Annotated in this window: 50 protein-coding genes and 1 pseudogene (2 of these 51 cut by a window edge); 28 read left to right on the top strand and 23 right to left on the bottom strand. The window is 65.1% G+C overall.

Going from position 1 to position 57,671, the window contains the following annotated elements:
- The 5 genes from OG203_RS17465 to OG203_RS17445 form a co-directional block, all read left to right on the top strand.
- Positions 1-130, top strand: partial view of a hypothetical protein gene (locus OG203_RS17465; protein WP_405166711.1) — the final stretch only. Its footprint begins 221 nt before the window's first position; only the last 130 of its 351 coding nucleotides appear in the window; the start codon falls outside the window, past its left edge; its stop codon occupies positions 128-130.
- 52 nt (positions 131-182) lie between these two features.
- Positions 183-1,139 carry a hypothetical protein gene (locus OG203_RS17460; RefSeq protein WP_405166710.1) on the top strand — a complete coding sequence of 319 codons (957 nt, stop codon included), beginning with the start codon at positions 183-185 and terminating at the stop codon, positions 1,137-1,139.
- A 295-nt stretch (positions 1,140-1,434) separates the two neighbouring features.
- Positions 1,435-3,993: a hypothetical protein gene (locus OG203_RS17455; protein ID WP_405166709.1), complete on the top strand. Its 2,559-nt coding sequence runs from the start codon at positions 1,435-1,437 to the stop codon at positions 3,991-3,993.
- A 123-nt stretch (positions 3,994-4,116) separates the two neighbouring features.
- Positions 4,117-4,818 (top strand): hypothetical protein, encoded by a 702-nt coding sequence (locus tag OG203_RS17450; RefSeq protein WP_405166708.1) that lies wholly within the window; start codon positions 4,117-4,119, stop codon positions 4,816-4,818.
- 50 nt (positions 4,819-4,868) lie between these two features.
- Positions 4,869-5,360 (top strand): hypothetical protein, encoded by a 492-nt coding sequence (locus OG203_RS17445; protein WP_405166707.1) that lies wholly within the window; start codon positions 4,869-4,871, stop codon positions 5,358-5,360.
- A 166-nt stretch (positions 5,361-5,526) separates the two neighbouring features.
- On the opposite strand, the gene OG203_RS17440 is transcribed toward OG203_RS17445, so the two are convergent.
- Positions 5,527-6,156, bottom strand: coding sequence for a hypothetical protein (locus OG203_RS17440; protein WP_405166706.1), 630 nt, complete (start codon positions 6,154-6,156; stop codon positions 5,527-5,529).
- A 241-nt stretch (positions 6,157-6,397) separates the two neighbouring features.
- Complete coding sequence (locus OG203_RS17435; protein ID WP_405166705.1) at positions 6,398-6,763, bottom strand: hypothetical protein; 366 nt, start codon at positions 6,761-6,763, stop codon at positions 6,398-6,400.
- 289 nt (positions 6,764-7,052) lie between these two features.
- On the opposite strand from OG203_RS17435, the gene OG203_RS17430 reads away from it, so the two are divergent.
- Positions 7,053-7,454 (top strand): VOC family protein, encoded by a 402-nt coding sequence (locus OG203_RS17430; protein WP_405166704.1) that lies wholly within the window; start codon positions 7,053-7,055, stop codon positions 7,452-7,454.
- A gap of 239 nt (positions 7,455-7,693) precedes the next feature.
- A complete protein-coding gene (locus OG203_RS17425; RefSeq protein ID WP_405166703.1) occupies positions 7,694-9,031 on the top strand; it encodes an amidohydrolase family protein in 1,338 nt (445 codons plus the stop codon).
- 135 nt (positions 9,032-9,166) lie between these two features.
- Here OG203_RS17425 and OG203_RS17420 read toward each other — a convergent pair whose 3' ends face one another.
- The gene (locus OG203_RS17420) at positions 9,167-9,391 is read right to left on the bottom strand and encodes a hypothetical protein (RefSeq protein ID WP_405166702.1); all 225 of its coding nucleotides are present in this window, start codon (positions 9,389-9,391) and stop codon (positions 9,167-9,169) included.
- A gap of 214 nt (positions 9,392-9,605) precedes the next feature.
- Between OG203_RS17420 and OG203_RS17415 the strand changes: the two are divergent.
- Positions 9,606-9,785: pseudogene (locus OG203_RS17415) on the top strand (hypothetical protein); the annotation flags it as partial.
- 21 nt (positions 9,786-9,806) lie between these two features.
- Here the strand turns inward: OG203_RS17415 and OG203_RS17410 are convergent.
- Positions 9,807-10,676, bottom strand: coding sequence for a 3-hydroxyacyl-CoA dehydrogenase (locus tag OG203_RS17410; RefSeq protein WP_405166701.1), 870 nt, complete (start codon positions 10,674-10,676; stop codon positions 9,807-9,809).
- 149 nt (positions 10,677-10,825) lie between these two features.
- Here OG203_RS17410 and OG203_RS17405 point away from each other — a divergent pair, with 149 nt between their 5' ends.
- Positions 10,826-11,503 (top strand): TetR/AcrR family transcriptional regulator, encoded by a 678-nt coding sequence (locus OG203_RS17405; protein ID WP_405166700.1) that lies wholly within the window; start codon positions 10,826-10,828, stop codon positions 11,501-11,503.
- Positions 11,504-11,606: 103 nt separating this feature from the next.
- Here OG203_RS17405 and OG203_RS17400 read toward each other — a convergent pair whose 3' ends face one another.
- The 3 genes from OG203_RS17400 to OG203_RS17390 form a co-directional block, all read right to left on the bottom strand.
- Positions 11,607-15,944: a hypothetical protein gene (locus OG203_RS17400; RefSeq protein ID WP_405166699.1), complete on the bottom strand. Its 4,338-nt coding sequence runs from the start codon at positions 15,942-15,944 to the stop codon at positions 11,607-11,609.
- Positions 15,945-16,790: 846 nt separating this feature from the next.
- Complete coding sequence (locus OG203_RS17395; protein WP_405166698.1) at positions 16,791-18,581, bottom strand: AAA family ATPase; 1,791 nt, start codon at positions 18,579-18,581, stop codon at positions 16,791-16,793.
- A 5-nt stretch (positions 18,582-18,586) separates the two neighbouring features.
- Positions 18,587-18,709 (bottom strand): hypothetical protein, encoded by a 123-nt coding sequence (locus OG203_RS17390; protein WP_405166697.1) that lies wholly within the window; start codon positions 18,707-18,709, stop codon positions 18,587-18,589.
- Between the two features lie 74 nt (positions 18,710-18,783).
- Between OG203_RS17390 and OG203_RS17385 the strand changes: the two genes are divergently transcribed.
- Complete coding sequence (locus OG203_RS17385) at positions 18,784-19,437, top strand: TetR/AcrR family transcriptional regulator (RefSeq protein ID WP_405166696.1); 654 nt, start codon at positions 18,784-18,786, stop codon at positions 19,435-19,437.
- Here the strand turns inward: OG203_RS17385 and OG203_RS17380 are convergent.
- Complete coding sequence (locus OG203_RS17380; protein WP_405166695.1) at positions 19,434-19,652, bottom strand: hypothetical protein; 219 nt, start codon at positions 19,650-19,652, stop codon at positions 19,434-19,436. The genes OG203_RS17385 and OG203_RS17380 overlap by 4 nt on opposite strands.
- A 58-nt stretch (positions 19,653-19,710) precedes the next feature.
- Between OG203_RS17380 and OG203_RS17375 the strand changes: the two genes are divergently transcribed.
- The 7 genes from OG203_RS17375 (at position 19,711) to OG203_RS17345 (ending at position 30,201) form a co-directional block, all read left to right on the top strand.
- Positions 19,711-19,968 carry a hypothetical protein gene (locus OG203_RS17375; RefSeq protein WP_405166694.1) on the top strand — a complete coding sequence of 86 codons (258 nt, stop codon included), beginning with the start codon at positions 19,711-19,713 and terminating at the stop codon, positions 19,966-19,968.
- A gap of 125 nt (positions 19,969-20,093) precedes the next feature.
- Positions 20,094-21,002 carry an IS5 family transposase gene (locus tag OG203_RS17370; protein ID WP_405162543.1) on the top strand — a complete coding sequence of 303 codons (909 nt, stop codon included), beginning with the start codon at positions 20,094-20,096 and terminating at the stop codon, positions 21,000-21,002.
- A gap of 330 nt (positions 21,003-21,332) precedes the next feature.
- Complete coding sequence (locus tag OG203_RS17365) at positions 21,333-24,140, top strand: cation-translocating P-type ATPase (protein ID WP_405166693.1); 2,808 nt, start codon at positions 21,333-21,335, stop codon at positions 24,138-24,140.
- Between the two features lie 35 nt (positions 24,141-24,175).
- Positions 24,176-24,937 (top strand): SDR family NAD(P)-dependent oxidoreductase, encoded by a 762-nt coding sequence (locus OG203_RS17360; RefSeq protein ID WP_405166692.1) that lies wholly within the window; start codon positions 24,176-24,178, stop codon positions 24,935-24,937.
- A gap of 31 nt (positions 24,938-24,968) precedes the next feature.
- Positions 24,969-25,847, top strand: coding sequence for a universal stress protein (locus OG203_RS17355; protein WP_405166691.1), 879 nt, complete (start codon positions 24,969-24,971; stop codon positions 25,845-25,847).
- Positions 25,848-25,992: 145 nt separating this feature from the next.
- Positions 25,993-26,862 (top strand): SPFH domain-containing protein, encoded by an 870-nt coding sequence (locus tag OG203_RS17350; RefSeq protein ID WP_405166690.1) that lies wholly within the window; start codon positions 25,993-25,995, stop codon positions 26,860-26,862.
- Positions 26,863-26,973: 111 nt separating this feature from the next.
- A complete protein-coding gene (locus OG203_RS17345) occupies positions 26,974-30,201 on the top strand; it encodes a beta-phosphoglucomutase family hydrolase (protein ID WP_405167896.1) in 3,228 nt (1,075 codons plus the stop codon).
- Positions 30,202-30,268: 67 nt separating this feature from the next.
- Here OG203_RS17345 and OG203_RS17340 read toward each other — a convergent pair whose 3' ends face one another.
- The 4 genes from OG203_RS17340 to OG203_RS17325 form a co-directional block, all read right to left on the bottom strand.
- A complete protein-coding gene (locus OG203_RS17340; RefSeq protein ID WP_405166689.1) occupies positions 30,269-31,309 on the bottom strand; it encodes a YbhN family protein in 1,041 nt (346 codons plus the stop codon).
- A 217-nt stretch (positions 31,310-31,526) separates the two neighbouring features.
- Positions 31,527-33,293 (bottom strand): GAF domain-containing sensor histidine kinase, encoded by a 1,767-nt coding sequence (locus tag OG203_RS17335; RefSeq protein WP_405166688.1) that lies wholly within the window; start codon positions 33,291-33,293, stop codon positions 31,527-31,529.
- A 71-nt stretch (positions 33,294-33,364) separates the two neighbouring features.
- Positions 33,365-34,012: a response regulator gene (locus tag OG203_RS17330; protein WP_405166687.1), complete on the bottom strand. Its 648-nt coding sequence runs from the start codon at positions 34,010-34,012 to the stop codon at positions 33,365-33,367.
- A 136-nt stretch (positions 34,013-34,148) separates the two neighbouring features.
- Positions 34,149-34,376, bottom strand: coding sequence for a hypothetical protein (locus OG203_RS17325; RefSeq protein ID WP_405166686.1), 228 nt, complete (start codon positions 34,374-34,376; stop codon positions 34,149-34,151).
- Positions 34,377-34,602: 226 nt separating this feature from the next.
- Between OG203_RS17325 and OG203_RS17320 the strand changes: the two genes are divergently transcribed.
- Positions 34,603-35,547 carry an Acg family FMN-binding oxidoreductase gene (locus OG203_RS17320; protein ID WP_405166685.1) on the top strand — a complete coding sequence of 315 codons (945 nt, stop codon included), beginning with the start codon at positions 34,603-34,605 and terminating at the stop codon, positions 35,545-35,547.
- A 457-nt stretch (positions 35,548-36,004) separates the two neighbouring features.
- Positions 36,005-36,361, top strand: coding sequence for a MerR family transcriptional regulator (locus tag OG203_RS17315; RefSeq protein WP_405166684.1), 357 nt, complete (start codon positions 36,005-36,007; stop codon positions 36,359-36,361).
- Positions 36,362-36,416: 55 nt separating this feature from the next.
- Here OG203_RS17315 and OG203_RS17310 read toward each other — a convergent pair whose 3' ends face one another.
- The 5 genes from OG203_RS17310 to OG203_RS17290 all read right to left on the bottom strand — a co-directional run bounded on the left by OG203_RS17310 (position 36,417) and on the right by OG203_RS17290 (position 41,350).
- Positions 36,417-37,463 carry an Acg family FMN-binding oxidoreductase gene (locus OG203_RS17310; RefSeq protein WP_405166683.1) on the bottom strand — a complete coding sequence of 349 codons (1,047 nt, stop codon included), beginning with the start codon at positions 37,461-37,463 and terminating at the stop codon, positions 36,417-36,419.
- Between the two features lie 169 nt (positions 37,464-37,632).
- The gene (locus tag OG203_RS17305) at positions 37,633-38,628 is read right to left on the bottom strand and encodes an Acg family FMN-binding oxidoreductase (protein WP_405166682.1); all 996 of its coding nucleotides are present in this window, start codon (positions 38,626-38,628) and stop codon (positions 37,633-37,635) included.
- Positions 38,629-38,768: 140 nt separating this feature from the next.
- Positions 38,769-39,821 (bottom strand): zinc-dependent alcohol dehydrogenase family protein, encoded by a 1,053-nt coding sequence (locus tag OG203_RS17300; protein WP_405166681.1) that lies wholly within the window; start codon positions 39,819-39,821, stop codon positions 38,769-38,771.
- 33 nt (positions 39,822-39,854) lie between these two features.
- On the bottom strand, positions 39,855-40,733 hold the full coding sequence (locus OG203_RS17295; protein WP_405166680.1) for a universal stress protein: 879 nt from the start codon (positions 40,731-40,733) through the stop codon (positions 39,855-39,857).
- Between the two features lie 89 nt (positions 40,734-40,822).
- On the bottom strand, positions 40,823-41,350 hold the full coding sequence (locus OG203_RS17290; protein WP_405166679.1) for a flavodoxin domain-containing protein: 528 nt from the start codon (positions 41,348-41,350) through the stop codon (positions 40,823-40,825).
- Positions 41,351-41,589: 239 nt separating this feature from the next.
- Here OG203_RS17290 and OG203_RS17285 point away from each other — a divergent pair, with 239 nt between their 5' ends.
- The 3 genes from OG203_RS17285 (at position 41,590) to OG203_RS17275 (ending at position 47,637) form a co-directional block, all read left to right on the top strand.
- Complete coding sequence (locus OG203_RS17285; RefSeq protein WP_405166678.1) at positions 41,590-42,492, top strand: universal stress protein; 903 nt, start codon at positions 41,590-41,592, stop codon at positions 42,490-42,492.
- Between the two features lie 67 nt (positions 42,493-42,559).
- Positions 42,560-45,211, top strand: coding sequence for a magnesium-translocating P-type ATPase (mgtA, locus tag OG203_RS17280; RefSeq protein WP_405166677.1), 2,652 nt, complete (start codon positions 42,560-42,562; stop codon positions 45,209-45,211).
- 23 nt (positions 45,212-45,234) lie between these two features.
- Positions 45,235-47,637, top strand: a complete 2,403-nt coding sequence (locus OG203_RS17275) for a phosphoketolase (RefSeq protein WP_405166676.1) — start codon at positions 45,235-45,237, stop codon at positions 47,635-47,637.
- A 600-nt stretch (positions 47,638-48,237) separates the two neighbouring features.
- Here the strand turns inward: OG203_RS17275 and OG203_RS17270 are convergent.
- On the bottom strand, positions 48,238-48,699 hold the full coding sequence (locus tag OG203_RS17270) for a hypothetical protein (protein ID WP_405166675.1): 462 nt from the start codon (positions 48,697-48,699) through the stop codon (positions 48,238-48,240).
- A gap of 179 nt (positions 48,700-48,878) precedes the next feature.
- Positions 48,879-49,427: a cupin domain-containing protein gene (locus tag OG203_RS17265; RefSeq protein ID WP_405166674.1), complete on the bottom strand. Its 549-nt coding sequence runs from the start codon at positions 49,425-49,427 to the stop codon at positions 48,879-48,881.
- 106 nt (positions 49,428-49,533) lie between these two features.
- On the opposite strand from OG203_RS17265, the gene OG203_RS17260 reads away from it, so the two are divergent.
- Positions 49,534-50,094: a TetR/AcrR family transcriptional regulator gene (locus OG203_RS17260; RefSeq protein WP_405166673.1), complete on the top strand. Its 561-nt coding sequence runs from the start codon at positions 49,534-49,536 to the stop codon at positions 50,092-50,094.
- Positions 50,095-50,688: 594 nt separating this feature from the next.
- Here the strand turns inward: OG203_RS17260 and OG203_RS17255 are convergent.
- Complete coding sequence (locus OG203_RS17255; RefSeq protein ID WP_405166672.1) at positions 50,689-51,327, bottom strand: DUF6461 domain-containing protein; 639 nt, start codon at positions 51,325-51,327, stop codon at positions 50,689-50,691.
- A 486-nt stretch (positions 51,328-51,813) separates the two neighbouring features.
- On the bottom strand, positions 51,814-52,434 hold the full coding sequence (locus OG203_RS17250) for a TetR/AcrR family transcriptional regulator (protein ID WP_405166671.1): 621 nt from the start codon (positions 52,432-52,434) through the stop codon (positions 51,814-51,816).
- Between the two features lie 83 nt (positions 52,435-52,517).
- Here OG203_RS17250 and OG203_RS17245 point away from each other — a divergent pair, with 83 nt between their 5' ends.
- The 3 genes from OG203_RS17245 to OG203_RS17235 all read left to right on the top strand — a co-directional run bounded on the left by OG203_RS17245 (position 52,518) and on the right by OG203_RS17235 (position 54,153).
- A complete protein-coding gene (locus OG203_RS17245) occupies positions 52,518-52,757 on the top strand; it encodes a hypothetical protein (RefSeq protein ID WP_405166670.1) in 240 nt (79 codons plus the stop codon).
- The gene (locus OG203_RS17240) at positions 52,750-53,691 is read left to right on the top strand and encodes an alpha/beta hydrolase (RefSeq protein ID WP_405166669.1); all 942 of its coding nucleotides are present in this window, start codon (positions 52,750-52,752) and stop codon (positions 53,689-53,691) included. Before OG203_RS17245 ends, OG203_RS17240 begins: the two co-directional genes overlap by 8 nt.
- Positions 53,692-54,018: 327 nt before the next feature.
- Positions 54,019-54,153: a hypothetical protein gene (locus OG203_RS17235; protein WP_405166668.1), complete on the top strand. Its 135-nt coding sequence runs from the start codon at positions 54,019-54,021 to the stop codon at positions 54,151-54,153.
- A gap of 339 nt (positions 54,154-54,492) precedes the next feature.
- Here the strand turns inward: OG203_RS17235 and OG203_RS17230 are convergent, their stop codons facing one another.
- Together OG203_RS17230 and OG203_RS17225 are read right to left on the bottom strand one after the other, a co-directional pair.
- Positions 54,493-55,227: an SDR family NAD(P)-dependent oxidoreductase gene (locus tag OG203_RS17230; RefSeq protein ID WP_405166667.1), complete on the bottom strand. Its 735-nt coding sequence runs from the start codon at positions 55,225-55,227 to the stop codon at positions 54,493-54,495.
- A gap of 362 nt (positions 55,228-55,589) precedes the next feature.
- On the bottom strand, positions 55,590-56,186 hold the full coding sequence (locus OG203_RS17225; protein WP_405166666.1) for a TetR/AcrR family transcriptional regulator: 597 nt from the start codon (positions 56,184-56,186) through the stop codon (positions 55,590-55,592).
- Positions 56,187-56,340: 154 nt separating this feature from the next.
- Between OG203_RS17225 and OG203_RS17220 the strand changes: the two genes are divergently transcribed.
- Positions 56,341-57,234, top strand: a complete 894-nt coding sequence (locus OG203_RS17220) for an AraC family transcriptional regulator (RefSeq protein ID WP_405167895.1) — start codon at positions 56,341-56,343, stop codon at positions 57,232-57,234.
- A gap of 298 nt (positions 57,235-57,532) precedes the next feature.
- A protein-coding gene (locus OG203_RS17215) for a YncE family protein (protein ID WP_405166665.1) crosses the window boundary here: on the top strand, positions 57,533-57,671 show its 5' portion. 707 nt of this gene lie beyond the right edge of the window; the window shows 139 of its 846 coding nt (coding positions 1-139); its start codon is at positions 57,533-57,535; its stop codon lies off the right edge, out of view.

Genomic DNA, 57,671 nt, shown 5'->3' with positions numbered 1-57,671 from the left:
GACCTACACCCACGCCGGACTGTGGAGCGCGCCGACCGGCGGCACCTTCATCGACAAGGTCGCCATCGCCTCCACCACCCTCGGTGCGCAGGGCACCCTGCTCATCACCCCAACCTTCGCCATGAGCTGACCGGCACTCCGGTGTCGAAACATATTCGCTCACAATCGAATCGGAGGCCGCTATGACAGCGCCCGCGCAGGTGTTCGCGGCAATGCCGCCGACCCCGCCGACATCGGTGCCCTCGGTCCCGGCGATGCCGACGATGCTGGTCGACGCACCGCGACCACCCCGCAGCTCGACCGATGGATCCCGGATCCCGTACGTCCCGCCGTTCGTCTACGCCACGTTCGCCGGCTCCGCCACACAGTCTGTGACACTGAGACCTTCAGCTACCGCGACGGCCGTGGCAGGTGCGGATGGTGCGTTGAGCGCGGTCGCGTCGGCTCTGCGGCAATGGAGCGCGCCCGTGTTCGGTGACAAGGGGACCGCGACCGCGCGGGTGCGGGTCGGCAAGGGCGGTCGTGTCATCGTCGCGGCGTCGTTCCGCGCGGACAGTCGCGCGACGACCGGCAATGCGGTCTTCTCCGCCGCGGCCAACCTTTCGGCCGCGATCGTTCCGGCGCCGACGGCGTCCGCCGCGTTCGGCACCACCGGTGTGTCCGCGACAACGCGTTTCGGTCCGATCGCTATGGCCGCCACCGGCACCGGGACGTTCTCGATGGCCGTGGCACCGCCGTTCAGTCCCTCGGGTATGAGCAAGGGCGGTGACCAGAGACTCACCGGGAATTGGCTAGACATCACCGGCTGGTACGCCGACACCGCGAGCTACCCGGGTTCGACGGTCGACGGTGACGCGCTGCTCGCCCAAGGGACCGCGCTCGACGTGGTCGTGTCGGCGAGCATCCCGTATCGAATCGCCAACGGTTTCGGCAGTCCCCGTCAGGCCGTGCAACTGGTCGTCAACGGCGTGGTCGTCGCCACCGGTAGCGACGCGACCGGCTGGTCGGGAACGATGACCGCGACGGCCACCACCCGGATCGAGGCAGGCGATCGGGTGACGGTTCAGGGTTATTCCACCCACCGTGCCGCCGTGCTCGACGGCCCCGCAACTCAGGTACGGATCGCGCGGGCCTGGTAGTAGCGGGACTGCTATTCAGCTGAGACGCCGGGCCCGCGCGGCCAGCGGATGTCGAAGCCAATTCCTGTGGCTTCCAGCGCAGTTGGAGCAGTGTTCAACACTATGTGCCGCGCTCAACCCTCGGGATTGAGCGCGGCACATTTCTTATTTCTCGGCTCGCCATAGGCCGGCCGTTCATTCTTTGCGCGCGATGCCGGGCCGAATTGCTCGCTGCGGCAATGCCTTTGCGCGCCACATAGCTTGCAGCATTCGAGTCGGTTTCGACGCGCCTGAAACTCGAGGGAGGCGATGAGCCGTGGGAGATATCTACGGACTGCCTGATACCAATGGCCGCAAAGAGGGGGATACGTGGACCACGACGTTACCCGGTGAGCGAATCGTAACGAACACCATTCCCAAGGGCAACGGTAATCAGACTGTCGATCAGGTCATTACCAATCCGGATGGTAGCACCACGAATTCGCGTGTTGTCGGTAACGGGGAGGGTGGTTGGCAGCGGTGGAACGATGATTCCACGGGTACGTCCTCGTATGCCGGGAAAGACAACCAGGACAGCACAGTCTACGGCCAGCACTTCAACCCGGGCTCATCGACGAGTGGCCGACCGAGTCATGAGTTCGGGATGTCGTCCGATTACAAGACGACGAGCACCGCTTCCTATGACAGCGACGGGAACCGGGTCGGCACCGATATCGGTGTCGCGAACAAGAACGGCCTCTACGACAACGTTCACGTCGACAACTATGGCAACAAAACAATCTCCGCCACGACCCGAGACGAAAAGGGCGGGCTCGTCAGCACATTCACGGGCCAGATCGATAGTGACGGGTATGGCTGGAAAAAGACTTCCGACGGGACGCACTGGAATGTATCTCCTGATAGTCGGGGTAAGCCGGTACTGACGCGGACTGAGGAGTCCCCTGATGGTGTCCACCATTTCCGTTTGGACGAGACGGGCAAGCTTACCGACGAATTTCGCGGTAACAAGCCGGGACTGTGGTATCGAGACACCATCAATCCTGAGGATAACTCAATTACTCGACTCGATGTCAACCTCGGGGTCACCGTCTACAACAGTGACGGCAGCATACGAAGTCGCCAGAAGCCGGACGATAAGCGGACTGGATTCGAAAAGGTTGTAGAAACCACCGGAGAATTTCTCCACGGATCGGGACGGTTCCTATTTGGAATGACGGACCTTGGCGCGGCATACAACGCGGTTAGTCCGTTATGGGGCCAGAATGATGCAGCGGTTACCGCAGACGATGTCCTAGGGGAAACCGTCGAATCGTTCAAACCCCTGTTTACAGGCGATGGTCATGAGCGGTGGCAAACTCTCCAGGCTCTGGCTGCCGGGACCAACACCGATGAATACGCAGACGATAGCACGGTCTCCACAACCAAAGCTGTGCTTACTGCGGCGACATTCTTCCTTCCCGGTCCAAAGGGGTTAGGTGCCCTCGGTCGCCGTGGTCGACTCGGCGAAGGGGTACTTATACGCCAAATGGTCGAGGCGGGTGCGACCGAGGCTGAAGTCTTGGCTGCGCTGAGAGAGGCCAGGGCCGCGCAGCAAGCGTTGGATGATGTTGCTGGAAAGAACCGTCGCGGTGACGGTAGCGGCGAGCGCCTGACACCGGATGAGGTCCTTGCGGCGATCGAGAATTCTCGCCACTCCGCCGAAGTTCCCGATGGGTATCGGCCAGAGGAGGGGACAGCGAGGAAGCTCGACTCACCTAATGGGCACCGTAATTCTCCGGGACCCGATAGTCCGAGAGCTTCCAGCCCGGCAGATTCGCGTATGCCGAGCGGACTGAACGATGCTGAGAAGAACCGTTGGCTGTACGACAGGACTGCGCCGGCGGACACGTCGAATATGACCAAGGTGGGCGATCCTGGCGTCTCCCCGTGGTCTCTGAAGGAACGATCTCTCGGGGGGCTCCGATCAGGTGCTCGCGGATTCATTGGTGAGGCATTTTCCCGAGCCAAGCTGAGGCTCGAAGGCTATGAGATCCTCGCTGAGAATCAATCGATTAGCGTTCCTGATGGGAACGGCGGCCACGTGACTGTCAAGCCGGACTTTATTGCAATCGATCCGAAGACCAATCGGATCGTCTTCGTTGAGGCAAAGTTCGGCAACGATCCGACATTTCGGCCCAACCAGCTCAAAGGCTATCCTGGAATCAACGCTGGCGACACCAGTATTCTGGATCTCGGACTTCCGAAGGAGCTGCGTGACAAAATAGTCTCCAGGATGGAAAATGAAAACCATCCGCTCGACAGCGACATTATCTCCGGGATTGATACTCATGCCTGGAATGTCGATCATATGCCGACACCTGAGATTATCAGAGAGGCGCAGCGGGATTTTGAGGCGGACTATTTCGAGCTCAACACCTCGAAAAGATCTCTGGGAACGTCGGCGAATCAAACAAAATCTTTTCTGGGTGATTTGGTAGATGAGCTCAACAAGGAGGGTGCGGATCCGAGGCTTCCGCCAGCCCTTCCTGAAAAGTGGTCGAAGCCGAATGGTGGACTTTCCGCGCTAGGGACGGGTGCGCTGGCCGCTCTTGGCTTGGAGCTCCTTCTGCCGGATGAAGAATCGAACGACTCCGATTTCGATCGGCCCTCTGTGCCTTGGCAAGCCGACCTGGTGCAATCGATGGCGTCAGACCTCGCGGCCGTTGCTGCCACCGCAGTGCCCCTACCGGACCTCATGCACACGGCTCCGGTACGAAATGCTGTCCCTGCCGATCAGCGTCTCGAATTTAATATTGCGATACCGTCCGCTGAAACGGGCACCCATAGCGCAAACGAGATCGCCGCATTTCTGTCAAATGTGGTACATATACGTTGAGCATCATCCATGAGGTGACGTCTAGATATGGGAAATCGGAGTGTAGGATGGGGTATGGCGTTCATACGCTGACATTAAAGTATTGCGCGATCGCTGCTAAGTCAAACGAAAGGAATAATGTGGATGTCTGCCGGAGTGGAACGCCTAAAGCAAGCTATGATCTCCGACCTTTCGGGTCGAATGGCCTTCCTGGGCTTCGGGGAAACCCGTCCGGCTGTAGGTGTGGATGGGGTTCAATTCGTCAGAACCGACAGTGACATCCCATTAGCGTTTAGTGTTGTCGAGGTGAGGTTCGAACGCCATTCGCGAGGCGGAATTCAGGTCTCTTCCTGGGCCAAAATAGAATCTTCCAGCGTTCTGGAGATTCACAGTACCTTGCCTTCTTCTGCATTGCTGAGAGACGGCGAATCGCTTCGCGACTTCGTTGATCGCATAGATTTTGATAGCTTGGTTGACCCGGTTGATCCGATGTCATTACGTCCTATACTGGATGAAGGTGGCGTTGGGATCAGGGGTGAGTGGATCGAGAACGCTGTCGCAGGCGGGGTAGCGGAATGGTTTGATAAGCGCGATTCCCTGGAAAGTTTGATAGAACTAGCTAAATTTGTGCCCGAAGGTGGCGGCTCGCGCAAGGTTTCACCAGGGCGTCTCCGTGGCACTGTGCTATTGTGCCTGGCTAATGGAATGCCTGATATTGCAGCCTCTCTGATGGATTGGTACGTCTCGCTTAATGGTTACAATGTCCTCGACTCGCGGGAGCGGATCGCTTCATTCGATGAGGCCTTGAAGTCTAAATTTCCGCGGTATGCGGACTTGAGAAGGTAGTAGTTGACCGGCACTGCTGACTACAGTGCTGTTTGGAGATGAGGAGGGCGATGAGTCCGGAGAACGTGCGCGAGGCTTTGGTCTTGGCTGCGGGGGTGCTGGTCCCTGACCAACCGTCAGTGGGAGAGGGCATTCGGGCTGTTACGGATGGAGATCCGCGGAGCGCCTTGATCCGCATGTTGACGGAGCGGGGGGCTGTGGCTGTGTTCGATTGGGAGGAGGATCCCAAGCAGATTCGATCCTTGCTGGAGGCACTCCCTTCATACCCGGCAAATCTCTCGTGGGGTTGGTACGACAGATACGAGTTGGAAGTAGATGACCTCGACCAATCTGAGGTTGTCGAACGGTTTCTGGAAGTTGTTGGTGAGCGCTGTAGTCGCGTGGGAGGGGTTCTTCTTTCCATCGATACGGGCGGCGACGACTACGCGGTGATGTTTATGGTTGCTGAGGACTACACCAGGTTGTCAGCGCTCCGCGTCGGTGGTTTTGAAGCAGTCCGATTGGGTCAGTGGTCCGGAATCGACGACGACATAGTCGACTAGCAGGCGACCAACACACGTTGCTTGACGGTGGTTCAGGTCGATCCGGGTCCTGGTGCACTGGCGACGAGTTGGTGTGTGGTGGGCATGATTACGCTGCTGAGGCTGGGGACAGCGAAAGGCGGTGCCGCCCGACCCGAAAATCGAGCGGCACCGATCTCGAGATCGTCTAGCAGCCAGGCCTCGGGTCGTAGCCCGGGCGGCACTGGTACTGGTACCAGGTCGGCTCGTCGGAGGCCGGGATCGATCCGCCGATGGCCGCGCCGATTCCGGCGCCCGCCAGTGCGCCCAGAAGCATTCCCGCCGGAATCGTGATGATCGCGAGCACGCCGAAACCGATCAATCCGAACATGCCGATAAAGGTCCCCGCGAGAAACCCGAGGGTTCCGCCGATACCGGCTCCCTCCTCGATGTTGAGTTGGCGCTGCGAAAGGAACCGGTCGATCGGCTTCGCGGTCAGGCGGGTGCCGGTCTGGTCAACGCTCGAGGCGAGGTCGACTGTCTGCTCGTCGGTAGCGAACCTGGACGGGATTTCACCGATGCGAGCACCGGAGCTGTCAGACACTGTGAATCCCGTGGGGGTGGCAGTGAACCGTCCGCCGTTCAGGGTGACAACGACGTCCGCCGAGTCGGCGGACCGCGAAATCGTAAAGGCGACACCGTGATCGGTTCCTTGCAGAGCTACCGGCTCCGGATCCCCTTGCGGCAGTGCCCGCGGCCCGGCGTGGGCAGTACCGGCGGCAATCCCGGTGGCCGCCACGGTAAGCGCGGCCGTCACCAGGAACTTCTTGATATGCATGTTTGCTTTTCCCTCCCAGACGCAAAAGGGCTTGCGTCGGAAAGCAACCTAGCAGCACTCACCGGGACGTCTGCTGCCGCTGGCGGAGCCTCCAGTCGTCATGACCGGCATGCGGACGAAAGCCTCGGGCATGCTGTTCTGCGCGAGATAGCAGAGGAGACAGGGCTTACCAAGCATTGCGGCAAGCAGCCGGAGCAGGACACGGCTCGCCTCATCGCACCGGTCGCGATGGAGTGAGAACCTAGATCGCCTGGCAGACGCTGCCGGCATTGATGCCGGTGCCGACGGTGACCATTACACTTTTGTAGTCGTTGCTCTGCGTGATCCGGATCTCGTGGGTGCCGACCGTGGTCGGCGTCCACCGCGCCACCTGCGTGGTTTGACCGCCCGGCGTGACGGCGAACCGCAAGCCGTTGTCGTAGAAACTCATGGCCTCGGGATCAGTGCCGTTGGCGACCACGCTGTAGGTGCAACCGGTGCCGTAACCGGTGCCGATGACGCCGCTGGCGATCACGACCTGAACGCCGATGTCGGCGGACGCGGCGGGAGCGCTCCAGGCCACACCGACAACGGCCAGTGCGATCGTGACCGATAGAGAGCTACGCATATTTCGCATCGAGTACCGACTCCTCTGGATTGGTGACAGAACGCCAATCATGCTGCCAGACAATGCCCCTGGACCGATGCCCATACTTCTGACGGCTCGCGGGCCCTGGTGCGATGGTCCAGCCGCCGGGCACCGCGGCGAACTCCGGCCGTAGTGACCGCCGGCCGCGGCGATCGACGATGTCGGCCAATCGGCAGCTGATAGGACTTGCTGTCGGAGGGTGCCGATACATTGACCGCCGAAGTTGATCATCACCATCGAGCCTGGCTCGGTATCAAAAGGAGTTCCCGTGAACGCCCCCACCGGCTTTGCCAACGTTGTCTACCCAGCTGCGGATCTGGAGGCGAGCGTTGCGGCTTTCACCGGAATGCTCGGCGCCGCGCCCGTCTTCCGCACCGAGGACTATGCGATGTACGCAATCGGTATCGCGCTGTCGTCCAAGCCGTGGGTGCGCCAGCCGCTGCCGTTCTGGACAGTGGTCGACATCGTGGCGACCCACGCCGCGATGGTGGCTCTCGGTGCCACGGCGCTGGGCGAAATCGCCGACGGGTCGCTCGCCGAGATCGGTTCTGCGCCTGTCGTCAACGGCGATCCCGTGACCGGCATCGTCGATATGCCCGGAAACCGTCTGGCAGTGCTCAAAGCCATCGACGGGAACCTGATCGCCCTCAATCAGCCGGTTGGCTGGTAACTGTTGTCCGGCACCGTGCTTGGCGGCCTCGAAAAGCGTCTCGTTGTCACGGGATCGCGGTGCCTCGAGCATCGCGGCCAAGACGCCTGAGAGTGACCCGAAGTGGTATCGCAGGAGGGTGTGGCTGGTCTCGGCCCTGACGGCGACTCACGCAGCGACACCTCCGGTGCGGGCAGGTCTGCATCGAAGGCGTCGAGAAGTCGAGCCAGGAGACGCTCGCGTGCGCCGCCTTTCGTTCCGTGCTTGACAGGATCACCCCCGCAGTTCATCTATTGGAAAAGAGAGGTTGCGGCGCTGTGTTGCTTCACACACGGTCGCAAGTCAGCTCGCAACGGCGGAGGGAACAACTCGTGGGACGTTTGCAGGTAGTCGGCGCGACGGTCGTCGACGGGTCGGGTCGCGACCCCGTCGACGTCGACGTCACCATCGAAGACGGGCGTATCACTCGGCTCGGCGCCGCCAGCGCGCCCGGCGAGCGTCTCGATGCCGGGGGACTGACGATGACGCCCGGCCTGATCGACGCGCATGTTCACCTGGGCTTATCGAGCCCGATCCAGCCGCAGTTCTCGTTTCAGCTCAGTGCCGCCGAGATCGCGGCAGACATCTTCGCCACGGCGGGCGCAACACTCGATGCCGGTTTCACGACCGTGCGAGACACCGGCGGGATCGATGGCGGCGTCGTAACCACGATCGCAAAGGGCAAGGTCAGGGGGCCGCGCGTGCTGTCGTGCGGACCTGTTCAGTGCCAGACCGGTGGACACGGCTACTACGGAGCCGACTGGGAACCCACCGAGCTATGGAACAGCCACCACATTCCGGGTCTGTGCGCCCTGTCGATGATGTCGGGCAACGCAGACGAACTGCGGGGCAACGTGCGCGAGGCCTTCCGGCGCGGAGCCTCCTTCCTGAAGCTTTGTGTGACCGGCGGAGTGGTCAGCGCGCACGACCAGCTGACCGACACCCAGTTCACCGTGGAAGAGATCGCCGTCGCTGTGCAAGAAGCTGCGGCACGGCGCACCTATGTGACGGTGCACGCCCACAACAACGAAGGCATTCGAAACGCGGTCGAGGCCGGGGTGCGCTGTGTCGAGCACGGCACCGACCTCGACGAGGACACGGCCACCCTGATGGTCACTCGCGAGGTTGCCCTGGTGCCCACGTTCGCCGTCGTTGAGCAACTGCTGCGGGACACCGCTGGCGCCGGCCTCGGCGAGTCGACCCGCGATCGTGTGTTGGGTGTTCGTGAGCGGATGGCCGAGGCGCTTGCTGTCGCCAAGGCGGCCGGAGTGCGGATCGGGCTGGGTTCCGATCTCATCGGTCCCGCTCAGGGCCGTCGAGGCGACGAGCTCAGGTTGCGCGCCGAGCTCGAGACGCCGATGGAGGCTCTTGTGGCGGCCACGAAGACCAACGCCGAGATCCTCGGCCTATCCAGTCAGGTGGGGCTGATCGCTCCCGGCATGCAGGCAGATCTCGTGCTCTGGAACGGCAACCCGCTCGAAAATCCGAGCCTCTTCGCCGACCCCGCCAACGCCGTCCTGGTCGTCCAGGCCGGACGCGTCGTGAAGGATTTGCGATGAGCGCCTGACGGCGTCGCTCATCGTCACCCAGCGCGATCCCATGCAACAGATCCAGCCCTACATCTAAGTCGGCGTCGGCTACGCAGGCGAGGAAGCGTCGCGGGGTCGGGGATCTTCTGGGCGGGCTCTCGTAATTCAGAACAGCATGTCGCTCGAAGGCGGCGGCGTGGGCGGGGTCCGCGTGCGTGCGAGCTCGTCGTTGCCGACGACATCCTCGACCGCGTCGATCCGGTCCTGAATCACCTCGGCGCGGGCAACCAGCTCGATGCTGTCGGGCCCGGTGAGGCTCTCGGCGTTGAGCTTCTCGTACACGCAGGAGAGCGCGGACCGTAAGTTCTCGAGCTCGGTGCCTGATTCCACGAGAGCTCACCCTACGGACCGCAACCCTCCTGGGCGTGCTACCCCGCCGCTGACCTGCGTTGCACTGGAGTCCAGCCACCGCAGATACCACTGTGCAAAGCCGAGCCGGATGCCGGGCCTGGCGGCGGTCCGGACCGGCGGACGGGCGACGTCACGCAAGGGCGCCGAGCGGCGGGTGCTCGAGCACCCGGGGCTTGTACTCGACCAGCTGGATGTGATGTCGGCGCAAGACGGCAGCTACAAGGTAGATGTGTTCGTCAACGTCAGTTCCACGAACGCGCAGAGCCCAGACGGTGCGCAGACCACGGTGACCTACAACGTCACTCTCGATGAGAACTCGGGCTGGAAGATCACCGACGTCGGCGGAGTAGGCGGCGCGCTGCCGCTGAAATGACAACAGCGGCAGTGCGGTTCGTCATCGAGGGCTGGTGTCGTACCGATAGAAACCCTCGCCGGTGGCGACACCGAGTTTGCCTTGGTCGATGTAGTTGTCTTTCAACCACTTCGCCAGCTGCTGCTGATGATCGGTGCCGTTGGCGAGGATGTTGTAAGGGGTGTTCAGGCCGACGATGTCGAGCATCTGGCACGGGCCCGCAGGCATGTCCGTGACGATCTTCCAGGTCGCGTCGACCGTCGCCGCGTCGGCGTAGCCGTCGCCGACTAGTTCGATCGCACCCACCAGGAAGGGCCCGAGCAGCGAGTTGAGGATGTAGCCTGCCTTTTCCTTGTGGATCTCGACCGGGACCATCCCGATGGTGGCGGCGAAATCGACGACGGCCCGGAAGACCTCGGGGGCGGTGTGTGTGGTGCCCATGACCTCGGCGATATTGCGCTTCCAGATCTCGTTGGCGAAGTGCAGTGCGAGGAATTTGTCCGGCCGCCCGGTGAAGCCGACGATCGCGCTGGGGAGCAGGGTGGAGGAGTTGGTGGCGAAGATGGTCCGTTCGGGCGCGATCGTGCTCAGCAGTTCGTAGGTGTGCTGTTTGATCGAGAGAACCTCCGGTATGGCCTCGATAACCAGGTCGGCCTCGCGTACGGCCGCGCCTATATTTGTTGTCAAAGTGATTGCGGCCGCGACATTTTCGGCCTTTCCGTCGTGTGCTCCCGGCACTTCGTCGCGGTAGATGGTCGCGAGCCCGGTGAAACGGTCGCGGGCGGCGGCCAGGGCGTCTTCGGTGATGTCGTAGGCGGTCACGTCGAATCCGCTGAACGCGGTTTGGTAGGCGATCTGTGAGCCGAGTACGCCGGTGCCGAGCACGGTCACCTTGCGGATGTTGATGGTCATTGCGTTTCTCCTTGTCGATCAGGCGTGCCGATCGGGTAGCGCCCTGGCAAGCTCGCCGATGATCCGGTGCCATTGGCGGCGGCCGGAAGCGGGTTCGATAACATGTACAGTACGGTGTACGTTATAGATGCGGAAGAAGAGGGTGGCGAATGCAACAGGAGTCCGCTGGGGAACCCCGGCGCCGCGCGTCCCGCAACAGCCTCAACCCGGGTGTGATCGTGACCGCGGCGCTCGCTCTGCTCGGCGACCAGGGCGTCGAGGCGTTCAGCATGCGGTCGCTGGCCGCCCGGCTCGACGTCCGGCCGATGGCGCTCTACACCCACTTCCGCAGTAAGGACGAGCTGTTCGACGCGGTCCGCGACCAACTGCTCGAGCTGACACCGCCCACGACAGCGGGCGGCTGGGAAGACCAGATCCGAGCCATCGCCCACCGCCTGCGCGCGCGGATACTGCAGTACCCATTCCTGATCACGCTGATGCTGACCCGCCCGCTGTCGGGCCGGGAAACCGCGGACTCGGCCGAGCTGATCCTGCGCTCGCTGCGCGATGCCGGATTCGATCGGGAAACCACCACCCGCGCCCACGTCACCCTGCTCACGCACGTCCTCGGCGCCACAAGCTGGGAAACCCAGTGGGCTGCCCAACACCCAGATCCCGGTCAGCCAAGCATGTTCGACGCCCTACCGCGATCCCGTTATCCCACCCTGGCCGAGCTGGCGCCCGAAATGCGCCTGACCGCAGGCGGTCCTGCCCAATTCGACTTCGGACTCGACCTGCTCCTCGACGGCCTGCGGCACAAACTGCCGGACGACCCCGAGGCCCATTAGGGCTGCTAACCCGGAATTCCTAGCCGGGGTACTACGGATCGGTTCGGCGACCACTGATGAGGAGGGGATGACCGCCGAACCGGTCCTGCAGCAGGTCAGTGCTTTACAAGGTGACGCTGACCAACTCCCGTGGTGCCGCGGTATGCACCGAACCGTCCGCCGCGTTGTGTCCGACCAGCGGCAGTGCGGGTTCGCGTGGCGTCGGCGCGGCGGTCTGCTCGGTGCGCGGCAGCGGAGCGAGTACCTGCTGCAGTGACGCGATCAGCGCTGCGGTGGGTGTCGTCTGAGGAATGCCGTCGAGCAGTTGGGTGCCAGTCTGCATAGCTCCGCCGGTGCAGTCGCGATCGGGGCCGAACTGGTCCTGCCCGGCTCTCAGCGCCGAAATGATGTACTCCACTACCGGATTGGCGTTCGTCTGCACCGTGTTGTTGTTGATATTGATGTTGATGATCGGTACCACCACGATCAGCACGATCGGGATGATGAACAGCAGCGGCACCACGACCACCATGGGCAGCGCCAGCGCCGCCAGTGCGAGGGCCACGATCGGCACTGCCACCGCGACCAGGCCGGCCAGCGCGAAACCGCCGACTGCGAACGCCGTGACCGCGGCGGCTGCCGCGCCCAAGACGAACGCGCCGAACACCGGAATGCCGATCATCGCTACCGCAAGCGCCAGCGCGGCGATCAGAATCGGAATGCCGCCTGCCAGCAGCGGCCCGCCGACGACAACCGCCGTCAGGAACGCGGCGCCGGCCGCGATAACCGTGCCGACCACCGCCGCACCCGCGGCCAACGCGGCCAACGTGGCCAGCGCGGCAAGGGCGACCGCGACCATCGCCAGCAGACCCACTATGAGGGGCACACCGATCGCGGCGGCAACAGCACCGAACAGCACCGCAGCGCCGACCACTGCGGCGCCGACCGCGAGACCACCGATCAGCAACGCGCCCAACACAATCGGCGTGCCGATCACCACGGCCGCCACCGCGAGCGCGGCCACGATCGCGGTAGCGACGGCGCCGATGGCCAGCGACCCGCCGATGGCCACCGCAGCAGCCGCCAGCGCGCCGAAGATAAGCGCCCCCAGCACGATCGCTCCGCCGACCGTCGCGGCCGCCGCAGCCAATGCGGCCAACAACGGCGGTCCGCCGATAATGACGGCCGCGGTCGCGAGTGCACCGAGCGCCAATAGTCCAAGGACGATCGGCCCGCCGATGACAACCGCCGCGGCGAGCGCGGCCAGCAGCGCCGGTCCGCCGATCACGACCGCCCCGACAGCCAACGCGAGCAGGCCCAACGCGATCGGTCCGCCGATGACGACTGCGCCGACCGCGAGTGCGCCAAGTGCCAGTAGGCCCAAGATAATTGGTGCGCCGACGACCAGCGCGCCGAGCGCGAGCGCACCCAGTCCCAACAGGACTGGTCCGCCGATCACTACTGCGCCGACCGCGAGTGCTGCGAGCGCCAGTAGGCCGAGGGCGATTGGTCCGCCGATGACGATTGCGCCGACGACCAGTGCGCCGAGTGCGAGGGCGCCCAGTCCCAAGAGAATTGGCCCGCCGATCACGACTGCTCCGATCGCGAGTGCGCCGAGTGCGAGGGCGCCCAGTCCCAACAGGATCGGTCCGCCGATGACGACTGCTCCGATCGCGAGGGCCCCGAGTGCAAGTAGGCCCAGCACGATTGGTCCGCCGATGACTACTGCGCCGATGGCGAGGGCCCCGAGTGCGAGTAGGCCCAGCACGATTGGTCCGCCGATGACTACTGCGCCGATGGCGAGTGCGCCAAGTGCGAGTAGGCCCAGCACGATTGGTCCGCCGATGACTACTGCGCCGACGGCGAGTGCGCCAAGTGCCAGCAGCCCCAAGGCGATTGGGACGCCGACGACCAGCGCGCCGAGCGCGAGGGCAGCCAGTCCCAACAGGATCGGTCCACCGACCAGCACCAACACGGGTATTACCGCAAGCAGGGCAGGCGCGAGCAGCATTGCCCCAGCGATCGACAGCAGGATGCCGATGCCGACCGCCAGAATGCCGCCCGCGATTACGGCGACGAGTTCGCCGAGCGTGGGGATGCCGATCAGCAGGATGGCCAGTGCCACGATGCCGACCCCGACCACCGCGACACTCGCCGCTCCGATCACCAGGGCTGCGAAGCCGAGGATCGCGCCGAATATCGGTGTCATCACCAATCCGGCGACCACCGGCGCCAGCGGACCGAAGATCAGGAACGGCAGGCTGAGCACCGCCGCGAAGAGCACGCTGGCAACGGCGAGGATGCCGGTACCGATGGCGAGGACCGGAATCGATGCCACGGCGACGATGACGATGGCAAGAGCGGTGATGGCCCAAGCACCCAAGACCGCGCCGAAGGCAATGACGATGGCCAGGGAGATGACCCCGAATATCAATGCTGCCAGCGGGATGGTGAGCAGCCCGAGGGGTGGGAAGACGAGCATCGGGGCGAAGGCCAGCACGCCTGCACCGAGTGCCGCGGCGATGATCAGTCCGAAGCCGGTGATGGCGAGCGCGCCCCCGATCCCAGCGAGGAACAGCAGGCCGGCGATCGCGGAGCCGACGACATTGAAGAACATGGTCGCCAAGAACGCGCCGAAGATCAACGGTGATAGCAGCACGAATAGTGGTGGGTTGAGCAGAACGAGCCCGATGGTATCGATCCCGAGCACGCCGAAGGCAAGGAACGGGATGGCCACACTCGCCGCCGCGATGGCCGTCGCGGTCAGGCCGGAACAGGCCATGGTCAACGCGACGACGCCGGCCGTCCCGATGAAGGTAGCGACGACGACCGCGAGCGCTACCGCCGCGACCGCGAGACCGCCGCCGATGGCGACGATCAGTCCGAGCGGAATGGTGATCAGCGCCAACGGCGGGAACAGCAGTGTGACCACGAACAGTGCCGCGAGGACCGCGAAAATCACGAGGGCCCCGCCGACGATGACGATGCCGGCGCCCGACACCGCGAGCAGCCCGCCGATCAGCGGTCCGGCGAACAACATGGCCACACCGAAGAACATCGGCAGCGCCGTGAACAGGGCGAAGGACAGCGGTGCCAGCAGCGGTCCGAGGAAGGGGACCAGCAAGATCAGCGCAGCGGTAATCGCGAGACCGACCAGCGGCACGACGTGCTGCACCAGTTCGACGGCCGCGTAGACCGCGGCGATGAAGGCCGCGCCGATGAACCAGGCGAAGATCGCGGCAGCAAGCACGAGCACCCCACCGGCCAGACCGAGCACTGTCGCGCCGATGACGAACGGCGCGGCCAGGATGATCAGCGGGAGGGTGATCGGCAGCGTCACGACGGTCAGCACGATGCCGATGACCAGCAATACCGGCAGCGCGATCAGCGCGGCAACGATGAGCACGGGGATCGCGAGCAGGATCAGGACGGCGATGATCGGCAGCGCGAGGACGGCCAGCGGCAACAACGCGAGCGCCGGGATCATGAACAGCCCGGTGTGGTTGAGCGCGAGGCCGGCCACGTTCCGCAGGTCCTTGCGCACCGTCGACAACAGGTCGGCGGCGGTCGGTCCGGTCAGCATGGACAGGAACTCCCGGACCGGATCCGGCGCACGCAGCACCGTGCCGAGTGCATCGATCAGTGGCACACCGATGTCGAGGACTTCGGGCGATATCGATCGGATGAATTCCCCTATCGGGGCAGGCATTCCGTTGCCATCGGCGAACGAGGTCAGCAGATCCCGCAGGCCCGCACCAGGATTCGGTCCGCTGATCGGGAATCCGAAGGCTTCGGCGGCCTGGGTGATCAGGTCGTCGATGGCGTCGCCGCCCGGTTTACGCAGGCCCGCACCGGCCATTTCGGTTGCGCTCGTGACGAATCCGAGCAGATCGTTGATCGGCTGGCGCAGTGGTCCGGTCGGGAAGGCGGTGTCGGCGAAGTTCGCGATCTGGCTGAGATCGAGCCCGGATCCGGTGATCTGGGCGATGGTGGCGGCGATATCGGACACCGGCTGCGCCACCGGCCCGAGGAGATCGGCGACGGCGGATGGGGCCGCGGCGGTAGATGTCGACGTGGTGGTCGAAGAGACGGCAGGCGTTGTCGCGGGCTGCGGAGTTCGCTCGACGTTGCTCGCCTGACTGTTCTGAGTGGCGCCCTGCGGGGTGATTCCCGTCGCGGTACCGATCGCCGACAAACCCGAGTCGATCATCGATCGGGTGCCGGGGTCGAGATGTTCGTATGCCGTCGTGCCCAGGGTCGACAGGATGTTGGTGACATCGCCGACGCCGAGCGGGCGGGGCGGGGGTTGGGTCTCGGCCGACGCGTTGGCGCCGGACATCATGACCGTCGCCAGTCCCGCGAATGCCGCGGCCGCGCTCAGTCCGCGCCGGTTGCGACGGGTCACGCGACGGTGCTTTGCTTGGCCACTGGTTGTCTTGATCTGACGTGTCTTCACCCGCATGGTCGAACACCTTTCAATCGATCCCGGCGAACCGGGGTTGGTCGAGTAGCGCTATTGCGGTCCGTTTTCGCCAGGGCCGCATTCGGCTCTAGATATTCCGCCGTTGTTTCCGATGGTCACGCCGACATGGCTGTGCAGAATGCCGACCGGATCTCGGCAGCGGAGGAAGGCGTGCAGATTCTGTCCTGTTCCCGGTTGACAGGAAAGCGTCAGCGCGTTCTGCATCGAGTAATCGGCGACGCAGCCGGGAGGCGGCGGATGCGCCCCCGCGATTCCGGCAAGAGGAATCGCGCCAAGTATGCAGATCGTGGCCGAAGTCCGCGCCAGATGTTTTCGGCATCCGCTGCATTTAGGAGTGCGTGCAGAGCGGGCGTCGGCTGAATGATTTCGACGTTTCTTCACCATTGAGATGGTTGTTCGTGTGGCGTGGACGAGTCAAATGTCGAAGTCGGACAAATCGTCATATGTGCAGTTCAGGGCGTGTATTGAGTAATCGCCAGCATATTTTCGTTACAGTATGGTTAGCTGGTATATGTTGAATTGTGAGGCGGCTCCGTGTTGTGGCATCGTCTCTAAGATTCCGCTGATGAAGTTGAGTGACGAAGCTTGGGTCGGGTGGTTTGAGTGAGAATTGCCTGCGTTGCCTGCCCGCTGTTCTTGCATCTGCAATATCGAATGCGCTTTAAGGTGATTTAATGGGGACACCTCAATGGTATGGGGTCCCTCCATGATCGGAAATTGATACCGGACAATTGCCCGAAGATGCGCACAGAGGTATCCGACAAACAGGCGCCGAAGATGCGTCCGCAGACGGGCTGGCGAATCGCCGCTCGCGTGCGCGGTCGATCAGGAAGTTCGTGCCTTGGTCGCGATCGGTTTCGCGCGCGGGGATGGGCCGATGCGATCTATTCGATAACTCGTGAGCGGCACGTGCGATGGATCGGGATCGGTCGACAGCTGTCGCTCGGCGGTGCCGGCGGCCTGCGGATGGCAGTAGTCGTCGCTGGTTGTATGCCGGACGGTGAACGCCAACAGCAGCGTCACCACGGCCAGCGTGAGCAGGCCGGTCGCGCCGAGCAACAGTAGCCGCCAGGCGTGTCTCCTGCGCGCCACCGCGTCCGCGGAATGAACCAGGAATTCACGCGCGAGCCGATTCAGCGAGTTCGTCTTGGCGTCGAGTTCGACCGCGTTGTCCAGGCGACACCGTCCGTAGAGCTGCCTGGCTGGCCGGCCGCCTGCCGACCAGGCGCGTGCGTCCTCCTCGACGCGTTGGCGGGCCGGAGCGAACGCCGTTTCCTCGGTGAGCCAGCCGGTCATCCTCGGCCACCCCGTGAGCAGTGCATCGTGTAGCAGTTCGACCTCTCCATCGTGGTGGACCAAAAGGCGCGCGGCGGCGAACTTGCTGATGATCGCCGCGGTGCGTCTCGGGTCGATGGACTCGCTGACGAGGAGGTCATAGCGGACCCGATTGCGGATCGTGGTATTCGGTCCGACCAAGGCGAGCGTGAGGAGAAGTCTTCTGGCCGTCTCGTGTTCGACGACGTCGAGCTCGGACCACACCCGTTCTGCGGTCGCGGCGATGGTGCCCGAGACGCGGCCCGCGGCCTGATACAGGTCCAGGGTCAGCGCTTTGCCCTTGCGCTTCGACCAGATCTCGCGCAGGACGTGGGACAGCAGCGGAAGCAGAGCGGCCCGGTGATTCGGGGACGCGGTGGAGTGGACATCGGCGATCAGGACATCGACGAGGTGCTGGTCCACCCGCACGCCGAACGCGGCGGCCGGGCCGGTGATCGCTTCGCGCAGTTCGTCATCGGTCATCGCGCCGAGCACCATGGACCGTTTCGGCAGCGCGGCGGCGAGCGGTTCGTAGTCCAGCAGTTCAGGGACACAGTCGATATCGAGGGCAAGCACAACCACATTGGTGCTCGCCAACCCGCGCACCGCGTCGAGGAAGAAATTGCGTGTTTCTTCGTCCGCGCACCTGGTGAACAGTTCCTCGCCCTGGTCGATCAGGATCAGCCGATTGCTGTCGCCGGTAGGGGAGACGGCACGAAGCGCGGCGAGAGGTTCGGCGCCGAGGCTGATAAGGATCGGTGTACGCGATCCCGCATGAGCCTGCAGGCCGGCGGCAAGCAGCGACGACTTGCCGGTCCCCGGATAGCCGAGCAGCAGCACCAGCGACGTGTCGCCGGCGGCGGCGGACTCGACCAGGTCGGTGAGCTGGCGCAGCGCAGACTCCCGGCCGAAGAACAGGTCCGCATCCTCGGCGCGGTACGGCGCGAGGCCACGGTACGGCTCGCGATTCGGGTCGCAGACAACGGCTTTGGCGTCCGAGCGAGATGCCGCCCAGGTCGCGCGCCAGCTCTCCAGATCGAGGAGTGACCGATCGAGGCCAGGTGCTGTGCTGCCGCGGTTCTCGACCGCGCTGATGAGCACCTCCAGCACCGGGCACGCGGCCTCGAAGGTGGCGGGCACCCGGTCCGCGCGGCGCCACTTGCTGATCTGCTGCTCGGTGACGGTCGTCGCCCCGTTGGTTCGGGTATGGACCGCGCGGACAACGGATTTCGTCGGCGGTGCGCCTGCCGCACGGAAAAGCTGGGTCAGCCGCTCGCCGAAAAGTCCTTTCCGGTAGGACATTTCGCCTACCCGAACTCGGCCGAGGGCACCGGCGGTTCGATGATGTCCCCGGCTGGGCGTGCCGCCCGCTGGTACTCGAACTTCATCGCGCGGGAATTGTTCGCTACGGCCTCGCTTGCTGTGGTCATCGGTACCCCTTGAGCTGGTCGAACGTCCAGAAATATACAAGGATGTATTTAATGCCAGTATGTACACTTTTCGAGTGGGCACGCAACGGGATGACGATGAGACGGACATCACTGCCCCGCACGGGCGGCCGTTGTCGCGTAAGCGACGTCAAACTCGGGAGCGACTCTTGGCTGCCGCGTTGGACGCGTTTTCGGAACGTGGGTTTCATGCGAGCTCGGTGGAAGACATCTGCGAGCGGGCCGGCATGACTCGCGGCGGCTTCTACGGCAACTTCTCCTCCAAGGAGGAGCTGTTCCTGGCGCTGCACGAGCAGCAAACCGCCCATCTCATCGATGCGATCAGCGCGTCACCACAGGCGAACAACGCGTCGATGCGGGATTATGTGCCGGCGTTCCTGGACACCATCCCGCAGGATCGCCGGTGGCATCTGGTCAACAGTGAATTCGCCCTGCACGCGCTGCGTGATCCCGCGGCGGCGGCCGTCCTGGTGGAGGCAACGGCGCGGTTGCGTGCTCAGATGAGCAGCCGGATCGACGACGTACTCACCGGGGCCGGCCTCCGGCTCACAGTGCCCACCGACACCGTGGTCCGCTGGCTGTTCGCCGTCCGTAACGGCGGACTCACCCAGGCATTCCTGGAGCCCGACCTGCTGCGCCCCAATCAGCTGCTCGACCAACTCGCGCAACTACTGCTCATCGTGGCGACCCGCGCATCCGACGACGATTAGCTCACCTGTCTGACGCCGTAGGCGGTGGTGAGGACCTCGGCGAGTTCGTTGGCGAGTCGCTCAGCGTGGGTGACCGGAATGAGATGATCGTGCGCCCCGGCGATCAGGGTGGTCGGGACGATCAGCCGCACGGCTGCTCGACCGAGTTCGGTATCGGCAACCAGCGCACCGGATTTCGACCGCACCAGCGCCGGGCACGATCGCATGATCGCCATCGAGAAGTCGACGATGTCCTCGGTGGCCGCCGGGTTCGTGATCCGGTGGGTCGTCTAGTTGGGCAGCACGCTGATCACTGCCCCGGCCGCCGCCGCGTCCGGTGACTCGATCACGGTGCTCTACAACCCCGACGGCACCGTTTCCCATCAACTCGAGATGGCGACAACCCCGCATCCAGACAACTCGGCTGAAGTCACCGCGTGGGTCGACAACGGCGAACCCGAGCACAGCTCGTTCACCGCCGACCAACTACGCACCGCCGCAGCCCAACAACCCGCCGTCGCCAAAGAAATCGGCCTAGGGCCTGTTTCATAAGTGCTGGGGCAGCGCAGATGAGCTGAAAGTTGTTGCGGTGGTTGGCGTGTTGGTGACCTGATGCGAGGGAGGTCTCCGGTAAAGGGGTTTAGCGACCAAGCAAAACCTTGAATACCGGAGACCTCGTGACCAGCGTATCGGTCGCGGGGCGTGCGGATCTGACCGATGCCCAGTGGGCGCGGTTGGAGCCGTTGCTGCCCCGTGGTGTGAAGGCGGGCCGTCCGCCGAAGTGGACGAAACGGCAGCTCATCGACGGGATCCGGTGGCGGACCCGCACCGGCACGCCGTGGCGGGATGTGCCGGTGCGGTATGGGCAGTGGCAGACGATCTATGGGCTGTTCCGGCGCTGGCAGCGTGGCGGGAGGTGGGCCTTGATCCTGAAAATGTTGCAGGCCTTCGCTGATGCTGTCGGCGCGATCATCTGGCAGATCAGTGTGGACTCCACCATCATGCGGGCCCACCAGCACGCCGCTGGCGCCCGCCGCGACGGCGACGGGCAGAAACATCCACCCGGCGGGGTCGAAGTCGAACCCGCCGACCACGCGCTGGGTCGCTCGCGTGGCGGATGGACCACGAAACTGCACCTGGCCTGTGAGCAGGGCCTACGGCCTCTGGCGTTGCTACTGACCGGCGGCCAAGCCGGTGACAGCCCGCATTTCGCCGCCGTGCTCGCCTCGATCCGAGTGCCACGCCTCGGACTGGGCAGGGCGCGGGTCCGACCAGATCGGGTCCTGGCCGATAAGGCCTACTCCTCCCGCGCCAACCGCGCCTACCTGCGCCAACGCGGGATCAAAGCCACCATCGCAATCCCGGGTGACCAGGTGGCTCACCGCCGTAACCGCGGCTCGGCCGGCGGTCGGGCACCGGCCTTCGACTCCGAGGCTTACCGAAACCGCAACGCTGTCGAACGCGGCATCAACCAGCTCAAGCAACACCGTGCTGTCGCAACCAGATACGACAAACTCGCCGTCCGCTACCTGGCCACGATCCACATCGCCGCCATCAACCAGTGGCTCCGATGCCCCGACTTATGAAACAAGCCCTAGGTGACTGCGCATTGGCCATCGGCCTCAACGCGCTGTGGCCCGATTCGCTGTGGGGCCGATCGGATGGTTCGGCGCGCTCGTTCTCGCCGCCATGTTGGTGACCATACCCTTCACGCTCCTGACATGTTTCATGCCGATATAAAGCCGACTGACGCGGGTGACCGGCGGTTCTGGGAACGCATAGCGGGACGGGTGTGCTTGCAGCGGATTTCGGTGGAATGTACCGGACATGAGGACAGTGTGGTGAGGACGTAAGTCCCGCCGCCGTGAGCACGAGTCCTCTTATCGCAGGGCTCGCGCACGCGCAGGCTGACCCGTATGCATTCCTCAGTCTCGCTGCCGCTCGACAGCGTCGTTTCCGTGGACACCGCGCTGGTTGATGGCGAGCCTGGGATCGACCTCGACCCCACCGAGCGGGTCGAGCTGCTGTTGCGCGATCTGCACAGTTCTCGATCCGGCCTGACCAGTCGTGAGGCGCAGCGGCGGTTGATTCACGTCGGGCCCAACGCATTGCATCGGCGGGGTGGCCGGACTTGGCCGCGCGAGTTGATGGTGCAGTTCACTCATCCGCTGGCGCTGCTGTTGTGGGCGGCGGCGGGTTTGGCCTGGCTGGTTGGCATCGAACCGGTGGCCATCGCCGTGATCGTCGTCATCGTGATCAACGCGGCGTTCGCGTTCGTTCAGGAGCGGCATGCGGAGCGGGCGGTGGAGCTGCTGGCGGCGTATCTGCCGGCACGGGCGACGGTAGTGCGTGACGGTGAGATGGCTGCGATCGATGCCGTCGATGTGGTGCCTGGCGATGTGCTGGTGATCCAGGAAGGCGATCGGATTTCGGCCGACGCGCGGTTGCTCGAGGGCGGTATCGAGGTCGATCTGTCCGAACTGACCGGGGAATCGCTGCCGGTGTTCCGCTCGGCCGATGCCGCGGAAGCCGGGGTGCCGCTGGCCCAGGCCTCCGATATCGCCTTCAGCGGGACCGCATGCACCGGTGGCGACGCACAGGCTGTCGTATTCGCCACCGGTATGCATACCGAGCTCGGCCGAATCGCGGCGCTGTCGGAACGGGTCGGACACGACGAGAGCCCGCTCGAACATCAAGTGCGCCAAGTGGCCTGGCTGATCGCCTTGGTCTCGCTGCTGCTCGGTGCGGCGTTCGTGCCGCTTGCGACGCTGGGTGCCGGGCTGTCGCTGCTCAACGCGGTGGTCTTCGCGGTAGGTCTGCTGGTGGGCAACGTCCCGGAAGGTCTGCTGCCGACGATCACCTTGGCGTTGGCGGTCGGCGTCCGCGACCTGGCCCGTCGTGGCGCGGTCGTGAAGCGGCTCAGTGCGGTGGAGACCCTCGGGTCGACCGATGTGATCTGCACCGACAAGACCGGCACGCTCACCGAGAACCGGATGCGGGTCACCGTGCTGCACACCGCAACCGGCACGCACGACCTCGAATCGCGCACACCGCGCCCGAGCGACCCTACGCTGACTCGACTGGCGACCGCGATGATCGCCTGCAACAACGCCCGTTTCGATCACACCGGACGGGCGCTGGGCGATCCGACCGAGACCGCCATGCTTGTCGCGGGTGCCGCCTTGGGCGCGGAGGTGGACTCGGACGAACGACAACGCCTGCGGCAGAAGCAGTTTCATTTCGACCCGGCACGCAAACGGATGTCGACGATCGACAGCTCCAGCGACGGAGTCTGGGTGCACACCAAGGGCGCACCCGAGACAGTGCTACCACTGTGCACTACCGAACTCGACGCCGACGGCCACCCGCAACTGCTGACCACTGACCGACGCACAACACTGGTCGATTTGGTGGATGCGCAAGCGCGGCAAGGACTTCGGGTACTCGCGGTCGCCGAACGCCGACTGCCGAGCGGCACCCCGCCGGATGCCCGCGACCAAGCCGAACGGGACCTGCTGCTACTCGGCTTCGTCGCGATGACCGACCCGCCTCGCGCTGAGGTCGCCGACGCGGTGGCGGTATGCCACGCCGCAGGCATCCGCATCATCGTCATCACCGGCGATAACGGTCTGACCGCCGCGACCATCGCCGCCCAGGTCGGGATCACCCATGGCGAACCGGTCGTGGTGACCGGCGAGGAACTCGAGCGGATGAGCGAAGCCGAGCTGGACACACTGCTGTCCACGACGCCAGAGCTGATCTTCGCGCGCTCCTCGCCCGAAGCGAAACTCCGTGTCGCGGACGCACTTCGCGAGGCCGGACATGTCGTGGCGATGACCGGTGACGGCGTCAACGACGCCCCCGCCCTGCGGCGCGCCGATATCGGCATCGCGATGGGCCGCTCCGGCACGGATGTGGCCCGCGAGGCCGCCACCATGATCCTCACCGACGACAACTTCGCCACCATCGCCGCGGCGATCGAGGCCGGGCGGCGGGTCTATGACAACATCCGCAAGTTCATCTTCTACATCTTCGCCCACGCGACTCCCGAGGTGACCCCGTTCATCGTGTTCGCGCTCTCGGGTGGCTCTATTCCCTTGCCGCTGACCGTCTTACAGCTACTGGTCATCGATATCGGCACCGAAACCCTGCCCGCACTCGCACTCGGTCGCGAACCAGCCGAGCCCGGTCTCATGCGACGTCCACCGCGCCGACGCGACGAGTCGATCATCCAGATCCCGATGGTATTGCGCGCGTGGCTGTTCCTCGGCGCGATCGCCGCGGCACTGGGAATGGCGGGCTTCTTCTATGTCCTGCTCGGTGCGGGATGGCATCTGGGTGATCCCACCGGCCCTGGCACGCCTCTGCATCACGCTTATCTGCAGGCCACGACGATGACATTCTTCGGCCTGGTGGCCGGCCAGATCGGCACCGCGTTCGCCGCCCGCACCGAACGGGCCTCGCTGCGCTCGATCGGCGTGCTGTCCAACCCACTGTTGTTGGGGGGTATCGCATTCGAACTCGCGCTCGCCGCCGTGGTCGTTTATGTCCCGCCGATTCAGCACTTGCTCGGCACTGCCGCGCTCACCCCGGCCATGCTCGCCTTCACGGCACCGTACCCGTTCATCATCTGGGGCGCCGACGAGATCCGGCGCTGGCTGCTTCGCCGAAGGGCCGGAGTCCCCGAAACCATCGCGCCCGCAGCGTCGTTCGCGAAAACCTGAAGACATCGAATCCCGTACACCGAGAGGTAGATATCATGCTCGAACTCCATGGCCGAAGCGCCGTCGTCACCGGCGGTGCCCGCGGTATCGGCGCGGCGATCGCGCGCACGCTCGTCAAGTCCGGCGTCGGCGTCGTAGTGGCCGACATCCTCGATCAAGAAGGTGCCGAGACGGCCGAATCTCTCGGTCCGACAGCGATATTCCGCGAACTCGACGTCACCGACGAACACGGGTGGCGGCGGGTGCTCAATGATGCCGAGGCGAACTTCGGGCCGCTGGCCGTCCTGATCAACAACGCGGGCATCCTCGACTTCGGTGGCATCGAAACCGAGTCGCCTGCCATGTTCCGGCATGTCGTCGACGTCAACCTGGTCGGCGCCTGGCTCGGTATGCACCTTGCGGCGCCGCGGCTGCGTGCCGCCGGGGATGGCGTCATCGTCAATATCTCCTCCACCGCAGGCCTGATCGGCTATTCGGGGATGGCCGGTTATGTGGCCAGTAAATGGGGCCTGCGCGGACTGACCAAGGCCGCCGCGATCGAGCTCGGCGACGCGGGCATCAGGGTCTGCTCGGTACACCCCGGCCCGATCCACACGCCGATGACGGCCGGACTGACGAACATGGCTGCGGGACAACCCCTCCCGCGCTTCGGCGAGCCGGAGGAGGTCGCCTCGATGGTCGGCTTCATCGTCACCGAGGCCGCCTTCTCGACCGGATCGGAATTCGTCCTCGACGGCGGCGCTACCGCCGGTGCGACGCTCGTGCCGCCTCCCGAGACGCACGAAACATGGCGCTAGCCAACCCGTCACAGCAGAGTTAGGAATTCACATGTCCGCCAATGCCATCAATCCTCCAGTCCTCGTCGGTATCGATGGTTCCGTCACCGCGACCGAGGCCTTGCGCTGGGCAGCTGTCGACGCCGTACGACACGGCGCCCCGCTGCACATCGTGTACGCCATCAGCTTCCCGATGGACTTCGGACCGGGGATCGCCTTCGACCAATTCGACTACGACACCTACCGCGCGGACGGCATCGCCGCGGTCGCCGCGGCACGTGATTTCGCCGCAGCGGCGGCCGCACCCGTCGACGATCTCGACGTCAACACATTCGTGGTCGAGGCACCACCGATACCGGTGCTACGGGATCGGTCCAAGGACGCGCGGCTGCTCGTCGTCGGCACACGCGGTATCGGCGCCTTCCGTCGTGGGCTGCTCGGCTCGGTGAGCACCGCTTTGGCCAGGCACGCGCACTGCCCGGTCGCCGTCATCCCCGAACCCGAACACTACGAACCGCGTCGAGCGCGGGGACCCGTGCTGGTCGGAGTCGACGGCTCGCCGAGCAGTATCCAGGCCATCGACGTCGCGTTCGACGAAGCGTGCCATCGCAACGTCGCATTGCGCGCGGTCCTCACCTGGTCCGAATCCCATCGCTACATTTCCCGCGCCGACAGACAGAAAGAGGGCGAGGAACTGCTGTCCGAGGGCCTGGCAGGCTACGCGGAGAAGTATCCCGACCTCGAGGTACAGCGTGTGGTCACCCAGGATCAGCCGGCGAAGCGACTACTCGCGGAGGCCGAACAGGCACAGCTGCTCGTCGTCGGCAGCCACGGCCGCGGCGGCTTCGCGGGCATGACCCTCGGGTCGGTCAGCCAAGCAGTCCTGCACGGCGCCGACTGCCCAGTCATCATCGCCCGGCACCCTGGCTGACGCAGCGCGACGATGACGGACCGGCCTGCTCCACCAAGAGGCCGATCTACCCGTCACCCGGTGCTGTTCGGCCCTGGGATCGAGTTGCGCCCGAGCGCATTCTATGGATGGCAGAAAAGGATTCGTGCCCTCAGAAGGAGCAGTTGTGAACGTATTAGCCATTGTCCTCACCGTGGTCGTGGTGGCGCTGATCGCGCTGGCACTGTCCATACGAGTGGTGACCCAATACGAAAAGGGAGTGCTGTTCCGGCTCGGGCGCGTAATCGCGGTTCGCGAGCCCGGTCTCAATTTCATTGTCCCGGTGATCGATAAACTGCGGAAAGTGACGATGCGCATCATCACCATGCCGATCCAATCGCAGGGCATCATCACCCGCGACAATGTCAGTGTCGATATCTCGGCCGTCGCCTACTTCAGAATCGTCGATGCCGAAAAGTCGGTCGTCGCGATCGAAAACGTCTACGCCGCCATCGATCAGATCGCGCAGACCACGCTGCGCAAGGTCGTCGGGCAGCACACTCTCGATGAGGCGCTCTCCGAGACCGACGTCATCAACGCCGGTATCCGGGAGATCCTCGATACGACCACCCTGGAATGGGGTGTCGAAGTCACCCTGGTCGAGTTGAAGGACATCCAACTGCCCGACAGCATGAAGCGGGCCATGGCACGCCAAGCCGAGGCCGAGCGCGAGAAGCGAGCGAAAATTATTGCCGCAGAGGGTGAATCAATGGCTGCCGCCGCGCTGGGCGATGCCTCCGACACGATGATGGCCCATCCGCTTGCCCTGCAGCTACGCAATCTGCAGACCCTGATCGAACTCGGCGTCGACAAGAACACCACCGTCGTATTCCCGGCGCCACTGATGAGCGCGATCGGCGAGATCGGTAGCTTCTTCGCCCGCGAAACCGCGGCCGCGTCCGCGCTCACCGGCGTGCAACCGCCGCTACCGATTCATCCCACACCGAAGCCCAACGGCACCTCCACCCCGGCGGCAACGACGCCGATATCGAACTGACTGAACGACGAGGCCGTTATCGAGATGGCAAGCGAAGACCCGTCGATCAGCATTGGCGGGTCTCGTGGACACAGTGAGTCGATCCTGACAAGTGACGAGGGCATGCCCAAGATGCGTCTCGACAATCTCGCGGCGGCGCCCGGTCGCACCGCCAATGACTACGGTGCGGTCATCTTCGATATGGACGGCGTGGTCACCGATACCGCCGAAGTCCATGCGGCCGCGTGGAAGTCGCTGTTCGATCAGGTGCTGCCCGAACTCGCCGGTCCGACACAGCCGCCCTTCGACGCCGATGTCGACTATCGCAGGTGGGTGGACGGCCGAAGCCGTGAGGACGGGGTGCGGGCCTTCCTGAAATCCCGCGGTATCGAACTGCCCGAAGGCACCCCGACCGATAACCCCCGGCAGGTAACCATCGCAGGCCTGGCCGCCCGCAAACAACAGCTGTTCGCGGCCGCACTGGCACAGGTTGGTGTGCGAGTGTTCCCCGACGCGAAAAACCTGCTGGAACAGCTGCGCTCGGCCGCTATACCAACCGGACTGGTCACTGCGAGCCGCAACTGCGCCGAAATACTCGACGCGGCGGCAATCGCCGAACTGTTCACCGTCCGCGTCGACGGCACCGACGCACTGCGCATGAACCTGCCTGGCAAACCCGACCCTGCCATGTTCCTCGAAGCCGCGCGGCGGCTGCACGTCCAACCCATCGACGCCGTGGTCATGGAGGACGCGGTAGCTGGTGTCCGCGCCGCGGCGATGGGCGGATTCGGGCTGGTTGTCGGAGTGGACCACACCGGGACCGGTCCGCAACTGACCGACGCGGGCGCCGATGTCGTGGTCACCGACCTCACCGATCTGCAACTGTCGCCCACCACCGTGATCGGCGAGCGAGACACCCGATGGTGTGGTGGTGCGACCACCGCGGGCGACGGCGGCTGGAATCTGATCTACGACCGGTTCGACCCGGCGCTGGAGGGGACGCGGGAAGCGTTGTGCACGTTGGGGAATGGATACTGGGCCACCCGCGGCGCGGTGCCGGGCAGCGCGGCGGACTCGGTTCACTATCCTGGGACGTATCTGGCAGGGATCTACAACCGCCGCACCACCGAAATCAACGGCGGCACAGTCGAAACCGAGCATCTGGTGAACGCACCTGATTGGGCGTTCTTGACCGTCCGTCCGGCAGACGGCCCGCTGCTACGCCCCGATTCGCCCGAAATGCTCAGTCATCATCAGGATTTGGATCTACGGGCCGGCGTGCTCACCCGGGTCAACCGGTACCGCGACAGCACGGGCCGGACCACCCGCGTCACCTCCCGGCAATTCCAGTCGTTGTCGCATCCACACCTCGCCGCAGTACAGTTAACCCTCGAAGCGCAGGATTGGGCCGGATCCATTGTGGTCACCTCGGCGATCAACGGACGCGTAGCGAACCGCAATGCGGCCGCCGACCACGATCTCGCGCACGACCATCTGCGACCGGTCGGATCCCGGCAGCTGGATCCCGACACCGTGCTGTACGAGGCGATCACCAATCAATCGGGCATCACCATTGCCACCGCCGCGCGCACCCACAGCGAAGTCGCCGTGTCCGATCGTCGGGTTATGCTCGACAATGCGTGTCCCGGAATCGAATTCACGATCGATCTCCGTTCCGGTACACCTGTGACCATCGAGAAGATCGCCGTCATGACGACATCGCGGGACCGAGGCCTGTCCACGGCCGTGCTGGCGGCCGAGCATCGGATCGGCCGGGCACCCGGGTTCGAGGCCTTGCTCGCCGCACACATCGAGGCATGGGCGCACCTGTGGGACCGGTTCGGCATTGCGCTCGGCGGCGGTCGTCATCACCGACTCGCGTTGAATCTGCACATCTTTCACGTTCTGCAAGCGACCATTACGGTCGGTCCGGACGATGATGTCGGTCTGCCTGCTCGCGGGCTGCACGGTGAAGCCTATCGAGGCCATATCTTCTGGGACGAGCTGTTCGTCTACCCCGTGCTGACACTGCGCAGACCCGAACTGACCCGAGCGTTTTTGCGCTACCGCTATCGCCGGTTGCCACAGGCGCGCGCGGCGGCAAACGCCGAAGGACTCGCGGGAGCCCTGTTTCCCTGGCAGAGCGGCAGCGACGGGCGCGAGGAGACTCCGGACCAACTGTTCAACCTTCGCAACGGCCAATGGATGCCGGACAATTCACGCCGTCAGCGTCACGTCGGACTCGCGGTCGCCTACAGCGTGTGGCAGTACTACCAGGCCACCGCAGACCTGCGGTTCCTCATGGACTGCGGCGCCGAGATGCTGGTGGAGGTGGCACGGCTGTTCGCCAGTCTCGCCGTGTACGACCCAGCGGACGACCGATACGACATCACCGGGGTGATGGGACCGGACGAGTACCACGACGGCTACCCGGATACGCCGGGCAGCGGTCTGCGCAACAACGCCTACACGAACGTATTGACCGCTTGGGTCCTGGCCCGTGCCCACGCGGCGGTAGCACTGCTCGCCGGCCACGATTGCGACCCGCTGCGCGATCGGCTGCGGATCGGATCGGACGAACCCGGGCAGTGGGATCGGATCAGCAGACGGCTGCGCGTGCCGTTCCACGAAGGCGTTATCAGTCAGTTCGAAGGATATGAGCAACTGGACGAATTCGACTGGGACGCTTACCGATCCGAATACGGCGAGATCGGCCGCCTCGACTTGATCCTGCAAGCCGAGGGTGACACCACCAACCGCTACAAGCTCTCCAAACAAGCTGACGTACTCATGCTGTTCTACCTGTTCTCCGCCGACGAATTACGTGACCTCTTCGACCGTCTCGACTACTCGCTGCCGCCGGAACTCATCCCCCGCACCGTCGAGTATTACCTCGCCCGCACCAGTCACGGCTCCACCTTGAGTCGTTTGGCGCACGCCTGGGTCCTGGCGCGCACCAACCGCGCTCTGTCGTGGTCGCTGTTCACCGAGGCTCTCGACGCCGACCTGGCCGACACCCAAGGCGGCACCACTCGCGAAGGGGTCCATCTGGGTGCCATGGCAGGCACCGCGGATATGGTCATCCGCTGCTACGGCGGCGTCGAAACCCGCGACGATATCCTCCGGCTACATCCGGTCCTGCCCGACGAATTGCCGCGAGCCGAATTCACCCTCAGCTACCGCGGGCAACCGCTCACCGTCATCCTGACCAGCACCCGAGCCGTTCTGCGCCTGCATCCCAGCACGGTTGCTCCCATTCGGGTCAGCGTCGAGGACATCGAGAAGACGCTGTCCGCCGGGCAATCGTGGGAAGTGCCGCTGAGCCGATCTGCCCTCGGCGCCGGGGCATCGGTCGAGTAGCGGTGTGGATTTACGCAGTCCGTCGCGGTGCGTCCGAACGAAAGCCGAAGTCGGTCAGTTCCATCCGTCAGAGGGATCGTTGGTGCTGCAGGGATTTCAAGGAGATGGACCCGGCGGCTGCCGGGATCCAGAATGTCGCCAGCCGATAGGCGAGGACGCCCGCGACCGCCGGTGCACTCGGCACACCGCCGACTATCAGCCCGGTCACCAGGGCTGCCTCGACGACGCCGAGCCCTGAGGGAGTTGGGCTTGCTGCGCCGAGAGCGGCGCCGCCCAGAAAGACCACGGCGACCAAAGCGACCGAGGCGTGTCCGCCGAATGCGTGAACCGAAAACCCCAGGGCCGCAATGTAAGCGATATTTGTGCCGACCTGACCGCCGATCAGCATGGCGGCCCGTGACGGCTGGCGCAGGATGCCGGCCATCGCGCCGAGGGTGGTGCGTATCTCGGTGAGCCAGGCGGGGCGCCGCAGCATGAGCACGACTGCGACGCCGAGCGCGGTCATCACGGCGACGAAGCCGATCAGCAATGTCCAACCGGAAGGCAGCGCGGCGGTCAGCAGCAGCCTGGTCCGGCCCAGCCAGACTCCGGCGCAGGCCAGCTCGATGAGGTGCAGCATGACACCGGCGGTCACCGTCAGGGCGACGGTCGCGACGGCGGTGGCCCTGGTGAGCCCGCAGCGTTCCAGATACCGTTCGTTGACGGCGGTGCCGCCGACCCCGTATGGCATAAGCAGGTTGGCGAACGACGTTGCCAGTTGCGCGTTCATCGTGCGTGCGAAGGGGAGTGGCCGGGGACTGGCGCCCTTTACCGCGAGCGCCGCGGTGGCGTAGGTCATGGCCGACATTGCCAACGCGCCTGCGAGCCACTGCCATTGCGCATCGCCCAGGGTGCGGATGGTCTGCCCGAGCTGTCCGATCTGAGGCAGCAGTATGTAGGTCGCGACGACGGTTGCGGCGATCCAGGCGATCGTGTGCCAATGGAATCGCACCGGTATATCCGGGTCGCGGTGATGATGCCCGGGTGATGCGGTCATGGGTTGCCCGGCTTCGTGCCGATCACGAAAGGTCGGGTGGGGCACATCGGGTTTCGCCCGAGTGCTACTCATGGGATCGCTCCTGATCGGTTGTCACGGACGCTCCTCCTCGGTGCCACACCCGATACGAAGCCGGAGGTGGTACTGCTCAGCCTGCGGTATCGCTATCGGCACGCCACAGGGCCGAAAGGTTCCATCCGGCGGGGCGATGGTCCCGGACCCGGGTGCTCGACCGGTCCAGCTACCTCGGATCCGGGGTCTGCCTACGGGGGCGAAGGTCCGGAAGCCGTCAGTCTTTGCGCGGCGGTTGGTCGGGCAGTGGTGCGGACCAGCGCAACACGGTGCCGCGGTCGGCGCCGCGTCCGATGTCGAAATGGCCGCCGGATCGCTCGGCACGCGCGGCCAGGTTCGCGAGTCCGCTTGTGCGGGGGAGGTTTTCGGGGATGCCGGTGCCGTCGTCGGTGATCTCGATAGTGACGTCGTCGCGGACCGCGAGATTGATCGAGACCGTGGTCGCCGAGGCGTGCCTGACGACATTGCTGACCGCCTCGCGCAGGACCGCCTCGACGTCCTCGGACAGCGGTGGCGACAACACCGAGACCGGTCCGGCCAGTCGGATCGTGGTGCGCAGGCCGGTGTCGGCGGTCATCTCGGCGATCACCGCGTGCAGCTGTTTGCGCAGGGTCGGGGCGTCGGCGGCGGTGCTGCTGTGCAGATCGAAGATCGAGTGCCGGATTTCCTGGACGATGGCCTGGATATCTTGGATGGTTTCGGTGAGTCGGGTTTTGATTTCGGGGGTGCGGGTTCGCTGCGTCGTGCTTTGCAGTGACAGGCCGACGGCGAAGAGTCGCTGGATGACGTGGTCGTGCAGGTCGCGGGCGATGCGGTCGCGGTCGGAGAGTACGTCGAGTTCGCGCATTCGTCGCTGGGTGGCCGCTAGTCGCAGTGCGAGCGCGGCCTGATCGGAGAAGGCGGTGATCATGGCCTGCCCGGCTGCGTCGAGTGGTTGTACCTCGACCGGGCGCAGGGTGACCAACACGCCTATCACCGTGTGTTCGGCACGTAGCGGAAGAATCAGCGCGGGTCCGAATTCGGCGGGTCCGTCGAATTGCGGGCGAAACATCAGTTGGTCGCTGGCCACCACCCGACCTGACATGTACGCCGTGCCGGAATGCGAGTCGGCAATCGGGATACGTTGCCCAGGAAGGTGTTCCGATCCGGTGCCCGCTGCGGCGACGACCACGAGTTCGGTGACCTCGTCATGCGGGATATCGGGATCCTCGGGCAGTGCGAGGAAGGCAGCCGCGGAGTGGGTGAGTTTCAGCGCCCGGTCGGCGATCAGCTCGAGCACCTCGATCGGTTCGCTGCCGCCGAGCAGTTCGGTGGCCACGTCCTGGGTCGCTTCGAGCCACTGTTGACGGACGCGGGACTGCTCGTAGAGGCGAGCGTTGGCGATGGCCGTACCCGCGGCCGCGGCCAGGGCAAGCACGATGGCCTCGTCGTCGTCGGTGAATTCTTGGCCGCCTGCTTTCTCGGTGAGGTAGAGGTTGCCGAACACCTCATCACGCACCTTCACCGGAACACCGAGGAACGTATTCATCGGTGGGTGATGCTCCGGGAAGCCGACCGAGGCGGGATGGGTCGAAAGATCGGTCAGCCGAATGGGTTTCGGTTCCTCGATGAGCACGCCGAGTACGCCATGACCGCGCGGCAGGTCACCGATCATGACCCGGGTTCGGTCGTCGATGCCTTCGTAGACGAATTCGGCGAGCTGCAAACTCTCCTTGTCGGTTTCGCGGACGCCGAGTGCGCCGTATCCCGCGTCGACCAACTCGATCGCGGTGTGCACGATCGTGCGCAGGGTGTTGTCGAGGTCGAGGCCCGCCGTCACCACCAGCATGGCCTCGATCAGCCGGTCCATCTGATCGCGCACACCGACGATCTGGGCGATTCGCTCCTGCACCTCGGCGAGCAGCTCACGCAGTCGCATCTGCGACAGTGTTTCGATCACCGGGCTTTGACCAGGTCCAGCCGAGCCGGACCGTTTGCCATCCATATTCGTCATCCTCCCACGTGAAGATGACCGCAGCGGTAGGCCGACAACCCGCCTGCGTCCCTGCTAGCGACTCATTCCTTCGGCTGCGGTGTATGAAGCTTGGAGGCGATGACGGCGGCCTGGGTGCGCCGCTCGACACCGAGCTTGGCCAAGAGCCGGGAAACATAGTTCTTCACCGTCTTCTCGGCCAGGAACATCCGGCCGGCGATCTGCCGGTTGGTCAATCCCTCGCCGAGCAGATCGAGCAATGTGCGTTCTTGATCGGTCAGGCTGGCCAGCGGGCCGGTTTTGGCACTGGCCTCGTCGCGCAGCTTTGCCATGAGTGCGGCCGCGGCACGGTTGTCGAGGAGTGATCGTCCGGCGCCGACCTCTCGAATGGCATCGACGAGTTCAAGGGTTCCGATGTCTTTGACCACATAGCCGCTGGCTCCGGCCAGGATCGCGTCGAGCATCGCTTGTTCATCGGTGAACGAGGTCAGGATCAGGCAGCGCAGCTCGGGATGCTGGTTGAGCAGATCACGGCACAGTTCGATGCCGTTGCCGTCGGGTAGTCGAACGTCGAGGACGACGACGTCGGGTCGCAGCGCGGGAATGCGCGCCATCGCCTGGGATACGTTGCCTGCCTCGCCGATCACTTCGAGGTCGGTTTCGGCGTCGATCAGGTCGGCAACCCCGCGTCGCACGATGTGATGGTCGTCCACCAAGAACACGGTGACCATGGGTATGCACCTCCCTGAGCAGTTGATTCAGCCTACGAAGATTTCCTCGGCCGCGGCACGGAGTTCGACTCTCGATTGAGGACCAAAGTCCCTTGACGTATCCGGGTTGGTCGCCGATTGCCGGACTCCGACATGGCTACGGCAATCTGCGGCGTCGCCTCGGCGTCGCCGGTGTCGCGTTGGCCGATCCGGCGGTTCGCCACCGTGGCCGGACGTCGCACTGTAGTTGAACCACATCGGCGTGTGCGTCGGCAGCAAGCACTTGGGCGCGCTGTCGTCGGAAGCCGTCGGTCAGATCGAAGATGTCCTCGGCCTGTAGATCGCCGTGACCGTCGACGCTGCGGTCATCGGCAATCCTGTTCATCAGCAACGATTCTCGGCCGTCGATGAAGCGCGTCGCGAGCCAGTCGATCCGATCGACCAGGTACGGATCGGCTACCTCGGGCTGCGGGACGGCCGAAGGTCATTGATGTCGAGGGACTTTCGGATCGTTTCCGGAAGTCCCTCGACATGGGGCCGTCCTGCTCTGTATCCGGACGTCACCGGAATGGCAGCGTAGAGACCGACGATGAAATGGACGGTGAACGACGATGAACCACGGATGGCCCGATGAGTACACCCTGCGGGCGGCGTTGACGCTCGCGGTGCGGGCGCCGTCGGTTCACAACACCCAGCCGTGGCGGTTCCGGATCAGCGACCATCACGTACACCTGTATCTCGACCCGACGCGGGCTGATCAGCTGTCCGGCCTCGACCAGCGCGACGCCGTATTGAGCTGTGGCGCAGCACTACACCATCTGCGAATCGCGCTCGCCGCGGCGGGGTGGTCGGCCGTCGTGCATCGGTTACCGAATCCGGCCGATCCGAACCAGCTCGCATCGATCGAACTGGTGCCACATCGACCGACCATGCTCGAGCACGCACTGAGCAGCGCGATCCTGCGCAGGCAGACCGATCGGCGGCCCTTCAGTTCGACGCCGATCCCGCCCGGCTACCTCGGGTTGGTGAGCGAACGTGCGACGACGCTCGGGGCGAGTGTCCGGCAGGCGGTGGACACCACACGCGAGCGTCTGGTCGAGGTGCTGCGCGCGGCCCAGGACACAGGTGCCGTCTATCGAGTGGAACTGGCCGATTGGAGCGGCAGGCCGGTGACGCCGGACGGCGCGCCTGCCCGCAGTATCGCGCTGTACCCGGATCCCGGGGGAGTACCGGGGATAGTCGCCGTACCGCGACAGGCTGCGCCCGACTTCGCTGAACTACTGGTGCTCGGCACCTCGACCGACGACCGGTCCGCCCAGCTGTGCGCGGGTGAGGCGCTCAGCGCGGTACTGCTGACCGCGACCAACGTCGGCTTGGCGACCTGCGCCCTGACCGAGCCACTCGAAATTCCCGAACTACGCCAGCGCATCCGCGTCGGCGTGCTGGACGACCTGGCATATCCGCAGGCCGTCATCAGAATCGGCTGGGCTTCCGCAGATGCCGTCGCGCTGCCGGTCGCGCCGCGCCGCGCACTCGCCGATGTGTTGGATCCATAGCGTGCCGGCTACCAGCACCTAAGCCTCCATCGAGGCTGCACTTAAGGCGTCGTCGCAGATGGAAAAAATCTATTGCGTCGGGTGTAGACATTCTCCGTGAGCGGGTATACAGTCACTGTCGTCGAACAGAGAAGTCCAGAGGCCGGGCAGGTGAACTGCCCGGAACATGAGGTTCCACCGTCCCCTCCGGCGGAGACGAGAATCCGGCCGCACTCGGCCGGACCGCCGGAGGGGGACGAAGAAACACTGAAAACCGCAGGCAACACCTGATACCACAGGAGGTGGTCGCTGACTAGTCACCTAGCAGTCCCGCATCCCGAGAAACTCGGGAGCGGTGCACGACATCGGCCCCAGTGGCCGGTGGGCCAAAATATGAAGTCAATCCCCCCTCTTCCGTAGATCCCAGGCCCCGGCGCTCAGCGCCGGGGCCTGCCAACGTTGAAACCCGAGAGGTGCTGTGCAGCAAACGAACACCGACCCCGCCGACGACACCAGTGCCGCCGACAAACTCGACGATGACGACTACCCCGCCTACAGCATGGGCCGCGCCGCGGAAATACTCGGCGTCACCCAATCATTTCTGCGCGGCCTCGACGCTGCGAAACTACTGACCCCGCAACGCTCTTCCGGCGGGCACCGGCGCTACTCCCGCTACCAGCTGCGCATCGCAGGCCGCGTCCGCGAACTCGTCGACACCGGCAACACCCTCGAAGCAGCCTGCCGCATCGTCATCCTCGAAGACCAACTCGCCGAAGCCCAACGCCTCAACACCAACCTCCAACACGCACTCGACAACCGGACACCCGCGGACTGATCGAACCGCTGGCCCCCGTGCCGTGGTGTGGAGCCGGTTGCGGGAGTCCACTGGGTCAGGATCGCACCGGAGCCGACAGCGTCAGGTCGACCGATGCGGGGTTGCGTACGTGGGGCGGGTGGACCTCGAGTACCGCGGACAGTGGTCGCCGCGGTGTCGAGTCGATGCCGGTTTCCGCTGGCGCGGTGCCGATTCGGATCACGACCTGCGGGACGCCCGGTTGGGTGATCAGCTCGGCGATTTCTGCTCTCGTTGTCATGAGTTCGGTGATGTGGGTGAGGATGCCGGTGGTCAAGCCGCGCGCGGTGCACTCGAGTAGCAGAGCGGATAGTGCTTCGCCGGTGTGCAGCCATTGCCCGGGGGAGTCGCCGATGGTGCTGAGCACGACCAATCGTGAGTGGTCGTCGAGGTCGGGTCGCCGTGTCGAATACGGTGCGGACGGAAAGGCGCGGCCGACATCGACCCGAGCGGCCTCGTTATCCGAGATAAGGGCGGCTACCGGGACGCCGGCATGCGACTCCGAATGCCCACTCCACCAATGCAATTCATCCTGATACGCGCTGTCGTGCCGACGTAGCGCGGTCACCTGGCGGGTGGCCTCAGCCAGCCGGGGGCGGTCGTCGTCGGTGATCTCATCGACCGTCACATGGTGCGGTCGAGCCAGCTCGCGCACCGTCTCGAGAACGCCGGACCAGTCGCCGGGCGCTGCCATCGGCAGTCGATCGGTGTGCCGCAGCGGGATAGCGCGCACCCGGGCCGCTGTCCTGTTCAGCGCTCCGCACCACGGCCGGAACTCGAATACGGCAAGCAGCTCCGGCCGGTCCGGATCGGGCATCCGGGTGGCGTAAGCGAACCAACCCATCGCAACGAACGCCTGGCGTGCGTGGTCCAGTGCCGCACCGCAGCTGATTATCAGCTGGCGGCTCTGCGGATCGGCGGCAATGAGCCGCTGAGCGGTGTCGCTGTACAGGAACAGCCGGGTGCCGTCGAAGACCCATCGCCAGGGTTGAGTGTTGTGCACCGATGGTGCGCGACAGGCGATCGTTAGAGCGTCCCGCACAATCTCGAGCTCCGGTGTACCTGAATCACTGTCCACATCCATATATCGAGTGTCGCCCTGCGGCATCCGTTGTCGTGATGGTCTTTCCGCACTGAATCCGGGGCCTATCGTCACCGATCCGGGCATTCGATCCGCGTTCACCACGGCGAGGGTCTTTATCGGGTAGTCGGTCCCTGTCTCCATGGACCTTCGGCCCTAGCTCGGGCCTGAGCTAAACGAAGGTAAGTATGTCGGTGACGGGGCGGCGCGGCGAGGTCGGTGGTTCTTCGCCGTCCGGCGCCGAGCCGACCCGGATCACGACTTGCGGCACCACCGGATCGGCCAGCAGGCTCGAGATGGTCTTGCGGACGGTGGGCAGCTCGGTGATGTGGGTCAGCGCGCAGCTGGCTTGGCCGGCCACGGTGCACTCCAGCAGCACCGCCGACAGCGCTTCACCGGTGTTGAGCCACGCGAGGATCGAGTCGTCCGCGGAGCTGAGCACGATCAGTTGCGCCTGGTCCTCGACTTCGCCGCGGCGTGCCGAATGCGGCGCGGACGGGAAAGCGCGACCTACCGGGACACGGGCAGATTCCGCGTCCGAGACGAGCGCGCTGCGCGGCACACCCTCGGTCACGTGGGAATGGCCCGTCCACCAATGTAATTCGGTCTGGTACTCCATGTCATAGCGGCGCAGCGCGGTCGCGTGCTGCGAAGCGATGGCCAGGCGCGATCGCGCATCCGCGTCGAGGACATCGAGTTCGATATCGTGCGGGTTCGCCAGCATTCGTGCGGCGTGCACGAGCCCGTCCCAGTTCCGCGGTGGGAGCATCGGCAGCCGGTCGGTGCGGCGCAGTTCGATCGCGCGGGCGCGGGCGTGCACACCGATCGGCGCATCCGGCCACGGGCGGAACTCGATGGCCGCCAGCTGATCGGGCTGCTCGGGATCGGGCAACCGCACAGTGTCGGTGTGCCAGCCCCGTTCGGCAAGCGCGGTGCGCAGATGATGCAGCACCGCACCGCAGCTGATAACCAGCTTCCTGCCGTGTGGATCGGCCGACGCGAGGAGTCGTTCGTTGTCGCGATAAAGGTGCAGGCGAGTGCCGTCGAAAACCCAGCGCCACGGCTGCGTGTTGTGTACCGACGGCGCCCGCCCGGCCAGCCGTACAGCCGCAGTGATTGTCGGTCGATCCGGCACGAAGGTTTCGGGAATAACATCACATTCGGTCATACCCCGAGTGTCCGTCGAGCCGGAGGCGGCGGATACGGGACTTGAGCCTGATCCGGAGGGCCAAAGGTCACTCGGCCCCGCTCGTTCGATCGCACCCCGGCCTGGCCGGGTGAACATCGTGGTAGCCGCCGACCCCGTGGTCAGTGTCGCGCGGTCCGCGAGACCATCACTTTGAGTGCTCCCGTCTCGCCGGCGCGGGCGAAAGTGTCGTAGGCGCTGGGGAATTCGTTCATGTCGAAGTGGTGGGTGATCATCGGTGCCGGGTCGAGCTGGCCGGTGCGGATCAGTTGGATGAGGGTTGGGGTGGAGCTGGTATCGACCAGGCCGGTGGTGATGGTCAGGTCGCGGGTCCAGAGACGTTCCAGGTGCAGGGTGGCCGGGGCGCCGTGTACGCCGATGTTGGCGACGTGGCCGCCGGGGCGGACGAGATCGACTGCCAGCTCGAAGGTTTCGGGTACGCCGACGGCTTCCATGACGACGTCGGCACCCAGGTTGCCGGTGAGCTGGGCGAGGTGCGCTCGGACGTCATCGCGGGCGCTGTTGAGTGTGCTGTCGGCGCCGAACTTGCTCGCGGCCCGCAGCCGACTGTCGAGGAGGTCGACGACCACGATGTGGCCGGGGCTGTACAGCCGTGCGGTCATGATCGCGGCCAATCCGATCGGTCCCGCGCCGATGATCACGACTACGTCGCCTGGACGGACCCTGCCGCTGAGCACGCCGACTTCGTGGCTGGTGGGCAGGATATCGGCCAGCATCAGCATCTGGTCGTCGGTGCTGCTGTCGGGGATCGGGTGGGTGGACATGTCGGCGAAGGGCACGCGCACCGATTCGGCTTGGGTGCCGTCGATCAGGTGGCCGAGAATCCAGCCGCCGCCACCCAGGCACTGACCGTAGCGGCCTTCCTTGCAGAATCGGCACGTGCCGCAGGCGGAGATGCACGAGATCAATACGCGGTCACCGACTTTGCGGGAGCGCACCCCAGCACCGACTTCGGTCACCGTGCCGACCGCTTCGTGGCCGAGTACGCGTCCCGGGGTGACTTCGGGGACGTCGCCTTTGAGGATGTGTAGATCGGTTCCGCAGATCGTGACCGCGTCGACGCGCACGATCGCGTCGGTGCTGTGCTGGATTTCAGGGTCGGGGACCTGCTCCCAGCTGGGTTGGCCTCGGCCGCGAAAAGTCATGGCATACATGGTTTTCTCCTCTGGAGAAGTGTGGTGGAGAGGTCAGTTCGGCGGGCGGACGATGATGACCGGGCAGTGCGCGCCGTGCAGCACGGCCTGGCCGACCGAACCGAGGGTCATCCCAAGGAATCCGCCGTGGCCGTGGCTGCCGACCACGATCAGCTGAGCGAGTTCGGCGGTTTCGAGCAGGTACTTGGCCGGGCGTGCCTGCGCGATAAGCCGGGACACTCGGACATCGGGGTATTTCTCCTGGTAGCCCGCGATGGCTTCGGCGAGCAGCCTCTCGGCCTCCTGCCGCATGTCGATGCGCGGGACGGCGTGACTGAACTCCGACCAGGTGAGGACCGCGAGCAACGGAGCACCACGACGGGACGCTTCGTCGAAAGCGATGTCGAGCGCGTGCGCACCGCCCCCGGAACCGTCGACGCCGACGACCACTGGACCGCGCGCCCGCTGTCGTGTGTCGCCTGTCGCCGCGGGGATCACGGCGACCGGGCACAGCGCGTGTCTGGCCAGTGACGTGCTCACCGACCCGAGCAGACCTCGGCCGATAGCGCCGTATCCGTGCGTACCGATAACGAGCAGTCGCGCGTTCGCCGACCGATCGCGCAGCACCGGAATCGGCGGTGCTTCGACAACGAACGTGCTGATGTCGAAGTCGGCGATCGCCGCGGCCGCCGCGGTGGCGGATTCGCGTGCCTTGTCGGTGATTACGGCGCCGGCTCGGCGGTAGGAGTCATAGTCGATGTGGGTGAAGGCGAGGCCGGGTCCGAAGTCGATCGGGGCGTCGATCGAGTACACGATGTGCAGCGGCGCGCCGTGGCGTGCCGCCTCGCAGGCGGCCCAGCGCACGGCGTCGGTGGCGACAGCGGAGCCATCGGTGCCGACGAGGACTGGATGGTTGATGGTGTTGGGGGACATCTGATTTCGGCTTTCTGCGGGGCGGTGATCGGTGTGGTTATCGAGATGCCATCGACCAGAATGTGGTACGTCATTGTTGGTTTTCGATCTCAGACGCGGTGCGCGAGGTGGTCTTGCTCGACGTGGGCGAGGCGTTCGGCCCAGGCGCGCGCCCGTGTCAGTTCGCCCGCGACGAGTGGGCCGGTCATTCCGTCGACGAGAAAGTCCATCGGGTCGTCGGCGAGCTCATACCCCAAGCGCCGCAACCGTTTACCCGCACCGCGCGCGGCAGAACCCGGCAGCCAGGACGGTTTCGCGACCTTAGTCCCGAAGGCCGCCGCCCGGCTGCCCTCGGGTACGGAAAGTGCCGCGTCGAGCCACTCCCGGATGCCGATGTCGGCCATGACCGGCGCTTCGGTGCGTTCGGCGGCCGCGAGCCGGGTTCGCTGCCTGCTCAATCCGAAGGCGTGCGTCGGGCCGCCGACCACCAGCAGATCGACCGTCGGCGCGGACACGTTCGCGGCGGCGACGACGTTCAGTACCTCGACGGTGCCGTAGGTGCGCAACCCCGCCGCGATGGCCTCGGCGACGGCAGCGGTGTTGCCGAACATGGATTCGTAGACGACTCGTGAGTGCATCTCGTTCCCCTCATTGACCTGCGGAAGCTGTTCGACTTCGACGCTACGTTCGCGTTGTCGCAGCGCACAGTGCCGAACCGACGCTTACCGAGGGACCTTCGGCCACCAGCATTCGCGGCACTGCGCCATGTCGGGCCACTCGGCGTGGAACGGGTGACCTTCTTCTCTGCCCGCGTGCGAGGTTCAGCGGAATGCTCGAAACAGACGGTCGCCGCCGCCGAAACCGAGGAGCAGATTCGATGTCTATCGAAAGTCATTCGCCATCAACACAACTCAACTCCCCGATCATCGCTGCGGTCGACGGCAGCGCGAGCTCGGCGCAGGCCGTGGCCTGGGCCGCGGTCGAGGCAAGGTTGCATCAATGCCGATTGCACCTAGTCACCTCGATGGTGATCCAAACCGGCTTCGGACCGGGCATGATCCTTGGCTACGCCGACGTGGCACGGCTGCGCGAGGACGGGGAACGAATCCTCATCGAGGCCACCCGGATCGCACGCACCGCGGCACCGGGCGACGAATCGCAGATCACCACCGAGATGTCGTTCGAGCTGATCATCCCGATGCTGATCGAACTGTCCGCGCAGGCCCGGATACTGGTCGTCGGTAGCCGAGGGATGGGTGCGTTCCAGCGCGGACTGCTCGGATCGGTCAGCACCGCGACCACTCAGCACGCGCATTGCCCGGTCGCGGTGATCCACGGGATCTCGGCCACCGACGCGGTCTCGGCGAGTCAACCGGTGCTCGTCGGGGTCGACGGCACCCGCAACAGCAGCCCCGCGGTCGAGCTCGCCTTCGAGGAAGCATCGCGGCGCAAGGTCGGTTTGACCGCGCTGCACGCGTGGAGCGACGCCAGCGGACCGGACTTGCCCGTTGCGGGTTGGGATGGCGCGCGGGAGTCCGCGCAAGCCATCCTGGCCGAGAGCCTCGCCGGTTACACCGAGCGCTACCCTGACGTCGCGGTACGCCGAATCGTGGTGGCCGACAGGCCGGTTCGCTCACTCTTGGACGAATCTGCCAACGCCCAACTGGTCGTCGTCGGCAGTCACGGGCGAGGCGGATTCACGACCATGGTGCTCGGCTCGACCAGCAACGCACTGCTGCACTCGGTCGAGGTACCGATGATCGTTGTCCGTGAGCCCTGATGAACGCTCTATGCCGTTGGCATGGCCGGCTGATGGAGTCGTCGTGCGGGTCACCGTCGGATCTACGATGACGGCCACCGAAGCTCTGCGCACGGACGCACCCACGACGGGGATTGTGTCCGCGGCGGCAACGGCGAGCACCGAGTTGCTGGATCAGCTCGGCACCGACATCGGTGCGGGCTTGTCGAGCGGCGAAGTCGCACGCCGACAGGCGCAATGGGGACCTAACGCGGTCTCCTCACACCGCGCCCGACTACTTCCGGTGCTCTGGCATCAGGTGCGGTCGCCGCTGCTCGCTCTGCTGTTGACCGCGGCGTTCGCCTCCTACTTCTTGGGTGAACGCAGCGACGCGCTGGTCATCGGCGTGATCGTCGCGCTATCGGTCGGGCTCGGGGCCGTCAACGAGTATCGGGCCGAGAAGGCCGCGGCGGCCTTGCACGACCAGATCCACCACCAGACCGTGGTGATCCGGGACGGCCGGCCAAGCCAGGTCGACGTGACCGACCTGGTGCCGGGGGACATCCTCGACCTGCGACTCGGCGACATCGTCGCCGCCGACCTTCGGCTGCTGCAGGTCACGGGCCTGTCCTGCGACGAATCGGTGCTGACCGGGGAGTCGTTGCCCGTCGACAAGAACACCGACACCGTGCCCGCGCACACCGCATTGGCCGAGCTGTCCGGATGCGCGCTGATGGGCACCGTGGTCAACGCGGGCAGCGGTCGCGGGGTCGTGGTGGCCACCGGAGCCCGTACCGAGTTCGGCAAGATCGCCGCGGGGCTGAGTACCCATCCACTCGACACCGAGTTCCAGGTCGGACTACGCAAGTTCTCGATGCTGCTCGTCTACGTGGCAGGGGCGCTGACCACGTCGATATTCGTGACCAACATGGTCCTGCACAAACCCGTGATGGACGCGCTGCTGTTCTCGCTGGCGATCGCGGTAGGGATCACCCCACAACTGTTGCCCGCAGTGGTATCGAGCAGCCTTGCCGCGGGATCGCGGCGCATGAGCAGACGCAAGGTCTTGGTCAAGCGGCTGGTGTGCATCGAGGATCTCGGCAATGTCGATGTCCTGTTCACCGACAAGACCGGAACGCTCACCGAGGGCCATATCGACTTCACCCGCGCGATCGCCGCGGACGATGTCGACCTCGACCTCGTGCTGCGGTCCGGACTGCTGTGCACCGAACACAGCGGCGACCCCGGCCACATCGTCGGCGGCAATCCGCTCGACCAAGCGCTGTGGAACGCACCGCAAGTCAAGGCCCAACAGTCCGCCTTGGCGAGCTACACCCGACTCGGCGTGCTGCCTTTCGACCATCAACGCAACATGGTCTCGGTCCTGGTTCGCGACAGTGCGGGCCAGTTGACCCTGATTACCAAGGGCGCACCCGAAACCGTGTTGCAACGATGCGTCGAAGTGCCCGCCGCGGCACGCGAAGCACTGGCCGCGGAGTTCGCCGCAGGCAACCGGGTGGTCGCCGTCGCCGCCCGCCCCGCCCACGATCAGCAGCCACCGACTACTCGCGACGAATACAACCTGCGATTGGTCGGGCTGCTGGTATTCCTGGACCCGCCCAAAACCGACGCCGCCGCCGCGCTGCGCAGGCTGGCGACGTTGGGGATTTCGGTCAAGGTGGTCACCGGCGACAATCCGGCCGTCGCGTCTAAGGTCTGCCGCGATCTCGGACTCGGCAAAGGCGTACTGACCGGTGCTGAGGTCGATGCGCTCGATGACGCCGCCCTCGCCGTCGCGATTACGGCTACGACGGTGTTCGCCCGCATCAGCCCCGCAGCGAAAGCCCGGATCGTGCGGGTCCAACGCCACAGCGGGGGAGCTGTCGCGTTCCTCGGTGACGGCGTCAACGACGCGCTCGCACTACACGCCGCCGACGTTGGCATCTCGGTGGATTCGGCTACCGACGTCGCCAAAGACGCGGCCGATGTGATCCTGCTGGAAAAGAACCTCGATGTGCTTGCCGACGGAGTCGGTGAAGGGCGCCGCATCTTCGCCAACACCATCAAATACGTCCTGATGGGTACGTCGAGCAACTTCGGCAACATGTTCTCCGCCGCGGGCGCATCGGTGTTCCTGTCGTTCCTGCCGATGCTGCCCTCGCAGATCCTGGTCAACAATCTGCTCTACGACACAAGCCAGCTCGCCATCCCGACCGATCACGTCGATGAGGAGCAATTGCGCCGCCCCTCGCACTGGGATATCGGTTTCATCCGGCGCTTCATGATCTTCTTCGGTCCGCTGAGTTCGGTGTTCGATTTCCTGACCTTCGGGGTCATGCTCTGGATCTTCCACGCAGGGCCGGTGGAATTCCGCACCGGCTGGTTCGTCGAATCGCTGGCAACCCAGACCCTGGTGATCTTCGCGATCCGTACCCGCCGAATACCGTTCTTCCACAGTCATCCCAGCGTTGCGCTGACCATGGCCGCGTTCGGCGTAGTCGCGATCGGTACCGTCCTGCCCGCGACACCGCTGGCTCATACGCTCGGCTTCAGTCCGCTGCCTGGCGCGTACTTCGCCGCACTTGCCGCCATGGTCGTCGGCTATCTCGTTCTCATCGAGATCGGCAAGGGGATCTTCTACCGCATGGCAGCCGTCACCGGCGCACCGCGGCGCAGGCGCTACAGCACGAGCCGTTCGCTGCGTCGCCGCGCCGCCCGATTCAGCACTGCCGCAACGCGATCCGCGGCAGTCAACACCTGAACACCGATCCAGAGGAGGCCACCGTGCCGTCCATCCATCTTGCCGAGAACCCCACTTTGACCGTTGATGAGCTGCAGCTGATCGACGCCTACTGGCGGGCGGCGAACTATCTGTCGGTGGGCCAGATCTATCTGCTGGATAATCCGCTGCTGCGCGAACCGCTGCGCGCGGAACACGTCAAACCGCGGTTGCTCGGACACTGGGGGACAACGCCGGGCCTCAATTTGCTGTACGCGCACATGAACCGCGTCATCAAACAGCGAAACCTCAACGCGCTCTACATAACCGGTCCAGGTCACGGCGGCCCGGGACTGGTGGCTAACGCTTACCTGGAGGGCACCTATAGCGAGGTGTACTCCTCGATCAGCCAGGACGAGGATGGCATGCGGGCACTGTTTCGGCAGTTCTCCTTCCCCGGCGGGATTCCCAGCCACGTCGCACCCGAGACACCGGGGTCCATCCACGAGGGCGGTGAACTCGGCTACGCCCTCGTGCACGCCTACGGCGCGGTCTTCGATAACCCGGATCTGTTGGCGCTGTGCGTGATCGGCGACGGCGAAGCCGAGACCGGGCCGCTCGCCGCGAGCTGGCATTCGAACAAGTTCCTCAACCCGGTGACCGATGGCGCGGTACTGCCGGTGCTGCACCTCAACGGCTACAAAATCGCCAATCCCACTGTGCTGGCGCGTATCCCGGACGAAGAGCTCGCCGCGTTGATGCGCGGCTATGGCCACACCCCGTACTTCGTGGTCGGCGACGACCCCGCCGAGGTGCATCAACAGCTCGCCGCGACCCTCGACACAGTGTGCGACGACATCGCGACCATCCAGCGCGACGCCCGCGCCGGCACCGGCTCGGCGCGCCCACTGTGGCCGATGATCATTCTGCGCACCCCGAAAGGCTGGACCGGACCGAAAATGGTCGACGGTCTCCCGGTCGAGGGCACCTGGCGCGCGCACCAGGTGCCGCTGGCGAACACCCGAACCGATGAGGGACACCGGGCGCAGTTGGCGCAGTGGATGCGCGGCTACCGTCCGGAGGAGCTGTTCGACGCCACCGGACGGCTCGTTCCGGAACTGGCTTCCCTTGCACCCCAAGGGGTACGGCGGATGAGCGCCAACCCGCATGCCAACGGCGGTCGACTGCTGCGCGACTTGTCCATGCCCGACTTTCGCAAGTACGCCGTCTCGGTCGCACATCCCGCGGTCGAGTCCAGCGGGGCGACCGGGGTCCTCGGAGAATTCCTGCGTGACATCATCGCCGCCAACCCCGACCGATTCCGGCTGATGGGCCCCGACGAGACGGCGTCGAACCGGCTCTCGGCGGTCTTCGAACGAACCGATCGTGCTTGGGACGCAGCCACATTGGTTGGTGACGACCATCTCGCTCCCGACGGACGAGTGATGGAAGTGCTCTCCGAACATCTGTGTCAGGGCTGGCTGGAGGGCTACTTACTGACCGGGCGGCACGGATTGTTCAACTGCTACGAGGCGTTCATCCACATCGTCGACTCGATGTTCAACCAGCACGCCAAATGGCTCAAAACCACCAGGGAAATCCCCTGGCGGGCACCGATCGCATCACTGAATTACCTACTGTCGTCCCATGTTTGGCGGCAAGACAACAACGGGTTCTCCCACCAGGACCCAGGCTTTATCGACCACGTGATCACCAAGAAAGCCGAGATCACCCGTGTCTACCTGCCACCGGACACCAACACCCTGCTATCGGTGGCCGATCACTGCCTGCGCAGCCGCAACTACGTCAACCTCATCATCGCGGGAAAGCAACCCGCACTCACCTACCTGACGATGGACGAAGCCATCGCCCACTGCACCAGAGGGCTCGGAATCTGGCCGTGGGCAGGCAGCGCCGACGGCGAACCCGACGTCGTACTCGCCTGCGCGGGCGACATTCCCACGCTCGAAACACTCGCCGCCGCAGACCTACTCGCCACCCACCTTCCCGAACTGAAGGTCCGATTCATCAACATCGTCGACCTGATGCGCCTGCAACCCGACAGCCGGCATCCGCACGGCCTGTCCGATCGCGACTTCGACGCGCTGTTCACCGCCGACAAACCGGTGATCTTCGCCTTCCACGGCTACCCATCGGTCATCCACCAACTCACCTACGCCCGCACCAACCACCGCAGCATTCACGTGCGCGGATACAACGAAGAGGGCACCACCACCACACCGTTCGACATGGTGATGCTCAACGATCTCGACCGCTTCCACCTTGTCATGGACGTCATCGACCGCGTTCCATCGCTCGGCAGCCGGGTGGCGATCCTGCGGCAGCAGATGGCCGACGCGCGCCTGTCCGCCCGCGCCTACACCCGCGAGCACGGCGAAGACGACCCCACCATCACCGGTTGGACCTGGCCGGAGCGGCCGGTATTTGTATCACCGCAGGTGAAATGAGCCTGCGGTAGATTCCAGCGGTGCGGGCTGAAGGTCGTGCACCATCCCGCACGTGCAGACCTCCAGCAGCGGTACTTCGCCGGCCGTACCGATGGTCTGCGGACCTTTGCCGAATCAGGGACTTACATCTTCGCGATCCTCACGGTCGATGAAGCCCTGGCTCGTCGTTTCGTTAGTGGTTCCGCGCGCCTGATCACACAGACCTACAAGCAGCTAGCCGCGGACATCCATGCCGTTGAGCTTGCCACCCTTACACTTGGGCACGTTGTTGACCTTGACAACTTTTCCGTGGCCGACCTCGCATTGCTTTGCCGTGGCGGTCGACAACATCTCCGACGTATGCACTGCCGGCTGGGCTGCGGCAGATACGGGGATGGCCATTAAGAAGGCCGTTGGGATGAGCGCCGCAATCAGACGGGATGGAGACATCGTTCCCCTATTCTTCGAACGTAGATGTGCAACTCGCACTCGGTGGACGTTAAGCATTCGTTGCCGCGACGGTTCTGGATGGCAGCGTCACTCCGCCATCGCAGCCTGCTGCCTCGGCCGCCTGCAACGCGGCATCCATGCTGGTCCTGCACCCAAAATCGTTGTGGGAGTTCACCGGAACATAGCGAGTTGCTCGGTGGCCCACTGGCGGAATGTGCGGCCGGGGCGGCCGGTGATCCGCTCGACGGAGCGCGCGGCTTCGGTCTGCTCTCCCGGCAATTGCGACCAGTAGTCCAGTACCGCCTCGACCAGCGGCGCGGGCACATGACCGCGCAGCTGCTCGGCCGCCTGCTCCCGGGTCGGTTCACGCAGCTCGATCCGGCGTTCGAGCAGCCCACCCAGCGTCTGCACCTGGTCACCGAAGCTGAGCGTCTGCGGGCCGCCCAGGCTGATCGTCTCGCCGTCCACTGTGTCGGTGGTCAGTGCCAGCTCGGCGACGTCGGCGATGTCTTCGGGGTGGATGGGTCCAGCCGGGCGTGCGGGTAGGCCTGCTCGACCGGCTGTCCGGCACGGATCGACTCGGCCCAGCCCAGCTGTCGGAAAGATCAACGGGCCGAGATCACTTGGGTTCACGCGGTCGTCGCAACACTCTCGATTGGAGAGGTTGGGGCGACTGTGTCGTTTTCGGAGGATCTTGCTCGGCCCGCTCGACGCACCATGATGCCGATTACGTGGCGTCGTCGATTGCGTCGGCGTGACCGACCTGCCGGGCCGTTCACTCGTCGAGCCGGATGACTGGTGCGCGACCTGGACTATGTAGACCGGACTCGGTCTGCGCCGATGGCGATGCCGATGATCGTGCAAGGTTCGGTGCCGTGGTTGCGCCAGGCGTGCCGGGTTCCGTTCTGAACGACCACATCGCCTGCCCGCAACACTCGCGGCTCGCCGTCATCGAGTTCCAGCGTGACCTCGCCAGAGGAGATGACGACGTAGTCGATGCTGTCGGTGGTGTGCACCCCAGCGGTGCCGGGCTCCTGGACGGCCATCGCGCCCGGCATCTGCCGTTCCAGCTCTGCCAGAGTCGAGGCCATATCGAGATCGGGGGCCACGGCCATTTCGCCCGGCGGGATCGTGTTGATCATGAAACGAGATCCATCTCGGGGCGGATACCACGCCTCGGCACCGCGTGCGGAACCGTCGTCGGGGAACGTTGGTCGTTCGTCTCGGCCCCACAGCCGGTAGGCGGCGAAGCCGGGCATCAGCTCGGTAGTGATCGCCTCGACATCACCGTCGTCGACCACGCGGGACATGCCCTCAGCGTCGTGCCCGGTGACTACTCGCCGAATCTTTCTGTGCTTCATCCGGTCGGTCCTCAATACGGTAGCGTATGGATACTGTTGCGTATCCATACGCTACCGTATTCTGCGGGTTGCCGACTCGTCAATACGTCGGCGTATCCTCTTTCCCGTGGCGAACGAGTCGAGCCGGCTATCCGCCCGGGACTGGGCACTGGCCGCGCTGAAGGCGATCGCCGACGGAGGGCTCGCCGCGGTCGCGGTCGAACCGCTGGCGCGGACTCTCGGCGTGACCAAGGGCAGTTTCTACGCGCATTACCGGAACCGGGACGAGCTGATCGAGGCGGCACTCACGGAGTGGGTGCGCAGTCACGGCGAAGGCGGACTCGTCGAATTCGCCGCGATCGCCGACCCGGCGCGACGGCTGCGCGAGCTGCTCACCGCTGTTGTGCGCGCCGTGCAGCCGCTGGCGCCATCGGTGCACCTGAGCCTGCTCGGCGACCGCAACGATCCCCGAGTCGGGGCCGCGGTTCGCCAGGTGAATCGAGCCCGGCTCGAACTACTGACGCACACCTACCAGGAACTCGGCCTACCGGCAGACCGTGCGGCAGATCGGGCACGAATCGCCTACGCCGCCATTCTCGGCCTGTTGCACTTGGCGCAAACCGATGCGGACTCCCCGAACCCGGCAGCACTCTCCGAAGAAGTGGCCAAGATCTTCCTGCCTGCCTGACAGGGCGCGCGTTGGTCAGCGATCCAAACTGGCTGGCCGACAGCACTATTCAGAGAATCTGACCGGTTGGATGCCACCCACCAAACGCGACTCGAACCCGAGGAGAGATGCCTCGGCGAGATCGCGCTCGGCAACCCGTGCCAGCATGCTCAGCACTAGCGCTCGCGGAGAACTGGAGACCCCGTCGGACGCGTGGGCCTCGGCGGCGTCATGGCCCCCATCTTCCGGGGCAATCGTGACCCGGCCGCCTACGCGGACGTAACGCAAATGGCGATGAGCGCGCTTTTGACGCCACCCGCCCGACACCATCACCCGGACGGCGCGTCCGCCTGGCTACAACGCCGGACGCAGCCGCGCTACCCGCCTGCACGTACCGAATTGCTGCATCAGGCACCGAAAGCTGTGATCCGCGCCGGAATGACGCGCGCGATCCACCGTTGCACCTCCGTCAACTCGGCGGTCCCCGCGATGCCGATCACCCGGTAGGGATCTCGGCGAACGCGGATGGCTCGGTGCGTTGCTCGGTCGACCGACCCGAGTGCTCGAGTCGAGTTGAACCTATGCGGCGACCGCCGGGGTAATTGAGCGCCCGATTCAGCCGAAAGGTGTGACCAGCAATGGGATTTGGCGTAGGTCGTCGAGGGTGTAGTGGATGCCTGCGAGTGCGCTGATCGCGCGGAGGCCGATGGCGAAATCAGCCTCGCCCGGGTCGAGGTAGTCGTGGTCGACGGTGCCGGCCGCTTCGAACGCCGCGCGCAGTTCGTCGGGTAGGTCGGCCAGGTCGGTGTCGAGTTCGAGGTCGTCGACGTTGATCCAGGCGATTTCGTTTCCGTCGGCGTAGTAGGTCAGGCTCGCGTCGGCATTGATGGAGAAGTAGCTCGTCGCGGCTACGCGACCGTCGGCCGATAGCACCGCCGCGTCTTCGGTGGCGCCGAAATCGTCATAGATGAAGGTCCATTCGCCGACCTGCCCCGCCAGCAGCGTCGCGGTGTCGCCTCGCTCGGTGCCGAGTGCCGCCGCTGGCAGGGAGGTCCACTCGTCCGGCTTGTCTGCTGGCAGCTTGCACGGCCGGAACAGGCGTGCCTTGGCTCCTAGTGCTTCGAGTGCCGCGGCGGGTTCGAGTCCACGGACCACGTGCACGCAGTGATTGGGATCGTCGCTCGCCAGCCCGCTGATCCACAACGGAACACCTTCGGGGTCAAGGGAATTCGGCAGAAATCCGGGTGTAGCCATACTGTCCTCGCCTATCGGAACCATGTTCGTGTCGGGTTCATCATCGCCCGCGTCACCGGCCAGCGCGCGCGACGGGTGAAAACGATAGTCGACGTGCGGGTCCGCACATCCGCAGTTCCGCTGCAGTCGGCGCACGCCACGGCAGCGCTGATTGCTGAGTACCGTGAGAAGCATCTCCCGCAGCGCGCGACCGCATCTCGGGCGATCCGCCACCTGCCTACGGTTGTGGCTGACCGCAGGCCGTGCACGCTCATGCCGCGGAGCGCGCGCCCGGCCAGCCGCAGTTGGTGAGCGCCAGTCGATCTCGGAAACGTCCGGATCTGCCGATGTGCGAAGGTTCGACAAGGAGCGGAATCATTCGGGTCACTGCATCTTTTACGCCTGCCCGGAGGAGGAGCACGCAGGTCGTCGTCGCGGCTACTCACGAGCCTGCCGCCGAGGAAAGGCGTGCCTCTCCGTGAACAGTCGCCGTAGGCCCGACCTCGATCACGCGGAGTAGTTGGTCGAAGGGTTCGTCCGGAGTCCGGTTGCAACCCGGCGCATGACGGCGCGTGCCGTGTCGGAGCTCTGGCGTCCGATGAGGACCTGCAAAGTCAATCCGTCGGTGAGGGCGATCAGCTCTTCGGCGACGTGGGCGGGTATCACGCCCGGGTGGACGCCCCCGCTCTCCTGGCCGACCCGCATCAGGAGTTCGAGTAGTTCGGTCAGTCCGCGTTGCTGTTCGCGCTGTGCGGCCGCCACTACCGGGTCCACCGCCGCCTGAGCGCTGAACGCGATCCAGACGCGCGCCTCGACGAGTTCCGGATCATCGACGAGGAGCATGGCCTGAAGCGTCTGCTCCAGCATGGTGGTGACCGACTCCGGTTCCGCGGCTGCCGCGATGAGCTTCTGGGCTCGCTCGGTCACGCGGCTGTTCACGTGGTCCTGGGCGAAGATCAGCATCTGCTGGCGCGTGCTGAAGCATCGCTGGACGGCGCCCATCGAGACGCTCGCCTCCTCGGCGACTTGACGCAGCGTGGCCGCCTCGATCCCGGCTCGTCCGATGAGTTCACAGACCGCGTCAGCGATCTGACGTCGTCGGCACTCGTGGTTCACCCGTTTCGGCACCGCATCAGCATACCGATGCAAGTGCATCGGTTACGTGTTAGCGTTCCGATGCACTTGCATCAGAAAAGATCGGAGATCAAGACATGTCGGAATGGATCACAGTCGCGCGAGCGCAGTCCGGATGGTGGATCTCGGGGCTGATCCTGTTCGTGCAGGGGTTCGGCTCGGCTCTGACCGATGCCCTGTGGCAGCACAGCTTCGGTGTGGCCGCGCTGCTGCGCACCGCCGGCATACCCGCATGGTCGGATTGGGTACTCGGGGCAGTCGGCTTCGCGCTGTTGATCGTGGCTGCGCTCCGAACCCGGGTGGTCGAAAGTGCCTGAGCTGTCACGCAGGTCACTGCTCGGTGCGGGCGTGGCGAGCGCCGGTGTACTGGCAACCGGGTGCGCTTCCGGCCCCGCCGCCGGAGCCACCACGCCGACGTTCGTGATCGTGCACGGCGCCAACGGAAATGGGGCGTCGTACGCTCCGCTGGTGGCCGCGTTGACCGCGGCGGGCTACCGCGCACTGGCCGTCGACCTTCCCGGACACGGGCCGGGTGCGCACTTTCCGCTGTCCTATCAGGCGCCGCAGGATCTCGCAGCGCTGGCGAGTGAGCCGTCGCCGCTGGCCCGAGTCGGACTCGACGACAATGTCGAGCATGTGGTGCGTGTCGTACGCCAGGTCGCCGAGCATGGACCCGTTGTTCTGCTCGGTCACAGCATGGGCGGGGCGACAATCACCCGCGTCGGTGGCGAGATTCCGGATCTGATCGCGCGCCTGGTCTACTTCACGGCCTTCTGCTGTGTCCGGCTGCGCAGCGTGCTCGAGTGTTTCACCGTGCCAGAAGCGGCCGTGACGCTGGCGGCGGCGATCCCGAGTCTCGGCGATCCGGAACGGACCGGAGTGACCCGCACCAACTGGCGCTCGGCCGATCCAGCCTTTCTCGCCGCCGCCAAACTCGCGCTGGCCGACGACTACGACGACGCCGCTTTCCGGACAGCGCTGAACGGCATGGAGCCGGACGAGACGTGGGCGGTGACCGTCGGTGACGCCCGCGGTGAACCGGCGACGTGGGGGAGGATCCCGCGCAGCTATATCCGCTGTAGTCGCGATCGGATGCTGCCGCTCGCCCTCCAGGACAGGATGATCGAGGAGGCCGATGCCGCGACGCCGGGAAACGCTTTCGACGTCCACACTCTCGACGCGCCACATCTGGGTCCGCAAAACCCGCAGCCGGTGGTCGAGATCTTGACATCGCTTGTCCGCCTGAGCTGATCCCACCGGCGCTATTCGAGCGCATCAAAAGCATTTCGCCCGTCCAGACCGAAACGCAGAACGTGTTTCTATGCCGCGACCCGCTCGTTCGAGAACGTCCGCATCTGCCGCTGGGCGGTCGATTCGGTGGGCGAGATCAACTGTGGTGCAGCGCATCCGCCCAGCCGGGCGCGTGTGTGGCCCGAGCCCGGAGCGAGGGCCCGTTTGAGATCAAAAACGCCGGGTATCAGATGGTCGATCACAGATTCTCGCACCAGCGCAGCCGGATCGGATGCGATGTGAGAGCGCCACGGTTAGGAGTTCGTCATTATTACGTTGGGTGTCGTCTTGCTGATAGTCGGTTTCCTGCTCGGGATCCCAGTGTTGTGGACATTGGGCATCGTCGCCCTGGTGGCCGGTGCGGTGCTGGCCCTGTTCGGTGCGCTGGGACGACCGGTGGCGGGCCGGGCTCATTACTACTAGCCAGGCAGGCTTCGGTAACGAAGCGGTGGGGGCGGGCCGAATTCGGCCCGCCCCCACCGGTTTCCAGATTGGCAAGCATTCGACTATCCGAGGTCTCCCCTAGCCGCCCCGGGAAGATCAACGGCACGAGATCCTCGATTAATACAACCTCCGGTAAGCCGATTACCGTGCGATTTGCTGGTTGCCGAAGTCGCGCCCGAGCTCGGCGCACCGCCGGGCCCGGATGGTTTCGACCCGCTCGGCCGCCCCGGATAGACATCGACGCGGTGTGCTGCGCGATCGCCACGGGCACCGTTGCCGCCCGGCTCGGCGCGTGGAGTGCGGCGCTTACGAGAGCATTCAGACCTGCGCGTATCCACCGTCGGCGAAGAATTCGGCACCGTTGACGTAACTCGACGCGTCCGAGGCAAGGAACGTCGTCACCGCGGCGATCTCCTCGGGCTCGGCGAGCCGACCAATAGGGACGGCACCTTCGGCCTGCTCGAGCATCTCGTGCGTGATCAGCTCGAGCAGACCGGGGGTGCGGGTACCGCCCGGGGACACGACGTTGACCCGAAAGCCGTGCGCGCGCGAGCTGAGGGCCCAACCGCGGGCGAGGCTGCGGACCGCGGCCTTCGACGCCGCGTAGACCTCGAGTCCCTGGTTGGGCCGTGTCGCGGCGGTCGAACCCGTCAGGATCACCGAAGCGTTTGTGCTGAGGAATGGCAGCGCTTGCTGCAGGGTGAAGATCGTTCCCTTGACGTTGGTGGCGAACACCGTGTCGATCAGATCCTCCGTCACCTCGCCGAACGGAGCTGCGGTGCCGACGCCGGCGTTTGCGACCAGTACGTCGATGCGTCCGGCCTGGTCGTGCACGGTCCGGTAGAACGCGTCGAGCTCTGCGGGCACCGAAGCGTCGCAGACCACGCCGGTCACGTCGGGTCCGAGCTCGGCGACCGCGGCATCGAGCGCGTCCTTGCGGCGACCGGTGATGAACACCTTGGCGCCCTCGTCGCGGAACGCGCGTGCGGTCGCGAACCCGATGCCGCTGCTGGCCCCGGTGACCACGGCGACCTTGTCTGCCAAGACGGCCATGCCGCCCTCCTTCCAGGTTATGGACTATTACGTCCATATCCTTACCCGTTATGGACCGCTTGGTCAAGAGCCTTCGGCATCGGGAGGGTGGCTCCTCGGCGCGGCCCCCACGGCCGAGCCGAGCATGCGCGGCCTCGGAGCCACCGGACAGACACCGACACCTGCTGTGCCCGCCCCACCGGCAGCGTCGACCGCCGCGGCAACTGGGTCGCAGCCGAAACTGCCCGACGATTGGCGCAGCGCTGGAGCTCAGTCAGCGGACCGTGACCCCCCCGGTAAGGGCCGCAGGACGCAGCTTGAGGGTGCACCTCGCAGGGGCCGGTTAAAGGCAACGGCGGTACGGGTCGGCCGGTGAGTTGTTGCTACTGCGTTGGGGTGGGCAGCAACCGCGCCAGGGCGGACTGGGCCATCGTGGTGAGCGCGTCGATGTCCATGCCGGTGCGCCCGAGCGCGATGAGGCCGAGTTGGGTGACCAGGACCGCGCGGGCGGTCTCGCCAGGGTCGGTGCTGGGGTCGAGGTCGCCTTCGCGCTGGGCGCGCTCCAGTGCGGCGGTGAGGATGGTGGCGATCGCGTCGTAGCTGCGGCGGGCCTCAGCGGCCACGTCCGGAGTGCTGGTGGCGAGCTCGGCGTAGGTGTTGGCCAGCAGGCAACCCCGACGCGCAGTGGCTCCGGTCGGGTCGCCGGTCAAGGCGAGCACGAACTCGCGGACCACGTCGATCCCCCGCGCCGCGGACGCCAGACGCTCGCGCAGCATCAGCAGGTTCGCGTCGTCGTAGTCGCGCAGCACCCGCAGGAATAGGCTGCGTTTGTCCCCGAACGCCCCATAAAGGCTGCCTTTACCCAGCCCGCTCACGCACAGCAGGTCGTCCATCGACGTCGCCGCGTAGCCCTTGTCCCAGAACTCGTCGCGGATAGCGAGGAGCACGCGATCTTCGTCGAACTCACGAGGTCGGGCCATACAACCACAGTACTAGTTCTGGACCGTAGGGGCCATAATGGCGACAGCGCCAGGTGTCCTCAGCGATCAATCTATGTCGGTCGGTATTGCCGCGAGGCGCACGTTGGTCATCCGTCCAAATCTTTTGATCGGCAGGACTTCCCAACGCGTGCAGATGCCGTTTTACGGCGCGGTGTACTACACCTTCAACCAAGTCGTCACGCTGCTCGCACCCCCAGCTAGCACACCGAACTTGTACATACACGGGCGAACTCCGCTGGTAACCTCGTTCGGGATGCCGGAAATCCGCGAGTCTGTGCCCGAACTCGACTTCGCGCCGCTGCGGCACGGTCGGCTCAGTCACGGCATGCGCGTCGCCGTCCATCGGCATCGCACGGGACAGTTGCTCTATTCGTCGGCAGGCGTGCTTGCCACCACGATTGAACTCGGCACGTGGGTGGCTCCGGCCGACCGGCTCACCTGGATGCCGCCGGGTTTCGCGCACAGTAACCGCGCCTACGGGAAAACCGAGGTGCGGGTACTGGAAATGCCGCGAGCGCTCTGCAGCGAGCTGCCTATTCGGCCGACCGTCTTTGCGGTGACTCCGTTGGTGCGGGAGTTGCTGGTGACCCTCACGTCCGATCGCCCCTTTCGGCCCGGCGCGCACGAGCGGTTGTTCTCGGTCGTCGTCGATGAATTGATCGATGTTTCAGAGGAATTCGGCTATCTTCCCGAACCGCGTGACGATCGGCTACGCATGGTGACCGATCGACTGCACACCAACCCCGCCGACAACGCCACCCTGGCGGAGTTGGGACGAGCTGCCGGTTCGAGTGAACGCACCCTCAGCCGCCTGTTCCACACCGAGGTCGGCATGAGCTTCCACGGGTGGCGGACGCTGCTGCGCATCCAGCACGCGCTGGTACATCTGCACGACGGTTACTCGGTCACCGATACCGCGATGGCCTGCGGCTGGTCGAATCCGACCAGCTTCATCGAGGCCTTCACCGCGCTCGTCGGACGGACCCCGGGCCGCTACCAGAGCGAGCTGCACCGCACCGCACCCTGAACCTTGGCGGGTTTCCGGATTCTGCTGGCGACATACCGGTGGTGCGCATTGTCGGCCGTGCCTACGTTGGTGACATCCCGCCCCTGAGGGAAAACCCTTCTACTGCTTCCAATTACCGAGGAACGATAGTGATGCTCGAAAATGCCGGTTCAACCGCGGCCCGACTCCTGATCATCGACACCGAGGACAGCGCCGTGGAACTGCTCGACGCGTCATCGCTGAAACGGCTTGCCCACCTGCCGATTCGCGCGATGCCCCACGAGGTCGCCGTGGATCATGTGCGGCGGCTCGGGTACGTGTGCATCAGCTACGAGGACGGTTTCTACAACCACTATCGGTCGGCCTCACACTTCCTGGAGGTCGTCTCTGTCGGCTCAGGTCGCTGCGCAGCATCGACCTGTCCCCGCACTGGGGGCCACACGGTATCGCGCTGGCGC

The sequence above is a fragment of the Nocardia sp. NBC_01499 genome (genome assembly GCF_045040275.1).
In the GTDB taxonomy this organism is placed as follows: Bacteria; Actinomycetota; Actinomycetes; order Mycobacteriales; family Mycobacteriaceae; genus Nocardia.
The sequence above is the reverse complement of the archived record's forward strand: the minus strand, read 5'-3'. Positions and strand labels throughout refer to the sequence as shown.

Excerpts from the sequence above, each read along its gene's own strand:
- OG203_RS17365 (WP_405166693.1), top strand. The coding sequence starts at position 21,333 with ATGCATTCCTCAGTCTCGCTGCCGCTCGACAGCGTCGTTTCCGTGGAC.
- OG203_RS17405 (WP_405166700.1), top strand. The coding sequence starts at position 10,826 with ATGCAACAGGAGTCCGCTGGGGAACCCCGGCGCCGCGCGTCCCGCAAC.
- OG203_RS17265 (WP_405166674.1), bottom strand. The coding sequence starts at position 49,427 with ATGAAGCACAGAAAGATTCGGCGAGTAGTCACCGGGCACGACGCTGAG.
- OG203_RS17255 (WP_405166672.1), bottom strand. The coding sequence starts at position 51,327 with ATGGCTACACCCGGATTTCTGCCGAATTCCCTTGACCCCGAAGGTGTT.
- OG203_RS17300 (WP_405166681.1), bottom strand. The coding sequence starts at position 39,821 with ATGTATGCCATGACTTTTCGCGGCCGAGGCCAACCCAGCTGGGAGCAG.
- OG203_RS17220 (WP_405167895.1), top strand. The coding sequence starts at position 56,341 with ATGCCGTTTTACGGCGCGGTGTACTACACCTTCAACCAAGTCGTCACG.
- OG203_RS17450 (WP_405166708.1), top strand. The coding sequence starts at position 4,117 with ATGTCTGCCGGAGTGGAACGCCTAAAGCAAGCTATGATCTCCGACCTT.
- OG203_RS17310 (WP_405166683.1), bottom strand. The coding sequence starts at position 37,463 with ATGGATGTGGACAGTGATTCAGGTACACCGGAGCTCGAGATTGTGCGG.
- OG203_RS17335 (WP_405166688.1), bottom strand. The coding sequence starts at position 33,293 with ATGGATGGCAAACGGTCCGGCTCGGCTGGACCTGGTCAAAGCCCGGTG.
- OG203_RS17305 (WP_405166682.1), bottom strand. The coding sequence starts at position 38,628 with ATGACCGAATGTGATGTTATTCCCGAAACCTTCGTGCCGGATCGACCG.
- OG203_RS17460 (WP_405166710.1), top strand. The coding sequence starts at position 183 with ATGACAGCGCCCGCGCAGGTGTTCGCGGCAATGCCGCCGACCCCGCCG.
- OG203_RS17285 (WP_405166678.1), top strand. The coding sequence starts at position 41,590 with ATGTCTATCGAAAGTCATTCGCCATCAACACAACTCAACTCCCCGATC.
- OG203_RS17330 (WP_405166687.1), bottom strand. The coding sequence starts at position 34,012 with ATGGTCACCGTGTTCTTGGTGGACGACCATCACATCGTGCGACGCGGG.
- OG203_RS17245 (WP_405166670.1), top strand. The coding sequence starts at position 52,518 with ATGTCGGAATGGATCACAGTCGCGCGAGCGCAGTCCGGATGGTGGATC.
- OG203_RS17325 (WP_405166686.1), bottom strand. The coding sequence starts at position 34,376 with ATGAACAGGATTGCCGATGACCGCAGCGTCGACGGTCACGGCGATCTA.
- OG203_RS17400 (WP_405166699.1), bottom strand. The coding sequence starts at position 15,944 with ATGCGGGTGAAGACACGTCAGATCAAGACAACCAGTGGCCAAGCAAAG.
- OG203_RS17355 (WP_405166691.1), top strand. The coding sequence starts at position 24,969 with ATGTCCGCCAATGCCATCAATCCTCCAGTCCTCGTCGGTATCGATGGT.
- OG203_RS17295 (WP_405166680.1), bottom strand. The coding sequence starts at position 40,733 with ATGTCCCCCAACACCATCAACCATCCAGTCCTCGTCGGCACCGATGGC.
- OG203_RS17230 (WP_405166667.1), bottom strand. The coding sequence starts at position 55,227 with ATGGCCGTCTTGGCAGACAAGGTCGCCGTGGTCACCGGGGCCAGCAGC.
- OG203_RS17360 (WP_405166692.1), top strand. The coding sequence starts at position 24,176 with ATGCTCGAACTCCATGGCCGAAGCGCCGTCGTCACCGGCGGTGCCCGC.
- OG203_RS17225 (WP_405166666.1), bottom strand. The coding sequence starts at position 56,186 with ATGGCCCGACCTCGTGAGTTCGACGAAGATCGCGTGCTCCTCGCTATC.
- OG203_RS17320 (WP_405166685.1), top strand. The coding sequence starts at position 34,603 with ATGAACCACGGATGGCCCGATGAGTACACCCTGCGGGCGGCGTTGACG.
- mgtA (WP_405166677.1), top strand. The coding sequence starts at position 42,560 with ATGACGGCCACCGAAGCTCTGCGCACGGACGCACCCACGACGGGGATT.
- OG203_RS17390 (WP_405166697.1), bottom strand. The coding sequence starts at position 18,709 with ATGACCACAGCAAGCGAGGCCGTAGCGAACAATTCCCGCGCGATGAAG.
- OG203_RS17345 (WP_405167896.1), top strand. The coding sequence starts at position 26,974 with ATGCGTCTCGACAATCTCGCGGCGGCGCCCGGTCGCACCGCCAATGAC.
- OG203_RS17380 (WP_405166695.1), bottom strand. The coding sequence starts at position 19,652 with ATGGCGATCATGCGATCGTGCCCGGCGCTGGTGCGGTCGAAATCCGGT.
- OG203_RS17395 (WP_405166698.1), bottom strand. The coding sequence starts at position 18,581 with ATGTCCTACCGGAAAGGACTTTTCGGCGAGCGGCTGACCCAGCTTTTC.
- OG203_RS17290 (WP_405166679.1), bottom strand. The coding sequence starts at position 41,350 with ATGCACTCACGAGTCGTCTACGAATCCATGTTCGGCAACACCGCTGCC.
- OG203_RS17340 (WP_405166689.1), bottom strand. The coding sequence starts at position 31,309 with ATGAGTAGCACTCGGGCGAAACCCGATGTGCCCCACCCGACCTTTCGT.
- OG203_RS17410 (WP_405166701.1), bottom strand. The coding sequence starts at position 10,676 with ATGACCATCAACATCCGCAAGGTGACCGTGCTCGGCACCGGCGTACTC.
- OG203_RS17440 (WP_405166706.1), bottom strand. The coding sequence starts at position 6,156 with ATGCATATCAAGAAGTTCCTGGTGACGGCCGCGCTTACCGTGGCGGCC.
- OG203_RS17435 (WP_405166705.1), bottom strand. The coding sequence starts at position 6,763 with ATGCGTAGCTCTCTATCGGTCACGATCGCACTGGCCGTTGTCGGTGTG.
- OG203_RS17445 (WP_405166707.1), top strand. The coding sequence starts at position 4,869 with ATGAGTCCGGAGAACGTGCGCGAGGCTTTGGTCTTGGCTGCGGGGGTG.